Annotated in this window: 49 protein-coding genes (2 of these 49 only partly in view); 9 read left to right on the top strand and 40 right to left on the bottom strand. The window is 41.3% G+C overall.

The features are described 5' to 3' along the window. The 6 genes from AAZR19_RS08785 to AAZR19_RS08760 all read right to left on the bottom strand — a co-directional run. Positions 1-595, bottom strand: partial view of a ComF family protein gene (locus AAZR19_RS08785; RefSeq protein WP_326149053.1) — the 5' portion only. It extends 62 nt beyond the left edge of the window; 595 of the gene's 657 nt are visible here — the first part of the coding sequence; the start codon lies at positions 593-595; the stop codon falls past the left edge of the window. A 26-nt stretch (positions 596-621) separates the two neighbouring features. Further along, positions 622-915 carry a late competence development ComFB family protein gene (locus AAZR19_RS08780; protein ID WP_024423623.1) on the bottom strand — a complete coding sequence of 98 codons (294 nt, stop codon included), beginning with the start codon at positions 913-915 and terminating at the stop codon, positions 622-624. A gap of 48 nt (positions 916-963) precedes the next feature. Beyond that, positions 964-2,364: a DEAD/DEAH box helicase gene (locus AAZR19_RS08775; protein WP_434702880.1), complete on the bottom strand. Its 1,401-nt coding sequence runs from the start codon at positions 2,362-2,364 to the stop codon at positions 964-966. Positions 2,365-2,481: 117 nt separating this feature from the next. Beyond that, on the bottom strand, positions 2,482-3,324 hold the full coding sequence (locus AAZR19_RS08770) for a DegV family protein (RefSeq protein WP_024423625.1): 843 nt from the start codon (positions 3,322-3,324) through the stop codon (positions 2,482-2,484). 215 nt (positions 3,325-3,539) lie between these two features. Further along, positions 3,540-4,229 carry a two-component system response regulator DegU gene (gene degU / locus AAZR19_RS08765; protein ID WP_008348273.1) on the bottom strand — a complete coding sequence of 230 codons (690 nt, stop codon included), beginning with the start codon at positions 4,227-4,229 and terminating at the stop codon, positions 3,540-3,542. Between the two features lie 64 nt (positions 4,230-4,293). Then, a complete protein-coding gene (locus AAZR19_RS08760; RefSeq protein ID WP_003213166.1) occupies positions 4,294-5,469 on the bottom strand; it encodes a sensor histidine kinase in 1,176 nt (391 codons plus the stop codon). 221 nt (positions 5,470-5,690) lie between these two features. Here AAZR19_RS08760 and AAZR19_RS08755 point away from each other — a divergent pair, with 221 nt between their 5' ends. Continuing rightward, positions 5,691-6,359 (top strand): YigZ family protein, encoded by a 669-nt coding sequence (locus AAZR19_RS08755; protein WP_012011434.1) that lies wholly within the window; start codon positions 5,691-5,693, stop codon positions 6,357-6,359. After that, the gene (locus tag AAZR19_RS08750; RefSeq protein WP_041108022.1) at positions 6,344-7,435 is read left to right on the top strand and encodes an LCP family protein; all 1,092 of its coding nucleotides are present in this window, start codon (positions 6,344-6,346) and stop codon (positions 7,433-7,435) included. The genes AAZR19_RS08755 and AAZR19_RS08750 overlap by 16 nt, the downstream gene beginning before the upstream one ends. 35 nt (positions 7,436-7,470) lie before the next feature. Here AAZR19_RS08750 and AAZR19_RS08745 read toward each other — a convergent pair whose 3' ends face one another. From AAZR19_RS08745 to AAZR19_RS08675, 15 genes are all read right to left on the bottom strand, one after another. Further along, positions 7,471-8,538, bottom strand: a complete 1,068-nt coding sequence (locus tag AAZR19_RS08745) for a glycosyltransferase family 4 protein (protein ID WP_024423627.1) — start codon at positions 8,536-8,538, stop codon at positions 7,471-7,473. A 134-nt stretch (positions 8,539-8,672) separates the two neighbouring features. Then, entirely contained in the window at positions 8,673-9,869 is a 1,197-nt protein-coding gene (tuaH, locus tag AAZR19_RS08740; protein WP_041108506.1) for a teichuronic acid biosynthesis protein TuaH, read from the bottom strand. Between the two features lie 19 nt (positions 9,870-9,888). Continuing rightward, complete coding sequence (gene tuaG / locus AAZR19_RS08735) at positions 9,889-10,644, bottom strand: teichuronic acid biosynthesis protein TuaG (RefSeq protein ID WP_041108023.1); 756 nt, start codon at positions 10,642-10,644, stop codon at positions 9,889-9,891. Between the two features lie 24 nt (positions 10,645-10,668). After that, positions 10,669-11,346 (bottom strand): teichuronic acid biosynthesis protein TuaF, encoded by a 678-nt coding sequence (gene tuaF, locus AAZR19_RS08730; RefSeq protein WP_041108024.1) that lies wholly within the window; start codon positions 11,344-11,346, stop codon positions 10,669-10,671. A gap of 61 nt (positions 11,347-11,407) precedes the next feature. After that, positions 11,408-12,868, bottom strand: coding sequence for a teichuronic acid biosynthesis protein TuaE (gene tuaE / locus AAZR19_RS08725; RefSeq protein WP_041108027.1), 1,461 nt, complete (start codon positions 12,866-12,868; stop codon positions 11,408-11,410). Positions 12,869-12,907: 39 nt separating this feature from the next. After that, a complete protein-coding gene (locus AAZR19_RS08720) occupies positions 12,908-13,837 on the bottom strand; it encodes an NAD-dependent epimerase/dehydratase family protein (protein ID WP_041108029.1) in 930 nt (309 codons plus the stop codon). 14 nt (positions 13,838-13,851) lie between these two features. Next, positions 13,852-15,189, bottom strand: coding sequence for a UDP-glucose 6-dehydrogenase TuaD (gene tuaD, locus AAZR19_RS08715; RefSeq protein WP_041108031.1), 1,338 nt, complete (start codon positions 15,187-15,189; stop codon positions 13,852-13,854). Positions 15,190-15,268: 79 nt separating this feature from the next. Further along, positions 15,269-16,453: a teichuronic acid biosynthesis protein TuaC gene (gene tuaC, locus AAZR19_RS08710; RefSeq protein WP_434702874.1), complete on the bottom strand. Its 1,185-nt coding sequence runs from the start codon at positions 16,451-16,453 to the stop codon at positions 15,269-15,271. After that, on the bottom strand, positions 16,450-17,901 hold the full coding sequence (gene tuaB / locus AAZR19_RS08705; protein WP_041108035.1) for a teichuronic acid biosynthesis protein TuaB: 1,452 nt from the start codon (positions 17,899-17,901) through the stop codon (positions 16,450-16,452). Before tuaB ends, tuaC begins: the two co-directional genes overlap by 4 nt. Before the next feature lie 18 nt (positions 17,902-17,919). After that, positions 17,920-18,579 carry a sugar transferase gene (locus tag AAZR19_RS08700; protein WP_434702872.1) on the bottom strand — a complete coding sequence of 220 codons (660 nt, stop codon included), beginning with the start codon at positions 18,577-18,579 and terminating at the stop codon, positions 17,920-17,922. A gap of 199 nt (positions 18,580-18,778) precedes the next feature. After that, positions 18,779-19,372 (bottom strand): hypothetical protein, encoded by a 594-nt coding sequence (locus tag AAZR19_RS08695; RefSeq protein ID WP_434702870.1) that lies wholly within the window; start codon positions 19,370-19,372, stop codon positions 18,779-18,781. Positions 19,373-19,500: 128 nt separating this feature from the next. Beyond that, positions 19,501-20,997, bottom strand: coding sequence for an N-acetylmuramoyl-L-alanine amidase (locus AAZR19_RS08690; RefSeq protein ID WP_434702868.1), 1,497 nt, complete (start codon positions 20,995-20,997; stop codon positions 19,501-19,503). A gap of 127 nt (positions 20,998-21,124) precedes the next feature. Next, positions 21,125-22,615, bottom strand: a complete 1,491-nt coding sequence (locus AAZR19_RS08685; protein WP_024423639.1) for an N-acetylmuramoyl-L-alanine amidase — start codon at positions 22,613-22,615, stop codon at positions 21,125-21,127. Between the two features lie 23 nt (positions 22,616-22,638). Beyond that, positions 22,639-24,747: a SpoIID/LytB domain-containing protein gene (locus AAZR19_RS08680; protein ID WP_041108043.1), complete on the bottom strand. Its 2,109-nt coding sequence runs from the start codon at positions 24,745-24,747 to the stop codon at positions 22,639-22,641. Between the two features lie 24 nt (positions 24,748-24,771). Continuing rightward, a complete protein-coding gene (locus AAZR19_RS08675; protein WP_024423640.1) occupies positions 24,772-25,095 on the bottom strand; it encodes a hypothetical protein in 324 nt (107 codons plus the stop codon). 182 nt (positions 25,096-25,277) lie between these two features. Between AAZR19_RS08675 and AAZR19_RS08670 the strand changes: the two genes are divergently transcribed. After that, on the top strand, positions 25,278-26,198 hold the full coding sequence (locus AAZR19_RS08670; protein WP_041108045.1) for a LytR family transcriptional regulator: 921 nt from the start codon (positions 25,278-25,280) through the stop codon (positions 26,196-26,198). Between the two features lie 33 nt (positions 26,199-26,231). Here AAZR19_RS08670 and wecB read toward each other — a convergent pair whose 3' ends face one another. Then, complete coding sequence (gene wecB / locus AAZR19_RS08665; RefSeq protein WP_041108047.1) at positions 26,232-27,371, bottom strand: non-hydrolyzing UDP-N-acetylglucosamine 2-epimerase; 1,140 nt, start codon at positions 27,369-27,371, stop codon at positions 26,232-26,234. Between the two features lie 269 nt (positions 27,372-27,640). Here wecB and galU point away from each other — a divergent pair, with 269 nt between their 5' ends. Continuing rightward, entirely contained in the window at positions 27,641-28,522 is an 882-nt protein-coding gene (galU, locus tag AAZR19_RS08660; RefSeq protein WP_008343198.1) for a UTP--glucose-1-phosphate uridylyltransferase GalU, read from the top strand. A 225-nt stretch (positions 28,523-28,747) separates the two neighbouring features. Here the strand turns inward: galU and tagH are convergent, their stop codons facing one another. From tagH to tagD, 6 genes are all read right to left on the bottom strand, one after another. Next, positions 28,748-30,349 carry a teichoic acids export ABC transporter ATP-binding subunit TagH gene (tagH, locus tag AAZR19_RS08655; protein WP_041108049.1) on the bottom strand — a complete coding sequence of 534 codons (1,602 nt, stop codon included), beginning with the start codon at positions 30,347-30,349 and terminating at the stop codon, positions 28,748-28,750. A gap of 19 nt (positions 30,350-30,368) precedes the next feature. After that, entirely contained in the window at positions 30,369-31,196 is an 828-nt protein-coding gene (locus AAZR19_RS08650) for an ABC transporter permease (protein WP_041108051.1), read from the bottom strand. Positions 31,197-31,367: 171 nt separating this feature from the next. Further along, the gene (locus AAZR19_RS08645) at positions 31,368-33,734 is read right to left on the bottom strand and encodes a CDP-glycerol glycerophosphotransferase family protein (protein ID WP_076840180.1); all 2,367 of its coding nucleotides are present in this window, start codon (positions 33,732-33,734) and stop codon (positions 31,368-31,370) included. Between the two features lie 183 nt (positions 33,735-33,917). Beyond that, entirely contained in the window at positions 33,918-36,188 is a 2,271-nt protein-coding gene (locus tag AAZR19_RS08640; RefSeq protein WP_218676712.1) for a CDP-glycerol glycerophosphotransferase family protein, read from the bottom strand. 48 nt (positions 36,189-36,236) lie between these two features. Beyond that, entirely contained in the window at positions 36,237-37,703 is a 1,467-nt protein-coding gene (locus AAZR19_RS08635) for an alpha-glucosyltransferase N-terminal domain-containing protein (RefSeq protein WP_434702862.1), read from the bottom strand. A gap of 97 nt (positions 37,704-37,800) precedes the next feature. Continuing rightward, positions 37,801-38,190: a glycerol-3-phosphate cytidylyltransferase gene (tagD, locus tag AAZR19_RS08630; RefSeq protein WP_008343212.1), complete on the bottom strand. Its 390-nt coding sequence runs from the start codon at positions 38,188-38,190 to the stop codon at positions 37,801-37,803. 359 nt (positions 38,191-38,549) lie between these two features. Here tagD and AAZR19_RS08625 point away from each other — a divergent pair, with 359 nt between their 5' ends. Beyond that, on the top strand, positions 38,550-39,320 hold the full coding sequence (locus AAZR19_RS08625; RefSeq protein ID WP_024426277.1) for a WecB/TagA/CpsF family glycosyltransferase: 771 nt from the start codon (positions 38,550-38,552) through the stop codon (positions 39,318-39,320). A gap of 11 nt (positions 39,321-39,331) precedes the next feature. Further along, a complete protein-coding gene (locus AAZR19_RS08620; protein WP_083703986.1) occupies positions 39,332-40,522 on the top strand; it encodes a CDP-glycerol glycerophosphotransferase family protein in 1,191 nt (396 codons plus the stop codon). 17 nt (positions 40,523-40,539) lie between these two features. Here AAZR19_RS08620 and AAZR19_RS08615 read toward each other — a convergent pair whose 3' ends face one another. The 12 genes from AAZR19_RS08615 to AAZR19_RS08560 form a co-directional block, all read right to left on the bottom strand. Further along, complete coding sequence (locus AAZR19_RS08615) at positions 40,540-43,170, bottom strand: N-acetylglucosaminidase (RefSeq protein ID WP_434702859.1); 2,631 nt, start codon at positions 43,168-43,170, stop codon at positions 40,540-40,542. Between the two features lie 128 nt (positions 43,171-43,298). Continuing rightward, positions 43,299-44,249: a mannose-6-phosphate isomerase, class I gene (manA, locus tag AAZR19_RS08610; RefSeq protein ID WP_434702858.1), complete on the bottom strand. Its 951-nt coding sequence runs from the start codon at positions 44,247-44,249 to the stop codon at positions 43,299-43,301. A gap of 148 nt (positions 44,250-44,397) precedes the next feature. Beyond that, on the bottom strand, positions 44,398-45,219 hold the full coding sequence (locus AAZR19_RS08605; RefSeq protein WP_024426281.1) for a carbohydrate ABC transporter permease: 822 nt from the start codon (positions 45,217-45,219) through the stop codon (positions 44,398-44,400). Then, a complete protein-coding gene (locus AAZR19_RS08600) occupies positions 45,216-46,187 on the bottom strand; it encodes a carbohydrate ABC transporter permease (RefSeq protein ID WP_434702856.1) in 972 nt (323 codons plus the stop codon). Before AAZR19_RS08600 ends, AAZR19_RS08605 begins: the two co-directional genes overlap by 4 nt. A gap of 56 nt (positions 46,188-46,243) precedes the next feature. Beyond that, entirely contained in the window at positions 46,244-47,509 is a 1,266-nt protein-coding gene (locus tag AAZR19_RS08595; RefSeq protein WP_434702854.1) for an ABC transporter substrate-binding protein, read from the bottom strand. 103 nt (positions 47,510-47,612) lie between these two features. After that, positions 47,613-49,031 (bottom strand): response regulator transcription factor, encoded by a 1,419-nt coding sequence (locus AAZR19_RS08590; RefSeq protein WP_434702852.1) that lies wholly within the window; start codon positions 49,029-49,031, stop codon positions 47,613-47,615. Further along, positions 49,025-50,467, bottom strand: a complete 1,443-nt coding sequence (locus AAZR19_RS08585) for a sensor histidine kinase (RefSeq protein WP_076840187.1) — start codon at positions 50,465-50,467, stop codon at positions 49,025-49,027. The genes AAZR19_RS08590 and AAZR19_RS08585 overlap by 7 nt, the downstream gene beginning before the upstream one ends. Beyond that, positions 50,464-51,465 (bottom strand): sugar-binding protein, encoded by a 1,002-nt coding sequence (locus AAZR19_RS08580; RefSeq protein WP_254805996.1) that lies wholly within the window; start codon positions 51,463-51,465, stop codon positions 50,464-50,466. Before AAZR19_RS08580 ends, AAZR19_RS08585 begins: the two co-directional genes overlap by 4 nt. 68 nt (positions 51,466-51,533) lie before the next feature. Beyond that, entirely contained in the window at positions 51,534-51,989 is a 456-nt protein-coding gene (locus AAZR19_RS08575) for a GNAT family N-acetyltransferase (protein ID WP_254805997.1), read from the bottom strand. 120 nt (positions 51,990-52,109) lie between these two features. After that, a complete protein-coding gene (locus AAZR19_RS08570; protein WP_202738547.1) occupies positions 52,110-52,709 on the bottom strand; it encodes a bifunctional 4-hydroxy-2-oxoglutarate aldolase/2-dehydro-3-deoxy-phosphogluconate aldolase in 600 nt (199 codons plus the stop codon). Next, positions 52,681-53,697, bottom strand: coding sequence for a sugar kinase (locus tag AAZR19_RS08565; RefSeq protein ID WP_202738546.1), 1,017 nt, complete (start codon positions 53,695-53,697; stop codon positions 52,681-52,683). The genes AAZR19_RS08570 and AAZR19_RS08565 overlap by 29 nt, the downstream gene beginning before the upstream one ends. 86 nt (positions 53,698-53,783) lie before the next feature. Beyond that, positions 53,784-54,794, bottom strand: a complete 1,011-nt coding sequence (locus AAZR19_RS08560; RefSeq protein ID WP_122631659.1) for a LacI family DNA-binding transcriptional regulator — start codon at positions 54,792-54,794, stop codon at positions 53,784-53,786. Positions 54,795-55,052: 258 nt separating this feature from the next. Here AAZR19_RS08560 and kduI point away from each other — a divergent pair, with 258 nt between their 5' ends. The 3 genes from kduI to AAZR19_RS08545 all read left to right on the top strand — a co-directional run. Beyond that, entirely contained in the window at positions 55,053-55,880 is an 828-nt protein-coding gene (gene kduI, locus AAZR19_RS08555; RefSeq protein ID WP_163114787.1) for a 5-dehydro-4-deoxy-D-glucuronate isomerase, read from the top strand. An 8-nt stretch (positions 55,881-55,888) separates the two neighbouring features. Further along, a complete protein-coding gene (gene kduD / locus AAZR19_RS08550) occupies positions 55,889-56,659 on the top strand; it encodes a 2-dehydro-3-deoxy-D-gluconate 5-dehydrogenase KduD (protein WP_056765617.1) in 771 nt (256 codons plus the stop codon). Positions 56,660-56,761: 102 nt separating this feature from the next. Next, positions 56,762-57,671, top strand: partial view of a spore germination protein gene (locus tag AAZR19_RS08545; RefSeq protein ID WP_056765616.1) — the 5' portion only. Its footprint extends 557 nt past the window's final position; only the first 910 of its 1,467 coding nucleotides appear in the window; it begins with the start codon at positions 56,762-56,764; its stop codon lies beyond the right edge, outside the window.

Raw genomic sequence — 57,671 nt, 5'->3', positions numbered from 1 at the left:
CCGCATCATAGATGGTTGCTCCCGTTGTATAGATATCATCAACTAATATAATATCCCTTTGAACAATCGCATCTGTTTGCTTTATTTGAAACAATCCTTTTTGATCTAGGCGTTCATTTTTCTTTTTTTTAGACTGCTTACTTTGATGTATTTTCACGAGTGGTTGCAATATTGGCTTATCTAGCAAAGAAGCGATTATCACGGACTGATTAAATCCTCTTTCTTTTAGTCTTTCATGACTTAAAGGAATCGGTATCAGCAATGGGTCTTTTATGCAGAAGGAATGTTTAAATGCTGCTTGTACATCTTTTTTAAACAGCTCAGCTAAAGCCGTATCACCCCGAAATTTAAAGCGGGCAAGGACATCTTTCATCAAATCATTGTAAGTATAAACTGACCTATTTTTTACAAGGATTTTAGTAGAATCAGAGCGTTCATTCCATCTGTTACAGTCCTGGCACAATTGGTCATTTGACTGCGCCCTTCCGCATGTTGGACAAATAGGACGCTCAATCTTTACTAAGTGATCCTTACATGCTACACAAAGGCGATCATCATTTAATAGTAGGAATGATTTCCATGTAAAAGCAGGCACAAAATGTCCCTCGCAAATTTGGCAAATCAATTGGTTTCCTTGTTCAGCAGCAGACGATTTTCACACCTTGGAAATGCAGAGACCTTGGAAGCTGCTTCTGTCAGAATGACCAGCATCGCAGTATTCTTCTGTTTATCCACCATCTCAGATTTACTGTAAGATATTTTATCGATATCTGTTATATATTGTGGTTTCACTTGATTCAGTGAAATCGCTAATACATCTTCCATACACTTTTCACAATGACAAATCATGTTTAATTGGTTGAGATATTGATTGAGAATTTCCTTGAGTAGTATTTCTTTTGCATTGAGTAGCATATTTGTCTCTCCTGCCATTTGTGTATTGTGAATATAATGTACCATGATTTAGTTGAACCCACACTGTTTTTCAGAAAACTCTTTTGCAGCCGTCTCATTCATTTTTGCGATATGCTTCTTTGCTTGTTTCATACTTCTCGTTAAACCAAAATGATAAAGGAAAACATCTCCTGTACAATAATCCGGGTGTCTGCCTACCCGCCCAGAAATCTGAACAAGTGCACTCTCTGTAAAAATAGTAGATTCCGAACCTAGTACCCCCACTTGAACATTTGGAATCGTTACGCCTCTTTCTAGAATAGTGGTTGTAACTAGTACATCGTATACGTAATCTCTAAAGTGCTGAACCTTTTGTTTCCTATCCGGATCATCGGCAGATACTCCCTCCACGTTTAAGGATTGTTCTCGAAGAATCTTCGTTACCTTCTTCATGACAGCAATTGAAGGAACAAAAAGTAATATTCTTCTCTTATTTGCAATATGTCTCTGCATCCAATTCATCACTTTAGGGGGCAGCTGCTTCTTTTTTAATTTCTTTTTCCAATGTCCGATCCAATGAAAGGTCGGTACGGGTAATAGTTGCTCGTGAAAACGCAAAGGAATTTTTATCGCTTCCAGTTTTCCACGAGAAACCTCTCTCGTCATTTTTTTAGAGGGTGTCGCACTTAAATAAATCCTAACCCCTCTGTTATTTCTCATCGCCTTTAGAACAGCAAATTGGAGACGCTCATCCATTGAATAAGGGAAGGCATCGACTTCATCTACAATGAGCACATCAAAAGCATTTTTGTATCTCATCAGCTGGTGGGTTGTGGTGATCACAAGCGGTGTTATTTGAAACCTTTGAGAACTGCCTCCATAAAGTACGGTAATTGTCACCCCTTGAAATGCTTTTCTAAGCCGTGGTTCGAGTTCAAGCACAACATCTGTTCTAGGTGTCGCAATACAGACACTCATTCCTTGATTTAACGCATATTCGATTCCATGAAAAAGCACTTCCGTTTTCCCTGCTCCGCAAACCGCCCAAACAAGTAGATCAAATTTGTTTTTAATAGCTTCAATTATCCTTTCTGACGCTCTTTTTTGCCCTTTGGAAAGCTCTCCCTGCCATGTTAATTCGGCTCGACATGTTTCTTCCATTTGTGGACCTGTCCATTCATAAAGAAACCCACATTCTGCTGCTTTTCCCATCATGATGCATGATCTACAGTACACACAATCCTTTTGACACACTTCACATGGAGAATGAGCAAAGTACCGCTTGTGTGATACACCGCACCGGCAGCATGTAAAACCATTTGCTTTCCTCTCAATGGCAGGAGACCGATTGACTAATCCTTTCTCCTCCAGCCAATCTAAATTGGACTGTGGGCACTTTGTTTCAACGGTGAGCAGATGGCGTGAATGCAGCTGCCGCATTAGTTCCATTGCTTTGTCCATATTCAACATTACCAAACACCTTTCAATTGATGTTTGGCTATTATGCGCAAAGACATGACCTTTCGTCCAACAGGTAAAATAGAAAAACAAAACCCCTTTTCCATAAGAAAAGAGGTTTTTTAGGAATTATCTAATCACCCAGCCAAGGGCTAAAGAACCTTCACCTAGATGGGTGCCGATTACGGCACCAAAGTAGCTTTTATAAAATTCAACATGAGGATATTTTTCTGATAAGTGCGCAATTAATTCTTCTGCTTCTTCTTCTCTATTACCATGTATCAGTGTTGCTCTCATCGGAACACCACGTGATGCATCTTCATCAAATAATTCAAAAATACGTGAAATGGCTTTTTTACGTGTGCGAATCTTCTCAAAAGGAACAATTAGCTTGTTGTCAAAATGCAAAATAGGCTTTACCTTTAAGAGGCTTCCAATAAAAGCCTGAGCACCATTTAATCTGCCGCCTCTTTGCAAATGAGTTAAATCGTCTACCATAAAATACGCCCGCTGACTTTCCTTCAGGTAATTTAGATGTGCTAACACTTCTTCTAAAGAAGCACCTTCTTGGATTTTTTCAGCAGCTTCTAACACATAAAAACCTTGTGCCATACAGCTTGTTTCTGTATCAAACGGGTAAATATCAATCCCGTCAACTAGATCATTCGCTGAGACAGCACTGTTATACGTTCCACTAATTCCACTTGAAAGGTGGATACTAATCACGGCGTCGTATGTTTCACTTAGTTTTTCATATAAGGCTATTAATTCACCGAAAGCAGGCTGAGAGGTTGTTGGAAGATCTTTGTGTTTTTTGATTTCTTCATAATATGTCTTCCAGTCCATTTCTATTTCTTCACGGTATGATTCACTGCCAAAGATGACGTTAAGGGGGATCATATGAATATTATGTTTATCACGCAGCTCTTGTGGTAAATAAGCAGTACTGTCTGTTACAACGGCTATTTTCATTCTTAAATACCTTCCTTATTCGTTAAGTTACTCTTTTTTATTTTAAAAGAATGATCATTTTTTCATTAGATTTATAATAGTAATCAAAAAAGCCTGCCTAATCAATAGGCAAGCCCGCTATATCCGAAAAAGACTCCTTACCCTGTCTATCATTTCCCTCCACCTAAAATGTGAGAGAATAAAAACAGGCGAAAAAGGAGTACTTGTCCGGAACATTATCTCATTTCTACCCAGCCGTTTTTAATAGCTACAACAACAGCTTGTGTACGGTCGTTTACATTCATTTTTTGCAAAATGTTACTCACGTGGTTTTTAACTGTTTTCTCACTAATAAAGAGCGATTCACCGATTCCTCTGTTGCTCTTTCCGTCAGCTAACATTTGAAGAACTTCACATTCACGTCTAGTTAAGATATGAAGTGGTCTGCGAATTTCAGGATATACCTCATGCTGTGGATGTGCTGAAACGCCGCTAGTTGCTAAGCGTCGGAATTCATTTACTAAATTATGAGTGACTTTCGGATGTAAATAAGAGCCTCCGTCAGCTACAACTTTCACTGCTTCGATGAGTGTGTCTGCATCCATTTCTTTTAGCAGGTAGCCTCTCGCCCCTGTTTTCAATGCATGTGTTACATAGTTTTCATCGTCATGAATAGATAGAATAATGACTTTTGATTCGGGATAAAGCTCAACAAGCTGCTTTGTAGCCTCAACACCATTTACATTCGGCATATTAATGTCCATAATGACAACATCCGGATGATAGTGTTCTACGATACGTGCAGCTTCGTCACCGTCGTCTCCTTCTGCAACTACTTCAAAAGTAGGTTCAAAATCTAAAATCCGTTTGACACCTTCACGGAATAATTGGTGGTCATCAATAATTACAATATTTACTTTAGTCACAAGCTACGCCTCCCCATGTTTATTGTTCTACACCTGAACTTTATGGTCAATATGTCTTTTGACTCTATTTTACAATTTTATTTTGCAATGTTAGTGGCACGCGAATCATGATGAATGTCCCTAGACCTATTTTTGAGTCTATGGTCATTTTACCTTCCAGTAGGTCTACGCGTTCTTTCATGCCAAGTAAACCGAAGGATTTGTTTTTGTTTGTTTTCACATCTTTCATATCAAAGCCTTTTCCATCGTCTTTAATAATTAAGGTCACAAAGTCTTTCGTTACTTCTACTTTGACAGAGATTTCTTCAGCTTCAGAATGCTTTAATGAATTTGTGACAGCTTCTTGGGCTAGTCTAAACAGTGCTACTTCAAATTGAGAAGCAATTCTTTCGCTTTCTGTATCACCTAGGCATTGGAACGTAATTTTGGTTTTCCCATCATATTCTTCAATTGTGTTTAAGTATTTTCTCAGTGTCGGAATCAGACCCAAATCATCTAAAGCCATCGGTCTTAAATCATAAATGATTCTTCTCACTTCGTACAGTGCATTTCGCACATTCTGTCTGAGACTTCTAATTTCTTTAAAGCCTTCTTCTGTACCGCGGTCTCTAAAAATCCGTTCAATTAATTCGGAACGCATCATCACGTTTGCCAGCATTTGAGCAGGGCCGTCATGAATTTCCCGAGACACTCTTTTGCGTTCTTCTTCTTGGGCTTCAATAATTCTCAGCCCAAAATCTTGTTTTGCCTGAGCATCTTCAAGTAAAACGCCAACCTGGCGTAAATCCTGGTTGAGATAGTTGAGAACAACTGTAATCTGACTCACAAGCGTTTCAGAGCGTTCAATGACGTCTTGTAAGCTTAATAATCGTCTTTCCAGATCGTCTCTTCTTTCTCTCAGCTGCTTCTCGCGTTGCTGAATCATGGTGAGTTCCACTTGCAGGTTATGTGCTTTTTCGTAGGCCTCACGTATTTCTTCTTCGCTGAATTTGTTGAAGTTTCTGCTGACCTCAGATAAGCGGTTTCTAGCATGTCTTGTATGGACTTCCAGCTTATCCCCAAAATCAATTACTTCGTTTACTTGCTGTTTGATTTGCTTGAGCTCTTCTACTAGGCTTTCATATTGTTGACGGGACTGTTCGCCTATTCTAAATACTTCGTCCTTGCTGCCATCAACTGTACTTAGCATTTTCATGATGATTGAATCCAATAATTTCGGATCCATTTTGGGTGTTGTCATGGCTTTTCCCTCCCGTAACAGTGATGTCATCTTTTTTTATTATAAATGTCATTGATCTGCATTTTATGTCGAATTATAATGAAAGAATGCGTATAAATTATGAAGTTTTTATGACGACCCTTTTTCCGCTCCTATCATCATAACAAAATACGCTGTAAAATTCTAAAACCAATGCAAATTTTCACTAGTCTTACAATTTGCTTGTCAGGAGGGTATGTCTTTTGCTGAATCGCTATCTTACAGTAAAAAGTCGTGGCGAGCATGAGATCGTCATTGAAAAATCACGTTTTATTTGTCATATACAGCGTGCTGTCTCAGAAGAAGAAGCACAAGCATTTATACAATCCATTAAAAAACAACATTGGAATGCCACACATAATTGTTCAGCCTATCTCATTGGTGAACATGACCTGATTCAAAAAGCGAATGATGATGGTGAACCAAGCGGTACAGCAGGTGTGCCAATGCTTGAAGTGCTAAAAAAACGGAAGCTGAAAGATACAGTTGTTGTGGTCACTCGTTATTTCGGCGGTATCAAGCTAGGTGCCGGTGGATTGATTCGTGCCTACGGAAAATCTGTATCAGAAGCTATCAACCATGTTGGTATGGTAGAGCGCTGTTTAATGCGTACAATGCACACAACAATAGATTATACATGGCTTGGAAAGGTAGAGAATGAGCTTAGAGCCTCATCTTTTCAGCTAAAAGAAATCCATTATGCAGAAGATGTTATTTTTGAGACATATGTCGAAGAAACACAAACAGAGCAGTTCATTGAGTGGATGACTGAGCTGACAAATGGAAAGAGTGTTACAAAAGAAGGCGAACTGATTTATTTAGAAAAGGACATTGGTCCGATAAAGGAGACAGATGAATGGCACAACGAGTAAAAGTGCGTGTACGAAAGAAAAAGAGTAAGAAGAAGAGAATGATCAAACGTATTCTGGTCTTATTTTTGCTTCTTATCATCTGCATGGGCGGATTTGCAGTATATAAAATCGTCAATACTCTTCAAGCTGCTGACAAAACATATGATGAACTAAACCGTGGAGAGAAATCGAATCTTCGTGATGCTGTCATTGATATTAAGAAAAAACCTTTCTCTGTATTATTTGTCGGAATTGAGGATTATGCCACAAAGGGTGATCATGGCCGTTCAGATTCACTCATTGTCGCAACGATTAACCCTCAAGACAAAACAATGAAAATGGTTAGTATCCCTCGTGACACACGCGTACAGCTTGCAAGTGATACAACAGGAAGTAAAGAAAAGATCAATGCAGCATTTGCTAAAGGTGGTAAAGATGAAACGATTGAAACTGTCGAACAATTCTTGCATATTCCGATTGATAAGTATGCAACCGTTGATTTTGACGGATTCAAGGATGTCATTGATGAAGTCGGCGGAATTGATATCGATGTTCCATTTGACTTCAATGAAAAAAGTGATGTTAAAAAATCGAAAAAGATTTACTTCAAAAAAGGCAATATGCATTTAAACGGGGAAGAAGCTCTTGCTTACGCACGGATGAGAAAACAAGATCCACGCGGTGATTTCGGACGTAACGATCGTCAGAAACAAATTTTACGCGCAATGATTGATCAAATGGCGAAGCCTAATAACATTGCGAACGTCGATAACATTGCTAAAGAAGTCAGTGATCACATTAAGACCAATTTCCGTATCACAGAAGGTCTCGCGCTTCAGCAAATCTACAGCGGATTTAAAGGAGACGACACAGAAACACTCTCTATTAAAGGAACAGACCTTTACTTAGGGCCAAATCGGACGTATTACTTTGAGCCAGATACAACCAATCTAGCTAACGTCCAAAATGAATTACGAACGCATTTAAAGCTGCCTGCTGAGTCTTCAACAGAAACAGATTCACAAACCAATCCATCCTCTAGTGAAACAGGGACAAGTGATACACCTAACTCTTCGACCAGCACATCTGGACAATAATAAAAACAGCCCAGTTCCTAGGAACGGGCTGTTTTTTATTGTCTTTTGACCATTCGTTTATAAAATTTCGTAAATGGTTTAAACTCTTCATTCACCAAGCCTGTGACTTCCGCAATCACTTGCATGAACATGACCAGTAAAAAGATAATAATCAGTGATAACCATATGGTGGCACTTGTCAGCAAAATGGCACTTAAGCTAAAGACTAAGCCAATCATATAAATCACGATGACAGCCATGCGATGGGACAAGCCAAAGGCCATCAGTCTATGATGAATATGAGATTTGTCAGGTGCTGAAATCGGCTGTTTGTTTAATATTCGTCTAATGATGGCAAAAGTGGTATCGAAAATAGGGACACCTAAGATGATCACTGGGACAACAACACTAAACAAAGTGACACTTTTGTACAGCCCTAATAGTGACAGTACCGAAATCATATAGCCTAAAAAAAGCGAACCGGTGTCACCCATAAAAATCTTCGCCGGATGAAAGTTGTAAAAGAGAAAGCCGATGGTACTGCCAATGACAACAAGGGATAAAGAAAGAATCAAAATTTTATCAGCTGAAAATGCCATCACGGCAATGGTTGATAAACCGATGACAGAAATTCCGGCAGCCAGTCCATCAAGGCCGTCAATTAAATTAATGGCATTTGTGATTCCGACAATCCATAACACGGTTAGGGGATATGCCATCCAGCCTAACTCAATTCGATCTGTTAAGAAAGGAACAGAGAAAAAGTCCATTTTTAAGCCTGTGCTGACAATCAGACAAGCAACAAGAACTTGTACGAGAAATTTAAATCTTGCACTTAAATTATATTTATCATCAAATATACCTAGAATGACGATAAGTACGGCACCAACTGAAATTGCTGTAATTTTATTATGTAGAAACAGGCCGCCTGCTAATGCTCCAGCCGCTACTCCAATAAAAATTGCCAAACCGCCCATTCGAGGCATTACTTTATCATGAACTTTTCGTTTATTCGGCTGGTCCACTGCACCAATCTTAATTGCAAACTTTTTGACGATTGGTGTCACAATTAAAACTGTAGCCAGAGAGACAAAAAACGCTAATAAGGCGCGTTCGTAATCCATAGGTCAGTCTCCTTCTAAATTGAAATCTGTATTTTGTATATTGGCCGCTCTTTCCATTATACAATTGAATAGAGGATGATCACAAGCTCCCCCTGTGAAGAAGAAACAAATAAAAACGCACAATCCCTGATGAATTATGCGTTTTCTTTAATATTCGTTAGTTCCACCATATTTGTGAACAGCGCGTGCCAATCTTTTTTCTTCGCACGGCTTTGTCTTAGATGTCTATAGGTCATGTCGTCTTTTTTGCTGATCACTTTTTGGCAGGCTTCTACGAAGAGCGCAGGATCTTCGCCTTCTAAATATTCATACACATCATTCTCTTTTAGCCTTTCCGTTGACGGAAGATTTAAACCGACAACCGGTATTCCTGCGGCTAAAAATTCATATAGCTTGAGCGGAAACACGGCTTGATTGTAAGGAGATTGTTTGTATGGCATCATGCCTACATCAATCAGCTTCATATACGCAGGCACTTCTTCTGGTGCAACAGCACCTGTCCAAATCACATTCGGCAGTTTAAGTGCATGCTGAAAAGATGGATCACCATTTGTTCCATCCGGACCGACAAATAAAAATGTCCAATCAGGCTGCATGCGGGCAGCTTCTGCTATCATGTCAAAATCCAGCTTCGGCTTGATGCCTCCAATAAAACCAAGAACAGTTCCTTCTCTACCTTGCAGCACATCCTCCTTACATGGAAGATTGCTTTTTGCAAACACATCGTACTCAACGCCATTTTCCACTGTAAACACATCTTTTGGTTCGCCCATAAGACGCTTTTTGATTTGATCGTGTAAGTATTGAGAAGAGCATGTAATGCTGTGTGCGTATTTGATGATTCGATTTTCTGCTTTCACAATGACACGCTGCCTCATATAAGAAAGCAAATTATTTTTGCCGCTTATCGGCTCTCCCCACAGGTCACTGCAGTCATAGACAATATGTTTCCATTCAAATAAAGAAGATAAGAGCGGAAAGCCCGGAAACGTATACCATAAGCAAACAGCGATTCCCTTCTTTTCTTCCTGCCGCAAATGCTCAAGAAGAGGGGACAATTTATGAATATAGAACATGTCTTGATATCGGCCAAAGCGAAAAAATTTGCTCTTGAGCACATCAGGAATGGTCAATTGCTTCATTCGATCGGTTATGGGCTGAAAGGGAGCTGTATGACGGGATGCAGATGGGCATACCCAGATGACCTCTTTCGTTTCTGGATCAGATGCTAGAAATTCCGCCAGTCGATGCCGTCTGTACCTCAAGCCGTCCTGTCCCCATTCTCCCGTCGCTACGATAACATGTATGATCGAGTCTGCTTTCACCTTTATCACCTTTTTTCCCTTCTGTTTATAAGCGCTTCTTCACAGCATTTGTCGCATAGTGCATAAAACACCAAGATGCTTTGACAAAATGAAGCTGCTCAATTTCTCTATAGACGAACCACGTTTTTTTCGCTGCTTTCCACTTGTTACTAGAGATCGAGTTTCCAACGATGCGGTATTCACTGAGCGGTTCACTCATTCCATAGGCTGTAAATCCTCTTTTTAATATGGACAGCCATGTAGCTAAATCCTGTCTTGTGCGGATGTTCGGCATTTCTATATGTCCTATCTTCTGTACATCAAGCATCACCGTTAAACAGCCGATAATGGTATTTTTCAAAGCTTCATCATAAGTTAATCTTGCTGGAGCAGTGACAGTTTTTTCTAAAGGTTCTCCATTTTCTGCAATGATGTCATATGCCGTGAATGTAAAGGCATAATCGTTTGTCAGCATGAAGTCTACCTGCTGTTCAAGTTTCGTCTCTTTCCACTTATCATCGCTGTCTAAAAAAGCAATAAAGCGGCCTTTTGCTTGTTTGATGGCTGCGTTTCTAGCGATGGCGGCTCCCCCATTTTGCTCTAAATAAATGACGTGGATTCTGTCGTCTGCTTCACTTAAGTCCCCAAGCAGCTTCCTTGTTCCATCTGTTGAACAATCATCTGCGATGATCAGTTCCCAATTAGAATAGGTTTGGGCAAGGACGGAATGAACTGTATCCGTTAAATAGCGTTCCGCATTATAGGCCGGTGTAATGATTGATACTAACGGTTGATTGTTCACTTAAGACTCATCTCCAGTTCATCATTAAGATTCTTTGAACACTTCGGGTAAGACCACAAACATGAGCGAGATACTAAAGCCAATGACAAGTCCAAGCAGTGCCCGCTTTTTCGCTGACATTCCTTTATTGCCTTCATCAAGAACTTGAGCAGGATCAACAATCTTCGCCTGCTTCATTCCAAGCTTTGTAGACTCCAATTCATATAAAAACCGCTCTTTATCTACTTTGGAATCGTTGCTGACAGATTCGTCTTCTAGAGCAGATAATCTACTTTCAATCACCTGCTGCCTTTTTGTAAATAATGCTTTGTCTTGCTTCAGAAATGTATCCGACACCTGCTTCACGACAGCTAAAGCATGATCCTTATCAGCATCTGTGAAGGACAGCTGTAATTGTGTATCTGATTGATTGGTGAGGATGAGGCGGCTTTTCACATCCTGCCTTTCTTCTTCTTTAACATCACTGAGCGCTTCATTCAAAAATGCATAGCTTTTTAATAGAGATGTCACTTCTGCGATATTGTTATACACTCCGTCATCATATTTACCAAGCGTGAGAGTAACAGCAGCTGTGTAACTAGACTGCTGCACATTTCCTTTGGCAAAAAAGAATCCAAAAGCGCCTAATACGACAGGCAGCAGCACAAGCCATACAATATACTTTTTGATTCGCTTCCCTATTCTAGATATGAAACCAGACATGTTCATTCTCCCAACATTGACGTATTTGCTTTTTCATTAGTGTAGCCATACCAGCGCAGCATCACACATGGTTTACCAAGCGCTGTTTGTTTTTCAACATATTCACCGCTGCGATCACGAGTCCTAAAAAGACCCAGTGGAAATATAAATTCGAGACAGAACTAGGACTGATACTTGAAACGAGAAAGCTCAGCATGGCAGCAAACAAACCTTCAATGATCATTTTTGCTGATCTTGTGTCAGCCCATTGGTATTGTTTATACAGCGTGAACATGAGATAAGCGTAGACGGAGATATAGCCCAGCATGACCGCAAATCCAAAGTTCGTCATCACTTCCAGCAGCCAATTGTGCACTTCAACGACTTGATCTGTATCAAAGATCGAAAAGTGGGCTAAGTAGTAAGACACATTCCCCGCCCCGACACCAAACCCGTATGAATCCGTAAAGAAATGCCATGCATTTTTGATCAAATTCGCTCTCGCAATGTTGGATGGGAGTGGTTCACTAAAAGAATGCGCGACCTGAGAAGCGAGAAACAAGTCATAAAAGACTGAATAAATCTTGGCTGAAAAAACAGCGATACAGATGACACCAAGTCCACCTGCTGTGATGAGTGACCACTTTTTGAGAAAGCGCGGCATGAGAAGCCACACATAGATGGACGCTCCTGCAAATATGCCAAGCAGGCTGGCGCGGGATTCTGTTAACAAAATGAGATACAGTGCTGCGATGGCGCCAAATAATCCAAATGCTTTGATATAACCATTTTTCATTTGCCGCATACACGCTAAATACAAGAAAAAGCTAATCGATAAAAACGTCGCAAAGTCATTTTGGTTAAAAAAGACAGCTGTAGGATAGTGCTGTTTATACGCCGGCCCAAGATACAATGAAGTATTCGGTAAATGGTTCAAAGTAAAGTGATTATAAAACCCTATCCCCATGACAAATACAGTCATGACGAGCCAAATGCTATAAAAGGTGACCACTTGATCGATTCGCTGAATGTACATAACCACAAGAAAGACAAATCCCATCCCCATCGCAAGCAGGGACATATATTTGAGACCGTCTGTGACCGAATGAGCCCACAGCAGTGAGATGAGCCCGTAAAGAAACCATGCAGCGAAAAAACCAAGAATCCCTTTGACACGAATCTGCTGCCACTGCGATATGTACGTCCCCTTATCTCTCATCCGCCATATGAATAAAGAAAAGGCGGCAATGAGCATGATACGGTAGAGAAAAAGACTAAAGAACCCGGCACTAATTGAAAAGAAAGCGTTGTTGAGAAAGGTCAATGCAATTAAAAGATATATGGCTGACATGAACACTTGCTCACCGTTCATGTATAGCTTCATTAACACGAGAAAAGCCGTCAGGACTAAAAGCAGGACCGGAATGGCGACAATCTTTTTTAACCCGGCGGGCTGCGCAGACGCCAATTGTACAAGTCCTAGCCCTGCTGCAAATAATATACAACCAATCATGATTTGCCATGCTGTTTGTTTCACACTCATACCCATTTTCCTCCTAAGCAACCCATCCGATTTGAGGGATTAAGCCTTGACTTCCTGTTTATAGTAGGAAATGGTACGAGCCAAACCTTCCTGTAAACTCACAACAGGCTCCCATGCTAAGACTTTTTTCGTTTCCTCATTTGCCAATGTACTATGCACGATATCTCCTGCACGCTGCGGCTTGTAAATCGGTTCAAGCTGTGATCTCGTTACCCGTTTCATCGTTTGAAACAGTTCATTCACAGTGATGGAATCACCACACGAAATATTTAAACAAACGTTTGATTGGGCTGTTAAAGCCGCAACATTCGCTGCCGCTAGATCACCCACATAGATAAAGTCTCTTGTTTGTTCTCCATCTCCAAAGATAAAAGGAGCCTCATCCTTTGCAAACTTATCAGAGAAAATAGAGACAACACCGCCTTCGCCAAGTGCATCTTGGCGCGGACCATATACATTGCTGTACCTGAGAATACAATAGTCCACATCATAGAGTGATTTTGCCATTTCTAAATACCGCTCTACTGTCAGTTTTGCTAAGCCATAAGGTGAACCAGGCTTTAGCCGATGAGCGGTGTCTACTGGCAGATACACCGGGTCTCCATAGACAGCTGCTGATGAGGCAAAGATGACTTTTTCCACTCCTGCTTCAGCCGCAGCTTTCATGACGTGCAGAGATCCTTTTATATTGACCTCTTCGTCATATACGAAATCCTGAACGGAAACGGCTACACTTACTTGTGCTGCAAGATGAATGATATAATCCGGTGCGATTTGTTTGATCAAATCAATCGTCGCTGGCTTTGTGACATCTGCCTCCATGCATTGCACGGAAAGATGAGCAATATTTTCTCGAGATCCAGTTGAAAAGTTATCAAGAACGATGGGCTCATAGCCTTTTTCTAGTAAAGCCTCTACCGTATGTGATCCAATAAATCCGCTTCCCCCAGTAACCAATACTTTCTTCATCCAAGCTCCCCCTGTTATTGTGCCTTCGATACCAATTCTGCTTCCCATACACTTGGGCGGCCGATCGACTGGTAAATAAATCCTCTCTCTTTCATTTCTGCTGGATCAAACAAATTCCTTCCATCAATTACAATCGGCGAACGAAGCAGCTGCTTGATCTGGTCTTTATCCATCTTCTGTACGTCATCCCATTCTGTTAGGATGAGACAGGCATCTGTATCTTTTACTGTTTCATACAGGTCATTGCTGAAAACCGCCTGCGGGCCAAGCTCATGTTCAGCTTCTACATAAGCAATCGGATCATAGGCTTTCACAAAAGCCCCCAGCTCTCTCAGCATTGGGATAATATCTAATGCAGGCGCTGAACGCATATCATTTGTATTCGGTTTAAAGGCGAGGCCTAAGACAGAAATGGTTTTTCCTTTAATATCACCGAACACACTCATCAGTTTGCTGACCAGGTGGGCTCTTTGGTTGTTGTTCGTTTCAATGACAGATTCGATCAGCTTGAACCGGTACCCGGATGTTTCGGCAATTTTGAGAAGAGCCATCGTGTCTTTCGGGAAACAAGAACCTCCAAATCCAATGCCTGCTTTTAAAAATTTATGCCCGATGCGGCTGTCTAATCCAACTCCTTCACTGACTTTTTCAACGTCAGCGCCTACCCTTTCGCAAATATTTGCAATGTCATTAATAAATGAGATTTTTGTGGCAAGCATGGCATTTGCAGCATACTTAATCATTTCAGCACTTTCTAAGTTGGTCTCTACAACCTCTGTTTGAAACGGATCATGCAGCCTTTTGATGATGCTAGAGGCATGAGTGCTAGTCGACCCAATGACCGCCCGCTCCATATTCATCGTATCTTGAATCGCTGAGCCTTCTCGGAGAAACTCTGGATTGGATACGACATCAAAAGGATATTTGCTGCGCGATGCCTTTTCCACAATGGCTTGAACGAGACGGCCTGTTCCAACGGGCACTGTGCTTTTATTGACGATGATTTTATAGCCATTCATGTGTTCACCGATCGTTTGAGCGACAGCCTTCACGTACGTCAAATCCGCTTCCCCCTGCTCTGTCATCGGTGTCCCTACAGCAATATAAATAATCTCTGATTCTCGAATCGCAGCAGGAATATTCGTTGTAAAAAACAGTCTTCCTTCTTCTGTATTCTTTTCAATCAATTCTTTTAAACCTGGTTCATAAATGGGAACGACACCACTTTTTAAGCTGTTGATTTTTGATTCATCGATGTCACAGCAGATGACACGATTTCCGATATCAGCAAAACAAGTACCCGATACTAACCCGACATAACCTGTTCCAATCACAGCAATTTTCTTCAACATTTTTCATCCTCTCAATAAAAGCATATTGTCCGTTCCAAGCTGTTTATCTATCTATCATTCTTTGCACATTTCATCTTGTTTAAACGATGGGTGTTGATTGATTGAGCACCTTCTCATATTGCTGAATGAGATGCTTCGCATTATGTTCTGATGAATATTCTGTATGAACCATTTCATGAAGATCGTTCTTCACTGCTTCATTCCATCTGTTTTCATAAAGGCAGGCGTGAATCGCCTCTTTCAGCTGACGCGTCGAACGTGGTTCAACGAGCAGGTGTTGATAGGTTGAAAATAAGGATGGGAGACCACCAACCCGTGTTGCAATGACAGGTACTTTTAAAGCGAGCGCTTCTAGAACGACGGTTGGCATTCCTTCACTGTAGGAAGGAAGTGCAAACAGATCAGCTGCCATTAAGTAGTCTCTCACCTGCTCATTCGGCACCTGCCCTGGAAGTATAATGGATGCTCCAGCTCGTTCTGTGAGCTCCTTTGCAAGGGGACCTTTTCCAACAAAGACTGCTTTCACTCCATCCATGCTGCTGACAGCATCAGCTAATTCAAGCAAACCCTTCTCTTTCACTAAACGCCCGACAAAAACAACGAGCTTATCTTGAAGCGGTAAACCTAAGTGCTTTCTGATGCCTTCTTGACCTTCTTCCGTTCTGGAAAATGATTCGAGCGGAATACCAAGCGGAAGACATTTTGCTTCTACCTTCGTCATCTCATTTGTCTTTTTAGCCAGCTCCTCACTCACTGTCAGAACAGCAGATGCCTGCCTCACCGCCATTTCAAAGGCTGCCTGTGCCCCTTTGCTATAGCTCGGATATACGTTCACATCACTGCCGTGCAAGGTCAGAAGATAAGGGATTTTCGTTTCTTTCTGAATAACAGCCGCCGCTCCGCCAGACGGCATGGCAAAGTGCGCATGGATAAAATCTGGTGACAGCTGATGACGCTGCATTGCTCTGAGAACGGAAGCCGCTATTCGTTTACTCGGCTGCGCCCATTTCAGCTGTCCAGGGAGCGCTGGATAAGGCGGTCTGTAAACCGACACTCCGCTTCTCACTTCCTGTTCAGGCAGATCCCTTTTCTGCCGATAGGATGCCTTGAGCATCCGTAAAACCGGCGGATTCACTGGATTAGGACAAATGACAGTCACTTCTATCCCTTGTTTGAGCAGCTCCTGTACTTGCGTTTCATGAAATACGCCCTCACTCGGATGTTTTTCACTAGGATATACACTTGTCAGCCATAGTACCTTCATGACGAACGACCTCTTCTCAATAATTTGCCTGCAGCCTGCGGATACATTTTGATGAGCAGCAAGCCATACAATGCAGCACTGACACAAACAGTCAGTAGTAATTGAAGTGAAATATCTGCTGTCGTCAGCTTCATCCCTTGATGTAAAGCTACCGCACAGACAGCCATGAGCAGCGTCATGACAGCAGGCTTTCCAAGTGATTTTAAATACACCTTCATATCAAGCTGAATGACATATGCCATGAGCCATCTGCCGACAATAAAGTTGAGCAGGCTGACACCTGAGTAGATCCAAGCTACTGTGAGCAGACTGCCTGTAGTGACACCTGCATATAATGCGCAGCCATACACGATAAGCATCCCCGTATCCCAATAAAAGGCTAAGTCCGCTCTCCCTTTTGCAAGAAGTATTGAACCGTTTGGATTCATCAGCACACGCAGCAGGCCGACAATGCACAATATATTTAAAACCGGAACCGCTACTAGCCATTTCTCTCCAAACACGACTTCTATAAAGCTGTCTGATACGGCAGCAAGGCCGATTAATAATGGAAAACTAACCAATGCGAGCATATTCGTCATACTTAGGAAGCCCTCTCGCAGCATGGAGTGATCCCGCTGACTTTTTGCGAAAACTGGGAAAGCCACTCTCGTCACAATCGGATTTATCTTCAGCACGGGTATTGTCACAATTTGATACGCCAAGCTGTAAATACCTAACGCTTCCGCTCCAAGAAACCGGCCGATTAAAATCATGTCGATGTTCGATCCTGCTCGGTTGACCAGTCTGGATGCGAGCTGGAATGCACCGAAGGAGAAAAATTCCTTCACTTCTCCTAATGCAAAAACAGGTGCTGGACGCCACTTCTTCCAATAAGCTGCTGCATACATGAGACCTTTTCCTGATTGCAGCAGCACTTGAGAAATGACATAGGCGACAATCGGATTCATGAAGAAGGCGAAAACGAGTAAAACGAGCAGCGATATGATGGCCGCAATGGCTTCAATGGTGCTTAATGTTTTAAAAGCTAAGTCTTTTTGCATCATATACTGGTACTGCTGGCCAATCGGTGCGATCAGAAACATGATCGATAATAGCTTGAGCAGACCCTCTAGCTCTGGCCGGTTATAAAAAGCGGCTATCATTGGGCTTAGCAGGATAAGCAGACAAAACAAGATAATCCCCGTTAGCAAGTTGATCCAATATAATGTAGATAATTGACGTTCTGTCGTTTGTTCCTTTTGAATGATCGCTGCCCCAATTCCTAGATCAAGCAAAATCTGCGTAAATATTGTGACAGTTGTGATCATGCCAACGAGTCCAAACTCCTTGAGTGACATCACGTTCCCTAAAAAGGCGAACTGTGCAATTTGGATGATGGTGATGATCAATGCGGACAAGCTTGTCCATTTTGCCCCGCCTAGCATGCGTTTTTTCATACTTGCCATTTCTCTTCCCTACTTTACTTATCTGGCTCCGTCACCAGTCATGATGACTTTTAACGTTTTTACCATAATCTTCGTGTCGAGAGAAAATGTCAAGTTTTGAATATACTGTAAGTCGTGTGTTAATTTTTCACTTGGACTCATTTCATATCCGCCATTTACTTGAGCAAGACCTGTCAGCCCCGGCTTTACCGCCAACCTTTTTGTGAAGCCTGGAATCGTCCGATTAAATTCTGCGGTAAACATCGGTCTTTCTGGACGAGGACCTACGATACTCATTTCTCCTTTTAACACGTTGATAAATTGCGGAAGTTCATCAATTCTTGTTTTACGGATGAATGCCCCCACTTTGGTGATACGCGGGTCATTTTTTTGCGCCCATTTCGCTCCTCCGCTTTCTGCGTCAATTCTCATCGATCTGAGCTTCCATAATTTAAAGTAAACACCGTCTTTCCCAACCCTTTCCTGCATATAAAAGGCTGGCCCTGGTGTTTCCAGCTTAATCAAAAGAGCAAACAGCAAAATGATTGGCGTACTCAACATCAATCCGATGAACGAGAATATTAAATCTATGAAACGTTTTGCAAATAAATAACGAACCATATGTTCTGTTAAGGCAAAAGAGTGATTTCGTCTCACTTCATATTCTCTGTAAAGATTCATCGCTTTCTCTGCACTCACTGACCTGCACCTCACCATTCAAAGTAGTTGTTGTGTAAAGAGATGTTCTATGAAAGTCAGTTTAGCAGAGCAACATTAAGCAAATGTAAATGCGCTGTTAAGTCTTGTAAAACTGTGTTAAGAATGTGCACTTATATCAAGTTATGCCCTTTTGAACGTAAAAAAGACCCGCAATTCTGCGGGTCTCCGGGTCTTTTCTTTATTTTGCTTTTACAGATTCGATCGTTTTTAATCGAAGTGTTCCGTTTGCATCTTTTGTATAGGTTACTTTTACTTTTGATTCTTCTTTTAAGCTGTTCACTTGTTTAGAAAATGTATTTCCGAATTGAATAGCTACTTCTTTTCCATCAATGTTGACAGCAATTGTATGTCCATCAGCCAAACCGACATATGTGCCTTCTTTGGTGACTTCATTTTTCTTACTAGTCGTTGATTCTTTCTTTGTTTTAGAGTCACCTTTTGAGTCAGCTTTTGATTGGTCTTTAGCAGGTTCTTCTTTTGTAATTTCTTTGCTTGAGCTGTCTTTTGCCTCTTCATCAGATTGACTTGCTGGCTCTTCTGTTTGAGCAGCTGTTTCTTTACTTTGATCGTCTGCTTTTTCATTTGACGATTGATCTTCTGATTTTTTGTCCGCAGCCTTATCTTTGTTTTGATCGGCTGCTTCAGTTGTTTCTTTTTTGCTGTCATCCTTTTTGTTATCGCTTGATTGATTTGTTGTGCCGCACGCTGTGAGCAATACTCCTAGAAGCAATACTAGAAACGGCATTGTGATTAATTTTTTCAAGATCGTCACCTCTTCATGATTTGTCGGTTTGCTGTCGTTTGAAGATTTATGTGTAAACCATTCACCTTCTATGTTTCAATTATAACAAACATAACCAAAAATGAAATGTATTTTTAACTTGACACACCTTTCATGATTCATTTTACGTCAAAGTAGTTGGACACACCCGTTGCAATTCCAGAAGCCAGCCGATCCTTTGCAGCGGTAGATTTTAAAATACTCGCATCGATTGGACTTGTTACAAAGCCGGTTTCTAGCAAAATACTCGGCATTCTAGAATATTTGATGACGTAGAACCCTGCTGTTTTCACTCCGCGATCTTTTGTTCCAAGGGCACTGACCATTCGGGGCTGCACCTGTTGTGCCAGCTTGACACTATGAGCAGCCGCATATGTCGTATCATAATACGTCTCTGTTCCATTCGCACCGCTGTTATCATTTGCGTTGGCGTGGATACTGATAAATATATCAGCACTTGCCTGGGCTCCTTTACTGACACGTGTCTGCAAGGAGTCAAATGTATCAGAAGTTCTCGACATGACAGTAAGCGCACCCGCTTGGTGAAGTCTCGACCGCAGCTTTAATGCTACTTCTAAATTGATGTTCTTTTCAAGCAGCCCATTCCCTATCGCTCCAGCATCCTGCGCACCATGACCTGGATCAATAAAAATTGTTTCGCCTAACACCGCATTTTTCAACTGCGTGATGACATTCGTTTGAACGGTTGATGTTCCGCCTACCACAGAAAAAGCTGACATCTGTTTGGCTCCAATGACTTTTCTGATAGCATCCGGCACCGTTTGAGCATCTGTGAGAAGAAGGGTTTGGCCCTGTTTCGCTGCTATACTTGCCGCAGCGGCTGCATCTGCATAGGCATACCCATAACTCATAAATGTTTGGCTTGTCTTCATTGGATACGTTTTAGCAATTTGGGCAGCCACCTCATACCGATTGGCTCCGCTTATTCTGACTGGTGATGGAAGCTTTTGAAAAACAGTTTTATTGACACTTGCTTCCCCGCCGATCACTATGGTCCGCTTGACTGCTTTGTTTTTTAATAGATTGGCTGTTTCCTTGCGCAATCCTTTCGCATCTGTTAATAAAATGAGATAGCCTTGTTTGGCAGCGTATGGAGCAATCGCGACAGCATCAGCATAAGCAGAACCATTCACGACGACTGCCGCACTAGCACTCTTCATGTGCTTAGCCACATTTGCCGCCAATTCATAGCGGTTCTTTCCTTGAATACGGGAAACGGATAGATTCATTGCTTTTAGCTGCTTCACGATGTTTTCAGAAATACTCGCAGTCCCGCCAAGAATCGTTACCCGCTTCGTTTTCAGCTGCTGCAACCCTGTCTTTACAGCACCTGAAAGGCTGCCAGCATTCGTTAACAGGACTGGGGCCCTTTGCTGATAAGCATAAGGCACAGCACTCAGGGCATCTGCATAAGCATCACCGCCCACAAGAACAACGGTAGGCGCTTCCTGCCAGCCCCTTTTCGCGGCATTTACAGCCACCTCATATCGATTGCTTCCTTCTATCCTCGATACAGTGTGCTGAGCAAAAACGGATGGTGTATATAAACATAGTGAAATAGCAATCAGTAACATACATTTGATATCAAAACGCATGAAGTCAACCTCCTTGGTTTGAACCCTTCACCAAAGATGCTTCATGGACATTTGAAAAAAGGCTGCCGAGTACGTTCTCGAGCAGCCTAAGAGGAGTATCTGAGGCACCCCTCAGGTTTGTGTTTTCTTATCTAAAATAACCTGACACACCGCTTGAAATGCCTGACGCTAATCGATCTTTATACGTAGCAGATTTCAAGATGTTTGAATCAACTGGACTGGAAACAAAACCAGTTTCCAAAAGAACGCTCGGCATCTTAGAATATTTAATGACGTAGAAGCCAGCTGTTTTCACACCACGGTCTCTTGTACCTAGTGCGCTGACCATTTTAGGCTGGATGTTTTGCGCCAGCTTCAGGCTGTTTGCAGCCGCATAGGTTTTGTCATAATACGTTTCTGTTCCATTTGCACTGCTGTTATCATTTGAGTTCGCATGGACACTGATAAAGATATCTGCATTTGCTGACGCACCTTTGCTCACTCGTGTTTGAAGACTATCAAATGTGTCTGATGTTCTTGACATGGTCACAAGTGCACCAGCGTTGTTTAATTTCGTGTTTAAACGCTTTGCTACATCTAAATTCAAATTCTTTTCATATAATCCGTATCCTACAGCTCCTGAATCATGCGCACCATGACCTGGATCAATGAATACTTTTTTCCCAACAGCCGGGTTTTTCAGCTGGTTCACAACAGTTGGTGTCACTGTATTTGTACTGCCTACGACAGTAAATTTGGTGATTTTCTTACTGCTCACTGTTGCTCTCGTTACTTTTGGCAGTGTCTTTTCATTCGTTAGAAGCAATGCTTTGTTTTGCTTCGCTGCAATGCCTGCGGCAGAAGATGAAGTGGCATAACCAAATCCTCTTCCTACATAGGTATTATTGACACTCATATTGTACTTTTTCACAATATTTGCCGCGACATCATAACGAGTCGAGCCTTTGATCCGTGTTGGTGATTTCAATTGATTATAAGCTGCTTTTGTGACGTAATTCTCTCCGCCGACTACAATGGTTTGTTTCACATTGCTTGCTTTTGCAACAGAAGCGATTTCAGAACGAAGTCCCTTTTTATCTGTGTATAGAATTGGGAATCCTTTTTGAGCTGCTACAGGTGCAATCGCAATCCCATGTGCATAGAAAGAACCCTCAACGACAACGACGCCTGCTGGCTTTTTCATTTTTTTCGCGATATTGGCAGATAGCTCATATCGGTTTTTTCCTGAAATACGCTGTGTGGAGATGCCCATTTTCTTCACTTGGTTGACCACGTTGTTTGACACACTTGATGTGCTGCCTAAAACGATCACCGTCTTTGTTTTTAATGAAGTTAAGGCTTTCTTTGTATCACCCGAAAGGCTTTTACTGTTTGTGTAAAGAACTGGTCCATTTTTTTGGTATGCAAGTGGAATTCCTGCTGTTGCATCTGCATACGCAGTTTTCCCTACTAAAACGACTGTACTTGCAGTTCCCCATCCTTTTTTCGCTACGTTTGCCGCTACAGCATATCTGCTCCCGCCATCAATTCTTGAGACTGAATTGTCTGCCAATGCTGTTGGAACGATAACGAAAATGGCGATGAGGCTGAGGATGGCTGTTTTCATCATTGAGCGCATCTTCTATGTCCTCCTTTTACCCTTTAATAGTTTGTTAGTTTTGTACCTGGATAGTAGAACGAGAGTATGGAAGAATATGAGTTTCCAGATTCAGCTCTCGCTTTGGCTCCGTATTGGCTCATACCAATGCCGTGACCATATCCTTTTCCTGAAATCGTGAAGTCATTTGTATTGTTTTTGACTGACGCAAACGTGCTTTTCACCTTTGTTGCGCCCATGACTGATCGAAACTCGGTCATCTTCATACTTGCCGTTGTGCTTTTGTTTACCGAATATGTGCCTGTTTTGTTTTTCAGATGGTATGTCAGTTTGATCGATACCGTCTTCGCACGCTGACCTTTTGTTTTCCCTGAGAACGTCAGGCTTGAGATCGATGCGATTTTCATATCAGATGCAGCAGTTTCTTTGTTTTTGAGCAGCCATGATTTCAGGCCAGCAAGGTCAGCTGCATTTGTCTCTTTTGCTTTAGACCACTGAGATGCTGCTGTGCTAGCAGTCAATGTCGTGCCCAGTTGTTTCTTAGAGAGTTTCAGTGTCCATGGATTGACTGGATCTTTTGGATCCTTTTTGGCCACTAAGTATGGCAGTGCATTTCCCCACACTTCTTCACTTGCCTCTGTATAACCGCCATTGCTAGAGTAATAGGTTGCTGAAATGAGCTGATTGTTATATTTCAGAACCTTTCCTTTTGTGGCATCGACAGCTTTTGTCGAATTTGTGTACCAGTTATATCCTCCATATACTTGGAAGGCTGTTGTATCAGGGACGACTTTTCCAATACTTTTCACCGAATACGTTCTAGCTGCAACCGCCTGTGCTTTTAACGCTTCAACATTCCAGCTTGCAGGCATTTCATTTGGCACTACACCTTTTAAATAGTCTTCAAATGGAATATTTTCGAGAGTCGGCCTGATATACCCTGATTCAATTGCAAAGTTTACGCTGCCTAAATACGGCTTTCCTGCAATTTGAAGGACATTTTTTGTTGAATATTTCTCAGGAACAACTCTTACTGTGTTATACGTCTTTATGCCTTTTAATGAAATTTTTCCGTTAGAAATATTCAATTGGTAGTTTTGATTTTTTTTCAGATAGACTTGTTTGGCTAATGAATTTTTCAAGCTATCTTTAATTGCACTTGTGCTGCCAGCAAGATGATAAGCATATGTACCTTTTTCCTTCAGCAGTGCTTTTAAAGACGCTGTGACAGAATCGGGTTTCACATACACCACAGTACTGTTAGATTTTGCAGCCAATTGCGACAGCGGCATCGCATAAATATAGCTAGAGGCTTTTGCCAAATAAACTTTATCTGCATTAATATTTAATTTCTTTATAATATTCACAGATAATTCATAGCGATTGGCCCCGCTGATTCTTGTCACCTGTGAGGTTTTTTTGATTTGATTTTCAACTTTTTGTCCAGTACTTTTCGTACTGCCGATGATGATCACTTTACTTGGCATTCTATAAGACGGAATGGAATCTTTTTTTGTTAACAGGATAGGGTATCCCTTTCTCGATGCGTAGGATGCAATGGCAATCCCATTCATAAATGAGTTCCCGCCGACAACGACAGCTTGCTTATAGTTACCCATTTCTTTAGCGATTTTTTGGGAGATTTCAAACTTATCTTTTCCACTAATACGTCTGACTTTGCCATACTTTTTAATAGACTTCTCAGCAGCTGTTGAAATGCTTTTCGTATTTCCGACAATCAGAATGTTATCCGGCTTCATTTTCTTCAGCTGGTTTTCTGTTGTTTTCGTCAGTTTTTCAATATTCGTATACAAAATAGGTGCGCCCAGTTTGTATGCTAACGGTGATACAGAAATTGCATGATCAAATGCATCACGACTGACAATGACAACAGTTGATGGATTTTTCCAGCCAGCAGATGCGATGCTGTTGGCTACTTCGTATCTATTTTTGCCGTCATATCTTTTTGTCACAGCAACATTTGATCCTGATAGCTTGTATTCCCCAGTTGTTGAGATATCCATACTTGTTTTGTTTCCGATATAGTTAGACAATTTCACTGAAATTGCCGAGCTTGCCATGGCAGACTGAAAGGGTGCAACTAGTAGAGTCAGTATCATGAGAACGATTAGTGTAACGCCTGTTTTCTTCAATTTTGTTCATCCCGCCCATCTTTTTTACTTCTGTTTTTCAATCTTCTGGATTTCCTTTTGACCACTGTCATTAATAAAGTAAGAGATTTCTACTGTGTCTCCTGGTTTAAATTCATTTAACACATCTTTAAAATTATCCGTAAATTCATAGCTTAGGGTCGTATTCACTTTTTTCACTTCGACTGTATGTGCATCAGCCATTCCAATAAATTCAGCTTTCTCTTCCAGTACCTGAGGAGTTGAACTGCTTGTCTTGTTTTCTCCTGAGGACTGCTCGGCCGTTCCACATGCTGTGAGCACGATACCTAGTAGCAGTATTAAGAACGGTAAAACGACGATTTTCTTCATTTTTTTCACCTCATGTCTTTGTATCGTCTTATAAGTTATTATTTTAAGGTAAATTTAAGGTTTTTTGAAACCTTTTTTTTGTTACAACGTCTATATCTAGGTTCAGAGTAAAAAAATAACTTGTTTATCAAGATTCGTAAACCTATAATCATGGAAGAATCATAGAAAAGGTGAGGGACATTATGAGAGCTGAAAGAAAAAGAAAGAAGAAAAAGGTTCTTTGGATTGTTTTATCGATTATTGGCTTATTCGTATTAGCAACTGGCGGATACGCATATCATCTTTGGAACACAGCAGCATCGACTGTCGCAGGCATTCAGGAGAATTTAAAGAAGTCAGATAAGCGTGACAAAGATGTCGATTTAAGTAAGAAAGACCCGATTTCTATTTTAGTCATGGGTGTCGATGAACGAAAAAATGACCGAGGCCGTGCAGATACATTAATATACATGACTGTAAATCCGAAAACGAAAACGACCGAGATGGTGAGCATCCCGCGTGATACGTATACGAAGATTGTCGGAAAAGGCACAATGGATAAAATCAACCACTCCTATGCATTCGGCGGTACACAAATGGCAGCAGATACTGTAGAGGAACTGCTTGATGTACCTGTTGATTACTTTGTCAAAGTGAACATGGAAAGCTTCAAGGATATTGTTGATACACTTGGCGGTATTACAGTAAATAGCACGTTTGCATTTAGTTATGACGGCCATTCATTTGGTACAGGAGAAATTAACCTGAATGGGGATCAAGCCCTTGCCTACACAAGAATGAGAAAGCAAGATCCAAAGGGTGACTTCGGACGTCAGCAAAGACAGCGCCAGGTCATTGAAGGCATCATTGCAAAAGGTGCCAACATTTCATCTATTACGAAATTCGGCGATATGTTCAAAGTCGTGGAAAATAATATGAAGACAAACATGTCATTTGACGATATGTGGACGATGATGAATGATTATCGTGATGCAAGACAGCATGTGGAGCAGCACGAGCTGAAAGGATCAGGCACACGTATCAATAACATTTATTACTATCAGCTTGATGACAGCAGCCTTGCGAATGTGAAAAAGGAATTGAAGGAAAGTTTGGAGCAGTAAAAAAGAAGACTACAGAAATGTAGTCTTCTTTTTTTATGATTGAAATGGAACTGGTTTTTCTTCACTTAATCCAAAACGATGGAGAAGCTCTTCGACAATTCTTTTTGACGCTTGTCCATCACCATATGGATTAGACGCCTTCGACATGTTGTCGTACTCTTTCTGATCGACTAACAGCTGTTTTGCCATGTTGTAAATGGTCTCTTCATCTGTACCCGCGAGCTTAAGCGTGCCAGCTTTCACACCTTCAGGGCGTTCTGTTGTATCGCGCAGAACTAATACTGGCTTCCCAAGAGAAGGCGCCTCCTCTTGGACACCGCCAGAATCCGTTAATATAAAGTGTGAGGCAGCAGCGAAGTTATGGAAATCAACGACTTCAAGAGGCTCAATTAAGTGCACACGATCAAGATCACTGAATTCTGTTTGAGCCGCATCACGAACAGCAGGGTTTAAATGTACAGGATATACAACCTGAACATCTTCAAACTCTTCTACAATACGTCTAATCGCTCTAAACATGTTTTTCATCGGCTGGCCGAGATTTTCTCTGCGATGAGCCGTTAACAAGATCATTTTATCTGTGCCTATTTTCTTTAAAATAGGGTGTTGATACTGCTCTGTAACCGTTGTTTGCAACGCATCAATCGCAGTATTCCCCGTCACACAAATCGTCTCTTCTTTTTTATTTTCAATTAAAAGATTCTGCTTTGCCTCATTTGTAGGAGCAAAATGAATATCAGCAATAGTGCCTGTCATTTGTCGGTTCAATTCTTCAGGGAACGGCGAGTATTTATTGTGTGTTCTTAAACCCGCTTCAACGTGACCGACTGAAATTTGGTGGTAGAATGCGGCCAAGCTTCCTGCAAAGGTTGTTGTTGTATCTCCATGAACAAGGACAATATCAGGCTTTTCCTCTTGAAATAGTTGATCTAGTTTCAATAGTGCATTTGATGTGATTTCAGATAATGTCTGGCGTTGCTTCATGATGTTTAAATCATGATCAGGCGTAATAGAAAAAGCCTCAAGGACTTGATCAAGCATTTCTCTATGCTGAGCTGTTACAGTAACAATCGAATTTATCTGTGGATGTTTATTCAGTTCAAGGACAAGTGGTGCCATTTTAATTGCTTCAGGTCTAGTACCGAAAATAGTCATTACATTTAGTTTTTTCACTTGTTTATGCCTCTTTCCTAGTATAGTACTTTCAATTATACACAATTGGGAGGATAAAATTAATGATATAAAAAAAGAAATTTACATTGAATTAACGTTAAATTTCTCTTTCCTTTACATTTAACATATAAAATATGAATTATCTAAAAGTCATTTTAGTGAAATCATTTGTCTTTCCTATGATTTGTAAGTTACACTTTAAACAGACGACCAAGAACAAACATTGAAATATGAAATCGGTTATCTATGTAAGGAAGGTGCAAAGTTCATTGAAAAAAGTACGTAAAGCCATAATACCAGCTGCAGGTCTTGGGACACGTTTCCTCCCTGCAACAAAAGCAATGCCTAAAGAAATGCTCCCAATCGTTGATAAACCAACCATTCAATATATTATTGAAGAAGCTGTTGAATCAGGAATCGAAGACATTATTATTGTCACTGGAAAAGGAAAAAGAGCCATTGAGGATCATTTTGATTTTGCACCAGAGTTAGAGCGCAACCTTGAGGAAAAAGGAAAGAGCGAGCTTTTAGAAAAAGTAAGAAAGTCCTCTAACATTGCTGACATTCATTACATACGTCAAAAAGAGCCTAAAGGACTCGGACACGCCGTTTGGTGCGCACGCAACTTTATCGGTGATGAGCCTTTTGCTGTTTTATTAGGTGATGACATTGTTCAAGCCGAAACGCCTGGGCTTCGCCAGCTGATGGACGAATACGAAAAAACTCTTTCATCTGTCATCGGTGTTCAGCAAGTAGCAGACAGCGATACGCATCGCTACGGGATCATTGATCCTCTTACACAAGAAGGACGCCGCTACCAAGTCAAAAACTTTGTTGAAAAGCCGCCGCAAGGAACAGCACCATCGAACCTAGCCATCTTAGGGCGCTATATTTTCACGCCAGAGATCTTTATGTACCTCGATCAGCAAGAGATTGGTGCAGGCGGAGAAATTCAACTGACAGATGCCATTCAAAAGCTGAATGACATCCAGCGCGTCTTCGCCTATGATTTCGAAGGAAAACGATATGATGTCGGCGAGAAGCAAGGCTTCATTGAAACGACGCTCGAGTTTGCTCTTCAGGATGAAGAATTGAAAAAGAAACTCATTCCATTTATGAAACAGCTTCTCGAAAAAGAAGAAGTGAACTAAAAAAGCTGCCATCATCGGCAGCTTTCAGATTGTTGACAAAGGGCTAAAATGATCTTTATTTTAGCCCTTTGTCTTCTTTTCAGCGTGATAGAAAACCTTTGCAGTCTAGGAAGGGCGAGTACCGGAGCGGAGCGAATTGGACATTCGTGAGCACCGGAGCGCAGACCTGACACCGAATGCGAGGGTTTGTCTACACGCTGAAAGCTGCCATCATCGGCAGCTTTTTTATTTAATGACTGAAATAGTCAGTGTATGCTGTTCATTATCAATGACAAACAGGTTGTTTTCGCCCTTCACTGCGAATTTTGTTCGTTTCTCATTCATCCAGACATTTTGTTCTGTAAGCCCAAGTGTGGAAGGAGAGATTGGCATAATGTCGCGAAACACAATCGTGTTTGCCTGACCATTTTGAATGACATAGTCGGTTTTCTCTGTGGTCAATCGTTCAATCGCATCTCCTTGATCATTTTTCACTGAACTCAGCGTTTGCATTCTCTGTTTCAGCACAGATTCTTCTTTTCCAAGGAAAGAAAGTAAATACTCATACGAACCTGCCGATGCAGGCGATACAGAGGAATTAAACTGTCCTGGTCCAATGGATAATGACTTTAAATCCTCTGCATTTTGAAGCGCATTGGGTTTGACAAAATACGTTTCTGACGCTGTTTTAATTTGAACGGTTTGTTTATTTTCAGCCACAGCCTGTACTTCTTGTCCAAATGGCAAAGTGACATCGGCCTTTTTTTTCATGGCTTGGTCTTTGTAAACCGTAAGTGGATCTGCCGTGACTATCAGCTGTTGATCCACCTTTTTCATATCAGGCGCTCCTTTGGTCTGCGGGTTCTTCGACTGAGGCGCTTCTGTCTTATCTGATGGGATTGCACCAAATGTCGCCAATGTACGAAGCGGGCGATCTGAAAACATCGATAAGGCTAGCAATAGCGTTAAGACCGCTAAAACTGTCACTTGAAATGCGGGGCCAAACAATGAACGCCGTTTGCCGTTCTCTTGATAACGAGACACCTTTTCTGTCTTCTGTACGCCTTTGCGGCCTTCTTTATGTTTCAATTGATATTCTTTTTTCTCTTTCTTGGAAAGCTTGTTAAACCAGTCAACAAACTCCTTATATTCCTTCACGACCTTTTTCGTATCATCAAACATACGAAGTTCACCATAATGCATCCAAGCCACCCGATCACAGATTTTTTGGATTTGGCTAATGGAGTGACTGACAAAAAAGATCGTCTTTCCTTGTTCCTTGAATTCTGTAATGCGGTCCACACATTTTTGATAGAAGGTTTGGTCTCCAACAGACAGTGCTTCATCAATAATCAGGATATCTGGATCGATATGCGCTGAAATAGCAAAGCCAAGACGTGATTTCATTCCACTTGAATAGCTCTTAACCGGCTGGTCAATAAAGTCGCCAATATCCGCAAACTCTACGATTTTTTCATAAAGCTCGTCTATCTCTTTATTCGTCAGTCCCATCATTAAGCACTTTAAACGAATGTTGTCTTTTCCGCTTAACTGGTTGTTCAGCCCTGCTGCAATGGCAATTAACGATGGCTGGCCGTCCATATCAATTTCACCACTTGTCGGTGGAATGATTTTCGCTAGAAGGTTCGACATAGTCGATTTTCCAGATCCATTGATCCCTACAAAACCAATCGTCTCGCCTTCATATACATCAAAGGACACATCACGGACAGCAAAAAAACCTTTTTCATTTTTATTAGGAAAAAACAGCCCTTTGATCTTATCTGACTGCTTTTTATATAGGACGTATTGCTTGGATACGTTTCGAAACGAAACCTTTAGTTTCATCGTATAATCTCCTTACTTTTTAAAGAAAATCGACAAATTTATCCCTAAATTTCATATGAAGCAATGAACCAACTGTTAAAAGAAGAAGCGTGATCAGCCAAAAATAAAGTGTGTATTTGACATCATGGAAGAACCATTCTCCCTTTAACAAACTATTTCTAAAACCATCAATAATGTAGAAAAGAGGATTCAGTCTTAAAATATCTCCAATCCACGCCTTATCCCCAGTAAGTTTCTCTGAAATATTCCAAAAAATCGGCAACAAAAAGAAAAGTAATCGTGTCACGGATTGTAAAAGAAATTGATAGTCTCTCACGAGTACACTAATCGTGGAATTAAACAAACTAAACGAAAACATAAACGCGATCATACAAATAAGATAGTATATATATTGCAGCCAATGTGCGTCAGGATAGATGCCATAGGAAATCAGCACAATCAAATAGACGCCCATCATGACAAAGTAGCTGAACAAGTTGGACATAATCACCACAGACGGCAGCGCACTAATCGGAAAATTCATTTTCGATACCATATTAATGCGTTTAAACACACTGTTTGATCCATCAAGAATGGTCGGACTAATGAAGAACCACGGGATTAATCCGGCAAGCATCCAGATGATAAATGGAATCTCCACGCCGCCAATGACAATTGGCTGTCCTCCGCGAATGCCCATACCAAAAACAAACCAGTAAGCCAGCATTTGAATCAATGGATTTAAAAACTGCCATAAAACACCTAAATAATTCATCTGATATTTTGATTTTGTTTCATAAACAGCAAGTCGCATAATCAGCGGAAAAGAGCTGATTTGCTCCTTTAGTATCGTCAACATTGCGTTCATTCTAATCTTCCTTAGATATAAGTTTTTGGGATTACTTTTTTAAAAAGCACCGTTCATAATTGTAACAGATAACGATACACATTTCATCTTATAACAAAAGTCATGCACGTCAAACTAGAAGACAAAAAACCCCTGAATCCTTTCAATCATAGATTCAGGGGGCATAAGACATTAGATAATTTGATGCTCTTTTAAGAAATCTGTAATTCTTTTCGTATTTTGATTATCGTTAAAGCTGTTAATTTTCAAGTATTTTTCTTTATATTCATCTTCCACGACATACTCATTCTCAATCGCATGTTTGACAATACGAATAAGCTCTTGAGTATTATATGCAATTGGTCCCGGTGCATTTTCTTCGTTTACAGGAGGAATCGCTTTATACTGTCTAATTAAGTAATCTTTTTCTTCCCAATAAAAAATAGGGTATGCTCCTCTATATTGTGCATCATAAATAGCAGAAGAGTAATCAGTGATAAACACCTTTGATACTTTTAACGCTTCTGATGGATTATCAGAAATAATATGTTTATACTGAGGCAGGTTTTGATAAACGTACTGAGAAAATTTGTTATGCGGTACAATTAACAAACGATCAAGAAGACCTGCTTCTTCAAAGCTTTTAATGATTTTAATCAGAACTCTATAGTAAGATGTTTCTTCGATTCTATTTGTATATATTAGCCCCTCTTCCCAATAGCGGTAAGTTGGCATAAAGGCGATCTTATCTGCACCGTCTACTAATTGGGCATGATCAAAAGTTGCGAGGCCTGTCAAAATCAAATCCTCACGGTCATATTTCATTTTGTAGAATTCACCAGCCTCTAGTTCAGAACTGATGACTGATTTATAAATATTATATTGGTTCTTGTCTTTATGGAATCCAAAGGCCATTGGATTATCAACTGGTTTCGCAAACATTATTCCATGCTGCAAAAAGACAAGTGGTACGCTCATAATTCTCTCTCTAAGATGATCAATATATAATCTATCGTTTAGAACATGGTTAGATAACTCACTTGAAATAAAATAGCTGGCATTGAAGATACTTAAATAATGTCTCAGACTATATTTCGGAATGATTCCCTTTCCATACTTAGCTTTAAGTGCCGGATAAGCACTTGATTTCTTATTAAGAATAAAGTAATTTCTTGAGTCTGTTTGACAATTCTCTTGTACATAGTCATACACTCTAATAGCGGATTCATCTGCTTTATCACTCTTTTTCTCAAAAAACAAATTCACACGATAATTCTTGTCTTTATAGAATGATGATAAGATACTCGCTATTTTTATTTTTACTTTACTAAATAAAGAATATTCCTGTGAATAAGGAATAATGGTTGATGTCACATTTCCAAATAGATTTGTTCTTAGTACTTGAAGCTTGTCCCCATTCTTTTTCGTGATATATGTTTTCACCTTTTTATCTCTTTTTTTCAGCCTTAAACTATGGATAATTCGGTTATCATTGCCAACGAATAGGTTATTATGGATTCTGCTGTCTAAGTCAAGATCATTTAACGAAATTTTAAAGAAACCATACCTTTTTAAGAATTTGATCTTTCTAAATGGTCTTATAAATTTCGCCACTTGGTGATCAGAATTTCTAATGTACAGATATTCATACTTTTGGTCTGAATTATACGCGTAATGTGTCAGTCTTCCATAAACATAAAAGCTATTAAACAAACTAAAAATACGTAGTCTTGATGTATGTTTTGTAACAAGATAAGGGTTTCCTCTTACTAAGTAAACACCATTCGTTCTTACATATATGTAATACCTTTGTTTATTAATCACCAAAATATTGAGGATATTATCTTCTTTGAATTGCTCTAATGTATCTTTACCAAAAACTTTGAGCGGCTGATATCTAGGAACAAGTCTAAAGTTGACGATTTTCTTTTGCTCAGTCACCTTATTTAAAATTTTGATTTGATTACGATTATTCACAGTCACTTCAATATCTTTATGTTCCTGCATCACATCAAACAAAATTTTCCTTACATTTAGTTCTTTATTTTGGCAATCATAAGTAACAACAAAGTTGAAGGGACTATATTGGATAAAGGAGATGTCTACAAATCTTCTTTCTGCCCCGTGAATCTCCAAATCCATTTTATAATTCCGATTGATCTCATCAACGTTCAGCAGCCCTGAGAATAATAACAGTTCCTCTTCGCCTCTATATAAGCCATAGCGGTCTAACCCTAATTGTTTGACATATATATCTTCAAATTGATTGTTAATGTCAATAGGATGTATTTGATTTGATTGAAGGATGTCAGAGCTTTCTTTGACAATATACAAGTTCTGATCCTTAGAATAGAGATAGATCATTTCATTAGAATGATCTATTGAAGATTCAAAAATCATCTGATCCTTAACATTAATTTCACAAATCTTCTTTGATTCGTTTACAATTAGCTCTTTAAATTCAAAAGTACATAACTTCTCTATGTCATCAATATATAACACTAACTTTTGTTCATCTAAATTAAGAATTTCAATAAAATTATGATAAAGTTTGTACATTGAAGCACCTCTATATTATTTTCAGCATTTTTACAGTACCGGATAATCTTATCTAAATTTAGCATGTTTACTGTTAAATTTCTATGTTTTTTTATTTTTACCATTACATTTAAATATGTGTACAATGGAATAAAAAAAACAAAAAAGTACCGTTCTACTAAGCGAAGAACGGTACTTTTTAAACTATTTTTCAGAAAACACTACTTCAACGACCCGCTTCGAAGATTCTCCAGTCTCTAAGTAACAGAATTTCTCATAAAACGGTGCAAATGATTCTGGTAGAGTAAAGTCTGGCTGTTCTGTTTCTCTCACCCAGTCAATGACACTTGCTGTCTCTTTCACAAGTGGTCCAGGTGCTTCTTGTTCAAAGTCGAAGTAGAAGCCTCTGAGCTTGTCACGATATGTTTCAATGTCTGGCACATAGAACAGCATCGGACGTTTGAGGTTTGCATAATCAAAGAACACAGAGGAGTAATCTGTGATGAGCAGATCTGAAATCATATAAAGGTCTCTAATGTCTTCGTAATGAGAGAAGTCATAGGCAAAGCCTTCATACGGCCCTAAATCAAAGTTTTCAGCAACTAGATAGTGCATACGCAGAATGATGATATATTCATCTCCGATTGCAGCTCTGAGTTCATGCAGATCAAGGTCTAAATCAAATTTGTACTGCCCTTTTTTATAAAATTGATCGTCTCTCCATGTCGGTGCGTATAAGATCAATTTTTTATCGAGCGGCAGGTTCATTTTTTGTTTCAGAGCTCTCATCGTTTCTTCATTATTTTGATTGTGAAGGAAGTCATTTCTCGGATATCCTGACTCAATCATGGTCTTTTGGAATTGGAACGCACGTGTAAAGATTTCAGTCGAGTAGGCATTAGGAGAAATGAGATAATCCCAATTCGATGCTTCTTTTGTGAAATTCTTTTTGTATTTCTTCGTATTTGTTCCAGGCATATGCACCTCGTCCATGTCCATTGCCAGCCGTTTTAACGGCGTACCGTGCCAAGTCTGCAAGTATGTTGTGTGATCTGGCTTTGGAACCCATAGCGGCAAACGGCTGTTTACGACCCAATACTCGGCTCTTGCCATCGCAAAGATCCATTTCAATGACAGACGATTGATATAGTAGATGCCTTTTTCCTTAAACGGTGCTTCATGACCCTTTTTAACGCTCCAGATCAGCGTATATTCAGGGTGATGTTCTTTCATATACTCATAAATCCCACGCGGGTTACAACTGAATTGTTTTCCGTTAAAACTTTCAAAAACAACCGTTTTCTTTTTCACAGACAGCTTACTCGCCAGTTTAAAGGTCGTTTTAAACGTTCTTGTCACAAGACGGTTACGGACTTTTTTGATTTTACTGATCTTCTTTTTAAATTTCTTCCACTTGCTTTTGACGTAATACTTGGCACGTGTTTTCATTGTGTAATCATTAATACGGATGCCAAGCGTTTGTCTTTTTTTCTTTCGGTACACTTCATATCGAATCGGTACATCGTTTCGTTTATGAATTTGAACAAGTCCTTTGAGTTTGTTCGAGCGGTCTCCAAGCACTAAAGAAGTGGTTGTTAATGTTTCCTCTACTCCGTTTACATCGCAGATAAATTCAAGATAGAAGCGATATACAAAGCGTTTGTTTAATGAATAGGCCAATTCCTCTAAAGGGACTTCTGCTAAAAATTGATAAAGCTGTGGTACATGTTGATCATCACGGTATTCGATCACTTCGTCTTTTATATGGGTGATATTAACCGGAAAGCGATGTTCAATTGGTTCTTCACCATTTTTCTTCAATAGAAGCTTTGCTTCTTTGATCTCATACGGATGTTCTGCACTTAATACACCTGCATACCCGGATAAAGATAACATACACCCTTTGTTGAGCTCGATATGATTGAATTTCACAACCTTTAGCTCACGTTTGATTTTCAAAGAAGCATTCCCTTTGTCTGTACGGTATGGAATGATACACAGCATGGCGTCTTTATTTTCTAAAAAGCTCAGCTCAGGCTTTTCTATTTCCATTTTTAAACGGCGTTTATAGTTTGACGTTTTCTCTTCAGATTCAATATCTGTATTGATATCCGCTTCTTTTACTTCTTCTTCCTCTTCTTCGGAATCAGAATCATAAGCTGAGTCCTCAAGCTCGTCCTCATCCTCTTCTTTGTTTGTGCTCAAATAGTCCGTGACATACAAGTTATATGTCTGGCCTTGCTCTAACGCAAGCGGCAGCGATGCTTCATTCAATACCAATTTGAATAGATTCTCTTCTTGATGAACAAGCGGAAGGAAAAGCTCTTGTTTTGATACTCTCTCCCTCATGAACAAATAAAATTCTCTATCTGTTAATGGCATGTCATCGTTGATGCGAATCAGCATTTCTAGTTTCTCATGGTGATTCTTTAACCCTTCAACGACACTCTTCTTATGAATTCCCTCTTCAATCATTAATCGTTAATCTCCTCTGTTCAGAAATCTTACCGTTATGTTATATCACTATTTCACTTTCCAAGAATAGTTGCCTTGTTTCGTTTGATATGACCATCCATCGATGGACGATGGTTTATTCGTAAGCAGCTCACCTTTTATTTCTAGACGCTGCAAAACCTCTTGAAGTTCTTCTGTTTTAAAGCGAATGTAAAAATCCACAAAATTCGTTTGGTTGATTTCAATGTTTTTCTTTGTTTGAAAATGGCCGATTGGGAAGCTGACTTGATGGTTCTCATCGATTGTTTGAGAGATGATTTCAGCTCCATTCACTCGATCATATCCTGCGAAATCAATTTGCACATGATCCGCATGACTCATTTCATCTTTTAACTCGAGTTGAAGGTGAAGAACATGATGCTCAGAGCTTAGATCACGCAAGACCCATTTCATGCTGTCAACGATCCCTCTCAGTTCATCTTTATGCTCACGATTTTCGAGCATATGATGAATCGCCGTATTCCAAACAGTCTCTTCGTCAGAAGGAACAAGATAAAAATAGGCTTGTTCTCCCAATAGTTTTTCGACATCTTCTTTATGTTTAGTATCCCCAAAAAAGACAGCATCCACTTGCTGTTTTCTTATTTGTTTAAATAATTCTCCATATTGAGAATTGACTTGATGCAGATCTTCTTCATAATGTGCGTGATGCACAAATGCAGCGTAATAGGTTGTTTCAGGCTGATCGATTTTAAACAGGTGGCGGTCTTGATCACGGTCCTCTGTGATCATCAGTTTCAAACGGTCATTTTGTGATTGAATGCTGGATAGCCATAATTGTTTAATATCCGTCTTCTTTGTAAATGTTTGAATTCCTGTTTTTTTATACCAATTAATATGCCGAACTGGATTCTTTTTTACATCTCCATGGTAGATGAACTCCATATAAATACTGCCATCGTCATTGATCAATTCCTCTAAGTATAGTGCACCTGTATGGGGAACAAAGCTTTGTACTCTGCATAAAACGCCCTGCCAATTGTATTCTTCCCTCTTCACTAATTGCTGCTTTTCATTATATTGATCAATAAAACAAATCGGAGAAGAAGGCAATTCATATCTCGTCACTTGAATTGTGGACGCATCTTCTGGAAAAATAGTTTCATTGATCTGATGCGATGATTCACCAGCGATAAATTCTGAGTAACGTCTTTTACTTCCGCTTTCCGGTAAGATATAGTGTTCAAATACATTCAAGATGTCGACTTGGCTAGGAAATGTCTCCTCCAAGCTGCGAATACGTTCCTTCACATTTGCATCGTAATTTAAAGTTAAAATTGCAGTACGTTTATGTTGATCAGCCAAAGGCTTAATTTTTGTCTTTAAAGATTTCGTTAAGCTCTCATCCTGTTTTGGCACATCACCCATAATAAAGTAATAGTCCATATCAGGCACGTCCATTGATGCCATTGTTTCATGTTGTTCAGATTGATCCAATGTGTCTTCAACTTTTTTCTTCATCCAATTTTGAAACAAAGGAAGCTCTCCTTAAAAATAATGATGACTTGCTCATTGTATTTTACATGAAAAAGTACTTCTCACCAAAAGATAAGAAGTACTTTTTTTCGATCTATTAAAGTCCCGCAATTTCTTCCTTAATTTGTGTTGTCGAGATGCCTTCTGTTCTCTTCAAGTATACGACTTCGCAATGTTCTTTTAAGAAATCGAATTTACCTTCCCAGTCATCTCCCATGACAAACACATCGATATCGTGCTCTTGCACGTCACGGACTTTTTGATCCCAGCTGTTTTCTGGAATGACTTCGTCTACATAACGAATGGTTTCAAGAATCAGCTTTCTATGCTCGTAGCTGTGATAAGCTTTTTTTGATTTTTGTAAATTAAACTCGTCTGTAGAGATGGCCACCACTAAGTAATCTCCGAGCTGCTTTGCACGTTCTAGCAGTTTAATGTGCCCCCAGTGTAATAAATCAAATGTACCGTAAGTAATAACTTTCTTCATTGCAAACATAAACTCCTTTCTTCAATCCTTATTCGACTGCATTCGTGCAGTAATTTATCCGTAATTCTGTGATATTCGATTCGCTCTTCGGAACCTCATTATATCACAGCGCCCACCAAACGTTAAGCGGATGTAAAGACAAACTATTTCCAATTTATTGGGCGCAGGAGGAAAAGTCCGAAGAATCAATGTTTCACAAAGGGTCGTACAGATGAAATGATGAAAATGTCATGAAATTTAAAGGTTTGTAAAGTTATTGTTAATATTTCATGGAGCATCTGTGATAAAATGATGAGTAGGCGAAGAATGAATTTACAATGAACGTTCATAGATAACAAGTTAAAAAGGAGGTCTAAACAATGCAAACAGAAGTGGTCTCTAACCTTTCTTATGTAAACGGCGACTTAGATGAATTTATCAGCTATATGAATCAGCACCATATTTCTCAGAGAAGAGGCGCCATGATTGCGACTGTCAATCCAGAGATAGGCTATGCCGTCATGAAGGATCATGCGTACCATCAAGTCGTCTCATCTGCGGATTATGTACTGCCGGATGGCGTAGGCGTCGTATTGATGTCTCGCATGACCCAAAGTCCGCTTAAGTCTAGAATTGCCGGCTTTGATGTCTTCATGTCTATGCTTGACCTAGCAAACAAGCAGTCTAAAAGAATCTTTTTATATGGTGCGAAAAAAGAAGTGCTTGAGGCTGTGAAACAGCGAATTGATACGGAATATCCAAATGTTGTCCTTGCCGGAAGCTGTGATGGTTATCAAGCAGATAAACGTTTCGTAGCGAAGCAAATCGCGCGCTCGAAACCTGATATGGTGTTCGTTGCTTTAGGTTATCCAAACCAAGAGAACTTTATTTATGAATACCGCCATTTATTCCCGCAGGCTGTTTGCATCGGTTTAGGCGGAAGCTTTGATGTATTTAGCGGAACGGTGAAGCGTGCACCACGCTGGATGATTAAGACAAATACAGAATGGCTGTACAGATTGATTGTGAATCCATGGAGATGGAAACGAATGCTGAATATTCCTAAGTACGCTTTTGCCGTCTTAAAGGAAAGCAAAGGAAAAAAACGTTACTATCCTGAGCAGGTAAAGGATCAGACGAAGCAGCTGTGAGAGACTGATAAATGATGAATATACGCTCAATGATGATTTCATGTTACGCAGCTTTTATTTCTTTCATTGGATGGCTGATGAGCGGCGTGAAGCCTCGTGAAAACCAGGTGACGCTGCTTGTTTCGTTCCAAGAGAATGCGGCTGCTCTCATTCATACTTATCAACAACAGGCGAACATGACAATGAAGCTCACTGTCCTCTATACGAAGCATGCTTCTGCGATAGAAAAGGACGGGCCTCATCTGTCATTTCGCTATTTTCATGAAAAAAATCCTCTCCATCTCATTCAATGTATGTATACGATGTTTAAAAGCAAGGTTGTCGTGATGGATAATTACTTTCTCATGACGAGTGTGCTCAGAAAACGACCTTCTACCACCTGTATTCAAGTTTGGCATGCCAATGGGGCTTTGAAAAAGTTCGGGCTTGAAGATGCTTCAAATTCTGGCCGGAGTCCACGTGACATCGAACGCTTCAAACGCGTCTATGCGTCTTTCGATTACATTGTGACAGGCTCAGATCACATGTGTGAGATTTTCAAGACCTCGTTTGGGGTCAATGATGAACGCTTTTTACCAACTGGTGTACCACTGACGGATGTGTACTATGAACAGCATCAGCCTTCCTTGAAGCTGGATGATATCCCAAAAGGGAAAAAGATCCTGCTCTATACACCAACTTATCGAGACTTTGCAATGGACGGTCTTGTCCTGCCTTTTTCAAAAGAGCAATTGCAAACTGAGCTGAATGGCGATTACATTCTCCTCGTCAAGCTTCATCCTGCGGTCAAACATTTAGCGAAAGCAGAAACAGACGGTGAATGGATATTTGATGTGTCCGATCAGCCGCTCTATCCATTGCTTTATGCTTGTGATGTCCTGGTGACAGATTATTCGTCCATTGTGTTTGAATATGCACTGCTCGAAAAGCCTGTGTTGTTCTTCACTTATGACTTAGACACTTATCGAGAGAAACGCGGCCTAGTCGACCGGTATGAAGACATCATTCCTGGTAAGGCTTGCGTCACTCAAGACATGCTCTTGCAGGAGCTTTTGCACCTAAACGAGTCAACCAATAAAGAACGAATCAAAACCTTTGCTGAGGAATGGAACCAATATTCAAAGGGACAATCCAGTCAGCAGCTCCTTTCATTTATTGAACAGCAGCTGCTCTTACACAAAAAACGTCCGGCTTCTCATTAGGAAGCACGGACGTTTTTTTATTTATTATACACCGGGATATCGTAATACAGCGTATAGTCATCGAGCAGGTTATACAAACTATACATACGAGTGACTTGCTTAGAAGCCCAGCCAATATCTGTTGCATATTGATGAGTCGCTGCAGCCGACCAGCGCATTTTATAAATTGTATCTTGCTTGTATGTGGCATTATTGATATAGCTGTTGCCAATGAATTTTGCTCCGCCAATAATGGCAGCCTCTGGCGTAAACCATTGCTGTTCATACGCATACTTTGCACCAAGATAATTCGGATTGCTGTCATATGCGCCAATGCCATACATGTTATAAACTTTCTTTCCATTATACATTGTACCATTCGCTAAAATGGAACTTCCGTTACCCGTTTCAAGCAACGCATGAGAAATAAGATAAATTTCGTTGATATGATACGTTTTTGCTGCTGTAATAAAGGCTTGTCCTTTACCCGCAAGAATCCCTTTTCCTGCTAAAATCTTTGAATTGACCTCTGCTGGATTGAGATTCGCAGCTTCAGAGAGTTTCAGAAATTGAAAATAAGATTGCGTGCCTTCGGCAATATTAGCTGGATCTACATATTTTTGCACCTCTGCTGCACTTGCATTTCTCCAGCCGAGGTTGATCCTGATCCAGTTCCCTTCTTTCCCAAGCTGTTTCACTTTTGCTCCTTTATTGAGCTGTGCCACAATGTTGCTTGCAGAGCTAGAATCAGGTGTAGAACGGACATTTAAGCCATCCGTATTCACTGTCGATGTGGCTTGGTCTACATATGCTGCATAGACATAGGCCGCACCATCTGTCTGTGGAGACACCTTCATTTGTTTGTTGACCATCTCATTGACAGTAAGGTTGTAGTTCGTTTGCATGACCATTGGGCCATTTTTAATTTTTACGGCTGTGGCGGTCCAGCCATATTGGCTTTTCACAAAAGCAATGGCTTCATTTACAGTTGGTAATCCTGTAAATTGCTGCGTAATGTTGATTTTGTAAGTTGGTTTCGTTGTTGTTGTATACGCAGCGGTTTCATTCCGTTTTTTGAAAAATGCCAAGCCTTGGTCACGCAGTGCAGCGGTTGAGACGGCACCTGTTTTGATCTGATATTGAGCATAATCGGCTGCGCCTGTTTTTTGAGCAGCGGCCTTCATTTTTTGTTTCGTCAAATAGCTGAGTGCTTGATTCAGTTTTGTCTGATTCACTGTCGGCTCTGTCGTGATACGGTATTGCTTGACCGCTTCTGTCAGCGTTTTTGTACTGCTGGCAACGCCATTTTTCTTGATAATCTCTTGAGCCTGCTTCACTTTACTTTGTTCATATACAGGTGTTGTCTTGAGACTATACGTTTTGCTGACAGCCTGTCCCTTACTTGCCTTGATGCTGCTTGTCAGCTTCTGCGTTTTTAAGTAGGCGGCCCCTTTATTCACTTTCGCTTGGTCCACTGCTTGATTGACGACGAGTCGATACGTGCTGTCTGATACCTTGCCAGTTTTTTTCGTTGTCGCAGATACTTTTTTCTTTTGGAAGAAAGCCGCTGCTTTTTTCGCTTGGTTATCTCCTAAAAGATTTCCCGTCACGACTTGATATGGCTGTGTAGAAGAAGTCTTTTTGGACGTGTAGCGCCATTTCTTTTTCTTGAAAAAAGCCACCGTTTTGGCGTAAGCTGTATCGTTCAATTGATTGAGCTTCACGATATAATTTTTTGTTTTTCCCACGCGTTGCACAGTACCTGCAGCACCGATTTGTTTCTTAATCTGAGCTGCAGCTGAAGCTGCTTGTTTGTTGTCTTTGAAATAGCCTGATTCCAAGCTGTAGACATTTTTTAAGGCACCTGTCTTTTGAAGCTTCCCGCTGATCTTTGCTTCTTTTTGAAGCTGGGTAAGGAGCGTCTGTGCTTTCGACTGGTTCGCTTGTGCAGCGGAAGTGACGATGTAATACGGCTTACCCGCTGTCACCGTTTGAAGCACTGCTGTTAAGCCGGATGCCTTTTGAAAACCTTGCAGAATGGTATTCGCCTTACTTTGTCCAACAATACCGCTTGAAGTCAGCTGATACACAGTGCCAGCTTTCGTTTCGGTTTGGTATGTACTGGTGACGCCTGCCTGCTTTTGCAGCTCAGTTTGAATATTTTTCACTTTCGTTTCAGAATCAATGGTTCCTGATATGACCTGATAAGAAGGTTTGCTTTGATTGATGACTTCATAGGAGCTATTGAGCCCTGATGTTTTCGTTAGTTCAAGTGAGAGCTTTTTCGCCTGACTTTCATCATTGACTGGGTCAGATACGACCTTTTGTAAAGGAAGGCGGTCACCTACTGGAGACACCGTACCGCTCATGCCCACTTCTTTTTTTAATGCAGCTGCACTTGCATTCGCTGCTGCTTGCGACTCATATCCTGAAGCAGTGAGCTGATAGGTCGACGTATTTCCTGAGGTTTGATAAATGGCTGTCCACTTTTTGTCTTTCTTTAGTGTTTCCACTGCTTTTTTCACTTCTGCTTCTGTTGTAAATACCTTTGAGGTGTTCATCGTATAAATAGATTGATCGACATAGGAGGCTGCTTGCGCTTCTTTACCCGTGTGTAATGTCATACCAAAGGCAGCTGCGAGTAACATAATCTTGATGGTTTTTTTCACGTTCCCTGTCCCTCTCTTAACTTTGCATAATAAATAGTCTACTAATCTCTTTATCGACAAAAACAAGTACTCTTTCAAGTCATTTATGCAATAGAAAAATAGAGGACCCCCTCGAAGTCCTCTTTTCCTTATATATGCGACACAATCAGTTCACAAGATCCTTCAATTGAGAAGTTTCCTGTTTCAGCCGGCAGAATAAAATGAGTACCTTTTGGCAGTGGATATGTGTTTCCGTCATGCTCTAAAGACCCTTCTCCATGAATCACACTGCATAGCAAAAACGGATAATCCTGCGAAAGCTCTGCTTTTTGATCAATTTCCCATTTATACACAGAGAAATATTCTGCTTCGACAAATGTACGAATGGTCACTCCCCGGCGTGTTTCAACTGATTCATCTGCATACCCGTCTACATGAGGAACTGTTGTGACATCAATCGCTTGCGCAAAATGAAGTTCACGTTCGTTGCCATCTTGGTCTTTTCGTTCATAATCGTATACGCGATAGGTTGTATCTGAGCTTTGCTGCGTTTCAAGGACAAGTGTTCCTTCGCAAAGCGCATGAATGGTACCGCTTGGCACATAATAAAAATCACCAGGCTTAATCTTCACCCGCCGCAAAAGACCTTCCCAATCTCCGCTATTCATCATAGTTACAAGCTCAGTTCTTGTTCTTGCATTGTGCCCATAGATCATTTCTGCTCCTTCTTTGCAGTCAATGATATACCAGCACTCTGTTTTTCCAAGCTCGCCATTTTCATGTCTTTCCGCATAATCATCATCTGGATGTACTTGCACGGACAAGTCTTGGTTTGCATCTAATATTTTGGTTAAGAGCGGGAAGCGATCGCCTTCTACCCCCCCGAACAATTCTCTATGGTTGTCCCAAAGTTCGATCAGCGTTTTCCCTTTATATGGACCGTCTCGCACGACACTTGGTCCGTTTGGATGAGCAGAAATTGCCCAGCATTCTCCCGTTTGATCAGAAGGAATATCATAGCCAAATTGATCCCTTAAGGCTGTACCTCCCCATATTCTCTCCTTCAATTCAGGCAGTAAAAAAATTGGTGACTGCTTCATTCAGGATGACTCCTCCCTTTGCTACCCTTTGGATAATTCCTACCTAGCTTGATGAAAACTAGTAAGTCTCAACTTTTATTATGACGCTATCTAAAGAGAAGTCAATCCTTTCAGTACACCGAATGAAAACGATAACACAAAAAATGTTTTACCCTTTGACAGAGCCTGCGAGAAGCCCTTTGACAAAGTATTTTCCAAGAAGAATATAGACGAGTAGTGTCGGCAGCGCAGCCAATATCGCCCCTGCCATTTGGACGTTCCATTGTACAATTTGACTGCCTGATAGATTTTGCAACGCAACCATTACCGGCTGATGCTCCGCAGTGGTCATCGTGACTGCAAATAAAAATTCATTCCACACATTTGTGAACTGCCAAATGGCCACCACAACAAATCCTGTGATCGAAAGCGGAAGAATCATATGTCTGAAAATCCCGATAAACCCTGCGCCATCCATTTTCGCCGATTCAATCATTTCATCTGGGATGCTCACATAGAAATTTCGGAACATGAGTGTTGTGATCGGAAGTCCGTATACGACATGGACAAGCACAAGCCCTGGAATTGAATTATACAATCCGACTTCACGCAAAAATTGAATGAGCGGGATCAGGATACTTTGATATGGAATAAACATCCCAAACAGCATCAGCGTAAAGACGACTTCTGATCCTTTGAAACGCCATTTTGATAATACATAGCCATTCATTGCACCTAAAACAGCTGACAATAAAGTAGCAGGAATGACAAGATAAAGAGAATTCATTAAATTGGGCGCTAGCTTTTCAAACGCGATTTGATAGCTTGAAAAATCGATAGTAGATGGCAGCGACCACATTCGCTCAAGGGTGACTTCACCTAATGGCTTCAAGCTTGTGACGAGCATGACATAAACAGGCATTAGAAAAAAGAGACTGCACAAAATTAATAAAGCATAAAGGACTGGACGGACAAACCATCTGGCTGTCATGATGAAGCCCCCTTCCGGCTCGACAGGAGATATGGCACGATAAAGACCGCAACAGAGATCAGCATGACAACCGCAATGGCGGCACCGCCTGCATAATGGTTTCCTCTAAAGGTCATTTCAAACATATACACGCCCGGAACATCCGTGACAAAGTTCGCACCCGGCCCTGTCATCGAGTAAATCAAATCGAAGATCTTTAAAGAAATATGAGCCATGATGATAACAACACTTGCAGTAATCGGTTTTAAAAGAGGAAAAATGATTTTCCAGTAAATCTGCCACTCCGTTGCGCCATCCATTCTAGCAGCCTCTCTTACTTCCTCTGGAATTCCTCTTAGACCCGCCAAATACATCGCCAGAGAGAAGCCTGTCATTTGCCAAACAGCTGCAATCACAACAGCAATCATGGCCGCAGGTACACCAAACTCAATTTTCCCCCAGACAAATCCGGCCAATATGTTCGTATCCGTATACCACTCTGGCTGGATACCGAGCGTTTTCAAAAATAAATTCACCCCAGTTGACGGGTTTAAAATCCATTGCCATACGACTCCTGTGACAACGAAGGACAGGGCCATCGGAAAGAAGAATAAATTCCGAAAAAGAGATTCCCCCTTGATCTTCTGGTCTAGTAAAATCGCAAGTGCGAGACCAGAGACAATGACCGCTCCAATAAAAAATAAAGTGAAAAAGACCGTGTTTCGAAGATCTGATTGAAAGCGGAAATCTTGAAACAGCATGACATAATTGCGAAGACCTGCGAAAGAGAAATCAGGAACAAGCGTGGTCCAGTTTGATAATGATACATATCCTGTCCAGCCGATAAAACCGTAAACAAAGATGAATAATAATACCGCTGACGGGGCTAAAAAGAGCAGCGCCAGCAGCTGGTCTCCATTCCATTTTTTCCGCATACGTTTGACTTTGGGCACAGGTGTTTTTGTCATCGGCGATGTGTCTATGCGCATGAAGCTACACTCCTTTTTAAAAAAGAGGCGGTGCCTAGCCGCCGCCTCCTTCGTCTTTATTTCATTGCCTCTTTTAAAGATGAAACAAACTGACTACTGTCTTTTTGTGTCACGAAGATATTGACGGCTTGATTCGCTTTTGTCACAAACCCTTCTTCAGCAGCTGAGCCATGAGCAAGAGACGGCGCCAGTTTTGATTCTTTAAATGCCTTCATCGCCGATTTTCCGTATTCATCATATTTTGATACATCTGCATCCACACGTGCTGGAATCGATCCTTTTAGCGGATTAAACGCATCCTGTCCTTCAACAGATCCTAAAACAGATAAGTATTTCTTCACGTTTTCTGGCTGTTTCACACCCTTTGGCAGTCCGAATGTATCGGTGATCACCATAAAGCTTCCTTCCGTTCCCGGAGTCGCCGTGTATCCAAAGTCTTGATTCACCTTCAAATCAAGATCATTCACAAAGTACCCCTTCGCCCAGTCGCCCATGACATTCATTGCCGCTTCTCCTTTTGCCACGAGCTGTGAGGCATCCTGCCAGTTACGTGAGCTGTGATCGTCATTGACGTATTCGAGCATACGTCCAAAGATGTCTGCTGCTTCCTTCACTTTCGGGTCATCCATTTTCATGTCGCCAGCCCAAAGTTTTTGATAACCATCTGCACCTAATACACCCAGCAAAACACTTTCAAACAAATGAGTCGCTGCCCAAGGCTCCTTATCTCCAAGTGCAAGTGGTGTGATTCCTTTTTTCTTTAATGCATCTGCTGTTTTGAAAAATTCATCAAATGTCGTTGGCGGCTCTAAGCCTGCATCATCAAATATTTTCTTGTTATACCAAAGCACATTGCCCCTGTGAATGTTTACTGGCACGGAATAGATTTTCCCATCTTTGCTGACAAGGTCAATCAGTGATTCTGGAAATTTGTCTTTCCAGCCTTCTTTTTCATATAAATCATCCAGAGGCTCCATTTTGCCTGCCGCGACCCAGCTCTCATTCAGCTCCGCCCCGCCATGCACTTGAAACGTAGCAGGCGGATCATTTCCCTGCATACGGCTAGTCAGGACAGCCTTTGCATTCGTACCAGCACCACCTGCGACGGCTGCATTTTCAATTGGAATGTCTTTATTCTCCTTTTCAAACAATTGAATGAGTGCCTTCAGCCCGTCTTCCTCACCTGCTCCTGTCCACCAAGAGAAAATTTCGAGCTTTTCCGCTCCGCCTTCTTTTTTTGCCTCTGAGTTCGTCGATGAGCTGCAGGCAGTGACGATAAGCATACAGAGTGCCAGCAGTGTAAAGCCTAATTTGAACTTCATAATTGATCCCCCTATCCCCATTTTGTAAGCGTTATTAAAATAAGTATAATGGCAGATCCTTGCTTTTGTTCAGGCAAACTTCTTCACTTTTTTATGAAATTCTTCATTTTTTTACGGCCTGTTTTCGATATTCCTTCGGTGAACAGCCGACCATCTTCTTAAACACACGGCTGACGTAATTAGGATCTGTATATCCTGCCTGAAAGGTAATTTCTTTTAAGCTAAGCGTGCTGTCTATGAGAAGCTTTTTGATTTTATCCAGCCGGCAGGCTGTCACATACTCTTTAAATGTCAGACCCGTCTCGTCTTTAAATCGTTTTGTGAAATAGGTGGGGCTTAAATCAACATAAGCGGCCGTTTGCTCAAGCGTGATCTGTTCACAATAATGCGTTTTGATGTAACGTTTTGCCCGCTCGACGTCATTGATGGTCTGGGTTCTCGCTTCATACACATCAAATAGGTGTTCACAGCACTGGCGGCATTCAGCTGCGGTGCTGATTGTCAATATCGATAGGTCTGTACGGAGGCGTGATTTGAAGAGAATCAGCAGTTCTTTTACTTGTGAAATCGTCGCCCCCTCTAATTGAAAGGCATCAAATAAAGCTAGCGCATCTTCTCTTCTCCCTTCTTCCAGCGCCTGCATCATGCTGTCTGCAAGCTCCGGCAGATGAATCAATGGACCGGGCTTCACCTCTGTTTGGTAAAAGCCATAACGAACAACGCCCCCACTCTTTTTTCGCTGATAATAGGAAAGCTTCGCCTCTGCTGCACTTTTCTGAAGATGAAGCGGGTTTGAGACTGGATGCCCTATGCCAACGACAGGTGAAGGCTGACCGTTTGTCATGGCAGCTCGAATGGCTTGCAGGATCTCTGCCTTTAGCTGACCTGGTCCTTGCTGACTATAAATGAGGCATGTAAACAGTTCTCCCCCCATCTGAATCGGCACCGTATGAAATCGTGCAGATTTCTGTAAATCGATCAACAGCTGATCTCCTTCTGTCCGCTGCACAGCGATGATAAGACCTGCTTCATATTTGGAGAATAGTTGTTGAAACTCCATGGATGTATAAGATTGACCGTTCATGACATGCGCTTCAAGCCACTTTGACTGCTGATCGGCCGCTGCCGACTGCCGCAGAGACGCCTCCTGCTGAATCTCTGCTGCTACAAATCGAATGGCTGCGATGGTTTCATCTTTGTCAGCTGGTTTGACGAGGTATTGTTTCACCCCCTCCTGCATCGCTTGCTTGGCATAATCGAATGTATCGTAGGCTGTCAGCATAATGAATTTTGTATGAGGACTGATTGCTTTGATCTGTTTGATCGCTGTCAGTCCATCCATGCCAGGCATCTGAATATCCATGAGCACAAGATGAATGGACTCAGATCGCACGAATTCAACCGCCTTCTTTCCATTTTCCGCTTCTCCTGCTATATGACACTCTGGAACCCATTCGGTTAAGAATTTCCGCATCGCTAGCCGTTCTATTTTTTCGTCATCGACAATTAGCACGTTCAGCATGTCGGTCCCTCCTTCATCGGAATAGCCAATTGTATGGTGGTGCCTTCGTTTGGCTTTGAATCAATTTGAAGGGCATCTTGCACCCCATAAAACAAACGCAGTCTTGACATTACATTTCGAAGACCGATTCCTGTCGAGTGGCCTTTACTCAGTATGTTCGGATCTTCCTCTTCTTTTTCTGATAGCAATCTTCTTTTCTCCTGTTCATTGATCCCCATCCCATTGTCCCGAATCCGAATCATCACATAGCCGCCTTCTTCATAGATCGAGAGCTCGACAAGTCCCTCTTCCTCCTTTGGCTCGACGCCATGAATAAAGGCATTTTCGACAAGCGGCTGTAAGGTGAGACTTGGGATATGCACAGATAAACATGATTCATCGATGGACGTTTTGCACGTAATACGATCGGCAAATCTCGTTTCTTGTATATGAAAATATTCTTTCACCACTTTCACTTCTTGTTCCAATGTAACGGATGTACTAAGAGCAGACAGCGAATACCGCATCAGCGTGGAAACGGATTGAATCAACCTCGATGTGGCTTCCGCTGATTCTAAGTAAGCCATACGTGAAACGATGTTTAATGTGTTAAATAAAAAATGCGGGTTCATTTGGTTTTGCAGCGTTTTTAGCTTCATATCTTTGATTTTTTGATCCAATGCTGCCTTTTGTTTGATCTCTTCAATCATCATTTTCATCTCTTGCCGCATTCGCTGAAAGGCTTCATTTAAAACAGAGATTTCATCCTTTGAGGTAACATGCAAATTCGCTCCATCAAAATTTCCTTCTGATACTTCTTTTACGCTTCGGGACAGATGAACGATAGGTCTTGATATCCCGCCAGCAATCATATACGCCATCCATAAGGCGATCCCGATTGATAACGTAAACAGGCATAAGGTAAAGAGCGCATAGGTTTGATGCCTTTTTTGAAGAGATTGATAGAGTACCTGATACTCAGATAATTCATCATCAAGCAGGGTCATCGTCTGCTCTTGTATATAGGAGGAGACGGTTCTCACTTCCTTCACACTTGCAGCATATTCTTCGATTTTCCCTTCTTTCACATGTGTCATGGTCGCATCACTTTCATTGATAAGCGTCCGCATCATATATTGATATTTTTCAATAGAAGGAATCGCCGCATGAAGACCGGCATCCTTTCGCAGCGCTTGATCGTAGGATTTCATTTTCTGTTTTGACGTAAGATACTCTTTGGCAAACTTCCGATCCTTTTCAATGGCATAGGCATTGACCTTTTCATACATCGTTTTCGCCTCTGTCGATATATCATTGAGCAGGAGAAAAGAACGGAAGCTCCGGCTATATTCTGATGTGATTTTTGAACTGCTCCAGTAGACAAAAAAAGCGGCTATGTTGCCAAGAAGCACAAGGATTAAAAATGCTAATAACAGCTTACTTCGAATCTTTCTCATGGCTGCATTCCCTGCTTTCTGTCTGTTTGCTGAAGAGGCAGATCCCCGCGCCGGATCACACTCGTTCCCGTGTACTGAAGCGGTTCTTCTTTTTCACCTTTCTGCAAACGAACAAGTGATTCAACCGCTTGATAGCCCATTTCATAAGGATGCTGTACGACCACGGCATCAATTGTTCCATCATCAAGCGCCTGAATCGTATCAGGCAATGTGTCAAATGCAAGCACATAAAAATCAGTGGATGATCGATACTGTGCGATTGCTTGAATGATGCCTGCACCATCTAATGCACTTGTACCATAAAATGCGGTGAGCTTCGCATGATCGTTTAATAGTTTATAAGCGGCACCTGAGGCACCTGACTTCGTAATGGCTGATTCTTCAATTCCAGCAATATGAATGCGTTTTTCAGCAGCAACGGCATCTCGAAAGCCCTTGACGCGCAGCTTTTGATGAATGGCATCCAGCCTGCCTGTGACAATTCCTACATACTGTTCACCTTTTGTATCTGCGATGAGTGCCTGTCCTGCGATAAAGCCTGAATAGTAATTGTCCGTCCCTACATACACTTGACGCTTGCTCCCCTCTGCATCTGTATCGACGGTGACAACATCAATTCCTTTTTCCCTCGCCTTCTGAAAAAGCGGTTTGTATTTTTTCGCATCAAGTCCCTGTGTCATAATGCCATCAACATGCCCAGCGATCGCCATATCAATGGTTTTCAGATGATCGTCTACATCTGCTTGCTTTGGGCCCAAATATTCTAGATACACGCGATGAACGTCTGCCGCATCCGCAGCTCCCTTTTGTACAAGTTGCCAATATTCGTTATCAAGTTCCTCCGGTACAAGAACAAAATGATATTGATACGTTGACTCCGCTTTATCGGAAGCGCTTTCAATTTTAAATAAATCTTGACCTAATAACGTTAAGAAGATGACAGATACCACACAAAATGTGAGAAATGCGCTCATTCCAATCCACTTAGATAATTTCACCGTGTCCTCCTCCTTTCCACTATTTCCGCATAAAAAAAGAGCTGCTTATAAGCATACTCTCTCGACCTCTATAATTCCTTTGTCATAAATAAACTGTTTGGATCTTCTTGATATGTACCAAAAGGCGGACAATACTGAAATCCAGCGCTCTCATATAGTTTTCTTGCTGGTTCAAAGAAAGCCATTGCCCCTGTCTCTAAGCTGACACGTGTATAGCCGCGCCGTTTTGCTTCTTGGAGAAGATGATTCAGCATATACCTCGCTACACCTTTTCGCATATGGAGGGCTGCGGTTCTCATCGATTTGATTTCCCCATGTTCACTTGACAGCTCCTTTAATGCTCCGCAGCCAAGAAGCTCTTCTCCATCCCGCACACTCCACACGGTAACATCCTGTTTTTTTAAATCAGTTAATGGAAGGGCATGAATGCTTTCTGGCGGCGAATGCTCCTTCATCTCTTTTATATGTGCGGTAATCAGCTGGTCAATTCGTCCATCCGTGAGTTCATCTTGTAGAATGTACATTTCCATCACTCCTTCACGATCATTGTACGTGAAGAGTTGAATGTTTACCTACTGTTATGTCAGATAACCGAACAAACAACCGGCATCAACAAGCCAGTTGTTTGTTCGGTTGACAAGTATTTATGAAGAAAGAACTGCTTGTAATTCCTCTGCTGTACTGCTTTCAAGCTGACTTCCGACACCAACAGCCACCGCACCTGCTTTGAGCCACTTTGGAACATCAGCTGGATGAATGCCGCCCGTAGGAATAAATTCAATCTCTGGAAATGGACCTTTCAGGTTTTTCATATAGGATAAACCAAAGGAGCCGCTTGGAAAAAGTTTGAGCAAGCAATAGCCATCTGCTTTCGCCTGCATGATTTCACTCGGGGTGAGAACCCCTGGTACATAGAGTGTGTCGTAAAATGAAAGATGTTCTCCAATCATAGGAAGGTATCCTGGACTAACGATAAACTGTGAGCCTGCCTCAATGGCTGATTGCGCCTGCTCCAGCGTCGTAATTGTTCCCGCTCCTACTATGAGGTCCTGCTCCTCCTGGAAGGATGCGATGATGCGTTCAGCATTTGGCGTGGTATACGTCACTTCAATGGCACGAACTCCTTTTTTCTTTAAACGCTCAATCATTTCAATACCTTCTGCTTCACTATCCGCTCTCACAACTGCGATCAATTTACAAGACGCGAGCTGCTTTTTAACGCTCAAACTTGCTGACTTTCCCATATCTCTCATCCCCTTTCATGTACTCCCGCTTTTGATATCGCTTGGCTTCTTTCATAAAAGCCTGAAGCTCCTCCCTGGTAGGCAGTCCGTCCTTATCGCCAGGTGACATCACTGCAAGTGCCCCGACCGCATTGCCTCTTGTCACGGATTTTTCATCTGATAAGCCGTCAAGCAAGCCGCTGATGACCCCCACTGCAAATCCATCACCAGCTCCAACTGTGTCTACGACATCCTGCACATAAAATCCATTCACAATCCCCTGACCGGCTGCACTTTTATAAAAGGCACCTTCTGCCCCTAGCTTAATGACCACTAGCTTGACACCTTTTTGTAAATAGACATCTGCAATCTCTTCTGGCTCGTGACATCCCGTGAGCCTTTGCCCTTCTGCAAGCCCTGGAAAAAACCAATCCGCTTGCGAGGCGATATGATTCACCGTCTGAATCATATCTTCCTCCTCTTCCCATAGCTGAAGCCGAAGGTTTGGATCAAATGAAATGGTTTTGCCCGCTGCTTTCATTTCTTGAAGGGCACGAAAGGAAAACGCTCTCATTTCACTGGATAGGGCAGGCGGAATACCAGTCATATGAAGGTGGCCTGCCTGTTTGAAATAAGCGGCTGGAAAGTCGCTTGGACTCATTGTGCTCGCAGCAGAGCCTTTCCGATAATACGTGACGTCAGGGTCTCCTTCCATCACTTTTGATTTAAGTAAGATTCCCGTTTGAGACCCATCATTTGAACGGAGCACTGCACTTGTATCGACCCCTTCTTTTTGAAGCTCTTCTGAAATAAATGTGCCAAGTGAATCTGCTCCGACTTTGCTCATCCATCCCACATGAAAGCCCAGCCTCGCCAAGCCGACAGCCACGTTACTCTCTGCACCAGCAAGCGCCTTTTGGAATGTATGCACTTGATGAAGCTCTCCGACTTCTTTTGCATAAAACATCGCCATTGATTCCCCAAATGTGACCGCATCCAATGCTTTCACTCATTTCTCCCCTTTCTTGGTACCGGTTTCAAATCAGTTGAAAAAGAGAGAGCATGCACGTATGTATACTCTTCTCTGCCTATCATTTATAAAGATTTCCTTACTATGATTTCTCCATCGAGCTGAATGGTTTGGGGCGCACTTTCATCCCCTTCAAGCCGTGTCTTGATTTTTTGCATGGCTGCTTTCCCCATTTCATGAGATGGCTGGGCAACCGTTGTGATTCCAGGTCCAATCAGCTTATACCATTCTGTATCATCAAACCCTGCAATGCCTATCTCTTTAGGAATCTTCACCCCAAGCTCTACAAGTTCACTAATCAGCTTCAGCATGAGTAATCCATTGCCGGCTAAAATCGCTTTTTTCTGTTCGTTTGATTGTAAAAAACGGACAATCTCTTCGCGCATTTGTTCCTTTTGCTTTAAATCAATTTCTGCAATGATCGGCTTCTTATGTTTACTCAAGACTGTCTGTTCATATGCTTCCTTTCGTTCTTCACGAGGGCTGATTCCATCGACAGGCTCAGTAAAGAAAGCGATGTGATCATAGCCTTTCTCATACATTTGTTGAAGCAGCCGGATGGTGATATCACGGTTGTTCGTGGTCACTGTATCGACTTTCAGTTCAGGCAGCTTCCGGTCCACAAGAACAATCGGTACACCGTTTTTCTTAAAATCCTCCAGAATGTCATTGTTCTGTCCTGTCGTATTGATGATGAGCCCTTCAATATAATGTGCATTCAGCTTTAGGAGCATTTCCCGTTCTTTTTCTGGACGATTATCTGTGTTGCACACCATGATGCTGTATCCATATTCATCACAAATCTCTTCGACCCCGCGAAGTGTTGCCACAGAGAATGGATTCGTAATGTCGGCTACAATAAACCCAATGACCTTGCTTTTTCTGACTTTCAGTCCTTGAGCAAGCTGACTCGGGCGATAATGGAGTTCCTCAATGGCCTTCTTGATTTTTTTTACCTTTTCTGAAGAAATTTCATTTGTTCTGCCATTGATATATCTGGATACAGTTGATTTTGAGACACCTGCATAAGCTGCAACTTCATTAATGGTCACTTTCGTTTGCTTTTTCTCTTTCATTCAAAAAACTCCCACAATTGATCTTCTCATCTAGTTTGAAACCGATTTCAAATTAACTTAAAAAGAGCATATCATAATTGAACGCATTTCAGAAGATTTTTTTGCATGATGATAGAAAAAATTTGTCTAATCAGAGAAAAAGAAAGCGATTTCAAAATAACGGTTGACGACGCTCTCTTTTTCCTCTAAAATTTTCCTTGAAACCGATACCAAATAAATATCAATATTTGTTTCAGATGGAAAGGGAGGCTTATCCAAATGGAAAATCGTTATGCTGTACATCCTGAGCAGGTCAAACGTTTTACAACAGAGGAACTTCGTCGTCATTTTCATATTCCTACGCTGTTTGTCAGTGGTGAATTAAAGCTCTATTACTCGCATGAGGACCGCGTGGTGATTGGCGGAGCGATGCCGGCAGCAGAGCCGATCACACTAGAGGCCGGAGAATTTTTACGGACGGAGTATTTTCTTGAAAGACGAGAAATCGGGATTGTGAATGTCGGCGGGCAAGGAACGGTCACTGTTGATGGTGAGGCCTTTGTGCTGGAGCATAAAGATTTCTTATATATTGGTCTTGGTCACGAAGATGTACAGTTCGCTAGTTCATCAGGCGAGCAGGCCAAGTTCTATTTAGTATCAGCCACGGCTCACAGGGCGTATCCTACGCAAAAAGCAGCCATCGCTGAATTAACACCAAACCACTTAGGGGAAGCAGCTGCTTCCAACGTACGAAACCTGTATCAAGTCATCCATGCAGACGGCATCCAAAGCTGTCAGCTCATGATGGGCATCACTCAGCTTGAAACCAATAACACATGGAACACGATGCCCGCTCATATTCATGATCGCCGGATGGAAGTGTACTTATATCTTGATATCGAAGAGGATGCACGGGTCTTTCATTTTATGGGGGAGCCATCTGAAACAAGACATCTTGTTGTGGCAAATGAGGAAGCAGTCATTTCACCTGCCTGGTCCATTCATTCAGGCTCAGGTACAGCGAATTATTCATTTATTTGGGCAATGGCGGGAGAAAACTATACATTCAAAGATATGGACTTTGTCCCAATGGATCAGCTGAGGTAACGAGGGTGATGACAACTTCATATGCAGCGTCCCTCTTTTCCCTTGAAGGTAAAACTGCCCTTGTGACAGGTCCTGGAACCGGCATTGGGCAAGGCATTGCCGTGGCGCTTGCCAAATCAGGTGCAGATATCATCGGTACGTACCATCACACACCGCTTGAAGAAACAAAGGCGCTTGTCGAACAGGCAGGCCGATCATTTTATGCGGTTCAGGTTGACTTTTCTAATCCTCAGTCTGCAAAGCAGGCTGTCGATGCCATATTAAAGAAGCATACGATTGATATTTTAATCAATAATGCTGGAACCATTAAAAGAGAGCAGGCGGCTCACTATTCAGAGGAAGATTGGCATACGGTCATGGATGTGAATATCAACAGTCTCTTTTTCCTCACGCAAAAGGTTGGACAGCAGATGCTGAAAAATGGGCAAGGGAAAATCGTCAATATCGCCTCCCTTCTATCGTTTCAAGGCGGCGTCTTTGTCCCTGCTTATACAGCAAGTAAGCATGCTGTCGCAGGGCTGACGAAAGCTTTTGCCAACGAATGGGCGAGCCAGCATATTCAAGTGAATGCGATTGCGCCTGGGTATATTGCGACCAATAACACACAAGCCATTCGTGACGATGAAAATCGAAATGAAGAGATTCTGAAACGAATTCCCGCCGGGCGCTGGGGAAAGCCTGAGGATCTAGCCGGTGCGGCTGTTTTCCTTAGCTCACCAGCTTCTGATTATATGAACGGCCACATTTTAGCTGTTGATGGCGGATGGCTTGCAAGATAAACAAACGAGAGAATTCCTATCCGGGATTCTCTTTTTTCTATTTGTATAATTCTCCACCTTCCGAGTCACTCTATAAAAAACATGTGATGAGGGTGAGGTATTATGAAAAGTCGTATTGAACAAGATATAGCGTCCGTCATTAAGCGTGTCAAAAGCTTTGCCGGAAGAAGTGATGATATCGTGTTCCACTCTTTTTCATTTGGTCCTTCCACTATTTCTGCATGTCTCGTGTACGTTGAAGGACTCACAGAATTTGAGATGCTTTCTAAGCAAATCATTTCACCTATGCAAAAGGAACTCGACATCACCGAGGTTGGTTCTACTACACTTTCCTCCCTTTCAAAAACGTTCTTTGGCATTCAAAGTGATGTGCTGGATGATATGAACCTTGCCATCGAGCAGTTATATAGCGGCAGGGCTATTTTATTTGTAGATGGAGCGGCTCAAGCGCTTGCGCTCCATACGAATCTTTTTCAATTTAGAGAAGTAGAAGAGCCGCAATCTGAAGTTCTTGTAAGAGGACCACGGATCGGATTTATTGAGAATCTTGAAAAAAACACGGCTTTACTCCGTGAGCGGGCAAACGACCCTCACCTTGTGATTCAAAAGGTGAGTATAGGTACTCGAAATAAAAAATCCGCTGCTCTTGTGTATGTTCGTGATATTGCTGATCCTAAACTAGTAGAAGATGTGCTATCACGTATGATGGAAATCAAAATGGATGACATTCCTGAAACCGGCTATATTGAACAGCTGATTGAGGACAGTCACATCTCCATTTTTCCACAAATTCAAAACACAGAACGTCCTGACCGGGTGATTGCATCTGTGCTTGAAGGAAAAGTCTCCATTTTGCTCGATGGGACTCCTTTTGCCCTCATTTTACCTATGACACTTACAGCTTTGATGCAATCTCCGGAGGATTATTATCAGAGGTGGACAAGCGCGACTCTTTTACGTTTACTTCGTTATATTGCCGTGCTGCTCACGATTTTTTTACCCGGGCTTTACA

The organism is Bacillus sp. Je.9.29.b (genome assembly GCF_051129925.1).
Taxonomy (GTDB): Bacteria; Bacillota; Bacilli; order Bacillales; family Bacillaceae; genus Bacillus; species Bacillus safensis.
This window is presented reverse-complemented; position numbering and strand designations above follow the sequence as displayed.

Coding starts and splice junctions, on each gene's coding strand:
- AAZR19_RS08780 (WP_024423623.1), bottom strand. CDS start 915: ATGCTACTCAATGCAAAAGAAATACTACTCAAGGAAATTCTCAATCAA.
- AAZR19_RS08775 (WP_434702880.1), bottom strand. CDS start 2,364: ATGTTGAATATGGACAAAGCAATGGAACTAATGCGGCAGCTGCATTCA.
- AAZR19_RS08770 (WP_024423625.1), bottom strand. CDS start 3,324: ATGAAAATAGCCGTTGTAACAGACAGTACTGCTTATTTACCACAAGAG.
- AAZR19_RS08760 (WP_003213166.1), bottom strand. CDS start 5,469: ATGACAACACCCAAAATGGATCCGAAATTATTGGATTCAATCATCATG.
- AAZR19_RS08750 (WP_041108022.1), top strand. CDS start 6,344: ATGGCACAACGAGTAAAAGTGCGTGTACGAAAGAAAAAGAGTAAGAAG.
- AAZR19_RS08745 (WP_024423627.1), bottom strand. CDS start 8,538: ATGGATTACGAACGCGCCTTATTAGCGTTTTTTGTCTCTCTGGCTACA.
- tuaF (WP_041108024.1), bottom strand. CDS start 11,346: ATGTCTGGTTTCATATCTAGAATAGGGAAGCGAATCAAAAAGTATATT.
- tuaE (WP_041108027.1), bottom strand. CDS start 12,868: ATGAGTGTGAAACAAACAGCATGGCAAATCATGATTGGTTGTATATTA.
- AAZR19_RS08720 (WP_041108029.1), bottom strand. CDS start 13,837: ATGAAGAAAGTATTGGTTACTGGGGGAAGCGGATTTATTGGATCACAT.
- tuaD (WP_041108031.1), bottom strand. CDS start 15,189: ATGTTGAAGAAAATTGCTGTGATTGGAACAGGTTATGTCGGGTTAGTA.
- tuaC (WP_434702874.1), bottom strand. CDS start 16,453: ATGAAGGTACTATGGCTGACAAGTGTATATCCTAGTGAAAAACATCCG.
- tuaB (WP_041108035.1), bottom strand. CDS start 17,901: ATGGCAAGTATGAAAAAACGCATGCTAGGCGGGGCAAAATGGACAAGC.
- AAZR19_RS08690 (WP_434702868.1), bottom strand. CDS start 20,997: ATGCGTTTTGATATCAAATGTATGTTACTGATTGCTATTTCACTATGT.
- AAZR19_RS08685 (WP_024423639.1), bottom strand. CDS start 22,615: ATGCGCTCAATGATGAAAACAGCCATCCTCAGCCTCATCGCCATTTTC.
- AAZR19_RS08675 (WP_024423640.1), bottom strand. CDS start 25,095: ATGAAGAAAATCGTCGTTTTACCGTTCTTAATACTGCTACTAGGTATC.
- AAZR19_RS08670 (WP_041108045.1), top strand. CDS start 25,278: ATGAGAGCTGAAAGAAAAAGAAAGAAGAAAAAGGTTCTTTGGATTGTT.
- tagH (WP_041108049.1), bottom strand. CDS start 30,349: ATGAAACTAAAGGTTTCGTTTCGAAACGTATCCAAGCAATACGTCCTA.
- AAZR19_RS08650 (WP_041108051.1), bottom strand. CDS start 31,196: ATGAACGCAATGTTGACGATACTAAAGGAGCAAATCAGCTCTTTTCCG.
- AAZR19_RS08645 (WP_076840180.1), bottom strand. CDS start 33,734: ATGTACAAACTTTATCATAATTTTATTGAAATTCTTAATTTAGATGAA.
- AAZR19_RS08640 (WP_218676712.1), bottom strand. CDS start 36,188: ATGATTGAAGAGGGAATTCATAAGAAGAGTGTCGTTGAAGGGTTAAAG.
- tagD (WP_008343212.1), bottom strand. CDS start 38,190: ATGAAGAAAGTTATTACTTACGGTACATTTGATTTATTACACTGGGGG.
- AAZR19_RS08625 (WP_024426277.1), top strand. CDS start 38,550: ATGCAAACAGAAGTGGTCTCTAACCTTTCTTATGTAAACGGCGACTTA.
- AAZR19_RS08620 (WP_083703986.1), top strand. CDS start 39,332: ATGATGAATATACGCTCAATGATGATTTCATGTTACGCAGCTTTTATT.
- manA (WP_434702858.1), bottom strand. CDS start 44,249: ATGAAGCAGTCACCAATTTTTTTACTGCCTGAATTGAAGGAGAGAATA.
- AAZR19_RS08605 (WP_024426281.1), bottom strand. CDS start 45,219: ATGACAGCCAGATGGTTTGTCCGTCCAGTCCTTTATGCTTTATTAATT.
- AAZR19_RS08600 (WP_434702856.1), bottom strand. CDS start 46,187: ATGCGCATAGACACATCGCCGATGACAAAAACACCTGTGCCCAAAGTC.
- AAZR19_RS08595 (WP_434702854.1), bottom strand. CDS start 47,509: ATGAAGTTCAAATTAGGCTTTACACTGCTGGCACTCTGTATGCTTATC.
- AAZR19_RS08590 (WP_434702852.1), bottom strand. CDS start 49,031: ATGCTGAACGTGCTAATTGTCGATGACGAAAAAATAGAACGGCTAGCG.
- AAZR19_RS08585 (WP_076840187.1), bottom strand. CDS start 50,467: ATGAGAAAGATTCGAAGTAAGCTGTTATTAGCATTTTTAATCCTTGTG.
- AAZR19_RS08575 (WP_254805997.1), bottom strand. CDS start 51,989: ATGTACATTCTACAAGATGAACTCACGGATGGACGAATTGACCAGCTG.
- AAZR19_RS08570 (WP_202738547.1), bottom strand. CDS start 52,709: ATGGGAAAGTCAGCAAGTTTGAGCGTTAAAAAGCAGCTCGCGTCTTGT.
- AAZR19_RS08560 (WP_122631659.1), bottom strand. CDS start 54,794: ATGAAAGAGAAAAAGCAAACGAAAGTGACCATTAATGAAGTTGCAGCT.
- kduI (WP_163114787.1), top strand. CDS start 55,053: ATGGAAAATCGTTATGCTGTACATCCTGAGCAGGTCAAACGTTTTACA.
- kduD (WP_056765617.1), top strand. CDS start 55,889: ATGACAACTTCATATGCAGCGTCCCTCTTTTCCCTTGAAGGTAAAACT.